The organism is Ruminococcus sp. (assembly GCF_019423705.1).
Taxonomy (GTDB): Bacteria; Bacillota; Clostridia; order Oscillospirales; family Ruminococcaceae; genus Hominimerdicola.
This window is the reverse complement of record NZ_JAHZAX010000016.1, coordinates 1-41903: the sequence shown is the minus strand read 5'-3', so window position 1 is coordinate 41903 and position 41903 is coordinate 1. Positions and strand designations below refer to the sequence as shown.

General features: G+C 46.0%; 34 protein-coding genes and 1 tRNA gene. 12 read left to right on the top strand and 23 right to left on the bottom strand.

Annotated elements, in window-relative coordinates:
* Positions 1-189: 189 nt before the first annotated feature.
* From QZ371_RS11215 to QZ371_RS11205, 3 genes are all read right to left on the bottom strand, one after another.
* Positions 190-1209, bottom strand: a complete 1020-nt coding sequence (locus tag QZ371_RS11215; protein ID WP_295213229.1) for a hypothetical protein — start codon at positions 1207-1209, stop codon at positions 190-192.
* A gap of 18 nt (positions 1210-1227) precedes the next feature.
* Positions 1228-2442 (bottom strand): hypothetical protein, encoded by a 1215-nt coding sequence (locus QZ371_RS11210; protein ID WP_295213226.1) that lies wholly within the window; start codon positions 2440-2442, stop codon positions 1228-1230.
* A gap of 171 nt (positions 2443-2613) precedes the next feature.
* Positions 2614-3801: a hypothetical protein gene (locus tag QZ371_RS11205; protein WP_295213224.1), complete on the bottom strand. Its 1188-nt coding sequence runs from the start codon at positions 3799-3801 to the stop codon at positions 2614-2616.
* A gap of 173 nt (positions 3802-3974) precedes the next feature.
* On the opposite strand from QZ371_RS11205, the gene QZ371_RS11200 reads away from it, so the two are divergent.
* Both QZ371_RS11200 and QZ371_RS11195 read left to right on the top strand, forming a co-directional pair.
* Entirely contained in the window at positions 3975-5510 is a 1536-nt protein-coding gene (locus tag QZ371_RS11200) for a DUF3502 domain-containing protein (RefSeq protein WP_295213222.1), read from the top strand.
* Positions 5497-6669: a hypothetical protein gene (locus tag QZ371_RS11195; RefSeq protein ID WP_295213220.1), complete on the top strand. Its 1173-nt coding sequence runs from the start codon at positions 5497-5499 to the stop codon at positions 6667-6669. The genes QZ371_RS11200 and QZ371_RS11195 overlap by 14 nt, the downstream gene beginning before the upstream one ends.
* Positions 6670-7099: 430 nt before the next feature.
* Here QZ371_RS11195 and QZ371_RS11190 read toward each other — a convergent pair whose 3' ends face one another.
* The 3 genes from QZ371_RS11190 to QZ371_RS11180 are packed head-to-tail and all read right to left on the bottom strand — an operon-like array spanning position 7100 to position 9596.
* Entirely contained in the window at positions 7100-7315 is a 216-nt protein-coding gene (locus tag QZ371_RS11190) for a hypothetical protein (RefSeq protein WP_295213218.1), read from the bottom strand.
* Between the two features lie 56 nt (positions 7316-7371).
* Entirely contained in the window at positions 7372-8544 is a 1173-nt protein-coding gene (gene gltS, locus QZ371_RS11185) for a sodium/glutamate symporter (RefSeq protein ID WP_295213236.1), read from the bottom strand.
* 41 nt (positions 8545-8585) lie between these two features.
* Positions 8586-9596, bottom strand: a complete 1011-nt coding sequence (locus QZ371_RS11180) for a TAXI family TRAP transporter solute-binding subunit (RefSeq protein WP_295213215.1) — start codon at positions 9594-9596, stop codon at positions 8586-8588.
* Between the two features lie 751 nt (positions 9597-10347).
* Between QZ371_RS11180 and QZ371_RS11175 the strand changes: the two genes are divergently transcribed.
* Both QZ371_RS11175 and QZ371_RS11170 read left to right on the top strand, forming a co-directional pair.
* Positions 10348-11454, top strand: a complete 1107-nt coding sequence (locus tag QZ371_RS11175; RefSeq protein WP_295213211.1) for an ATP-binding protein — start codon at positions 10348-10350, stop codon at positions 11452-11454.
* A 220-nt stretch (positions 11455-11674) separates the two neighbouring features.
* Positions 11675-12865, top strand: coding sequence for a metallophosphoesterase (locus QZ371_RS11170; protein WP_295213209.1), 1191 nt, complete (start codon positions 11675-11677; stop codon positions 12863-12865).
* Between the two features lie 109 nt (positions 12866-12974).
* On the opposite strand, the gene QZ371_RS11165 is transcribed toward QZ371_RS11170, so the two are convergent.
* From QZ371_RS11165 to QZ371_RS11145, 5 genes are all read right to left on the bottom strand, one after another.
* A complete protein-coding gene (locus QZ371_RS11165; protein WP_295213207.1) occupies positions 12975-15374 on the bottom strand; it encodes a CotH kinase family protein in 2400 nt (799 codons plus the stop codon).
* 171 nt (positions 15375-15545) lie between these two features.
* The gene (locus tag QZ371_RS11160) at positions 15546-16340 is read right to left on the bottom strand and encodes an ATP-binding cassette domain-containing protein (protein ID WP_295213206.1); all 795 of its coding nucleotides are present in this window, start codon (positions 16338-16340) and stop codon (positions 15546-15548) included.
* Positions 16341-16343: 3 nt separating this feature from the next.
* A complete protein-coding gene (locus QZ371_RS11155) occupies positions 16344-17342 on the bottom strand; it encodes an ABC transporter permease (RefSeq protein ID WP_295213205.1) in 999 nt (332 codons plus the stop codon).
* 452 nt (positions 17343-17794) lie between these two features.
* Complete coding sequence (locus QZ371_RS11150) at positions 17795-18817, bottom strand: ABC transporter substrate-binding protein (RefSeq protein WP_295213203.1); 1023 nt, start codon at positions 18815-18817, stop codon at positions 17795-17797.
* Positions 18818-19010: 193 nt separating this feature from the next.
* A complete protein-coding gene (locus tag QZ371_RS11145) occupies positions 19011-19919 on the bottom strand; it encodes a LysR family transcriptional regulator (RefSeq protein WP_295213201.1) in 909 nt (302 codons plus the stop codon).
* 316 nt (positions 19920-20235) lie between these two features.
* Between QZ371_RS11145 and QZ371_RS11140 the strand changes: the two genes are divergently transcribed.
* Complete coding sequence (locus tag QZ371_RS11140; protein ID WP_295213199.1) at positions 20236-23286, top strand: leucine-rich repeat protein; 3051 nt, start codon at positions 20236-20238, stop codon at positions 23284-23286.
* A gap of 23 nt (positions 23287-23309) precedes the next feature.
* Positions 23310-23459: a hypothetical protein gene (locus tag QZ371_RS11135; protein WP_295213196.1), complete on the top strand. Its 150-nt coding sequence runs from the start codon at positions 23310-23312 to the stop codon at positions 23457-23459.
* Between the two features lie 76 nt (positions 23460-23535).
* Here the strand turns inward: QZ371_RS11135 and QZ371_RS11130 are convergent, their stop codons facing one another.
* The 4 genes from QZ371_RS11130 to QZ371_RS11115 form a co-directional block, all read right to left on the bottom strand.
* On the bottom strand, positions 23536-24078 hold the full coding sequence (locus QZ371_RS11130) for a Gx transporter family protein (protein ID WP_295213193.1): 543 nt from the start codon (positions 24076-24078) through the stop codon (positions 23536-23538).
* Between the two features lie 13 nt (positions 24079-24091).
* On the bottom strand, positions 24092-24547 hold the full coding sequence (locus QZ371_RS11125) for a NusG domain II-containing protein (RefSeq protein ID WP_295213192.1): 456 nt from the start codon (positions 24545-24547) through the stop codon (positions 24092-24094).
* 121 nt (positions 24548-24668) lie between these two features.
* Positions 24669-24745, bottom strand: a tRNA-Pro gene (locus tag QZ371_RS11120).
* Between the two features lie 144 nt (positions 24746-24889).
* On the bottom strand, positions 24890-26278 hold the full coding sequence (locus QZ371_RS11115) for an MATE family efflux transporter (protein WP_366558739.1): 1389 nt from the start codon (positions 26276-26278) through the stop codon (positions 24890-24892).
* 341 nt (positions 26279-26619) lie between these two features.
* Between QZ371_RS11115 and QZ371_RS11110 the strand changes: the two genes are divergently transcribed.
* Positions 26620-27114 carry a hypothetical protein gene (locus QZ371_RS11110; protein WP_295213191.1) on the top strand — a complete coding sequence of 165 codons (495 nt, stop codon included), beginning with the start codon at positions 26620-26622 and terminating at the stop codon, positions 27112-27114.
* 85 nt (positions 27115-27199) lie between these two features.
* Here the strand turns inward: QZ371_RS11110 and QZ371_RS11105 are convergent, their stop codons facing one another.
* The 3 genes from QZ371_RS11105 to QZ371_RS11095 are packed head-to-tail and all read right to left on the bottom strand — an operon-like array spanning position 27200 to position 29866.
* Entirely contained in the window at positions 27200-28042 is an 843-nt protein-coding gene (locus QZ371_RS11105) for a hypothetical protein (RefSeq protein WP_295213188.1), read from the bottom strand.
* A gap of 59 nt (positions 28043-28101) precedes the next feature.
* Positions 28102-28599 (bottom strand): hypothetical protein, encoded by a 498-nt coding sequence (locus QZ371_RS11100; protein WP_295213186.1) that lies wholly within the window; start codon positions 28597-28599, stop codon positions 28102-28104.
* Complete coding sequence (locus tag QZ371_RS11095; RefSeq protein ID WP_295213179.1) at positions 28592-29866, bottom strand: hemolysin family protein; 1275 nt, start codon at positions 29864-29866, stop codon at positions 28592-28594. The genes QZ371_RS11100 and QZ371_RS11095 overlap by 8 nt, the downstream gene beginning before the upstream one ends.
* Positions 29867-30244: 378 nt before the next feature.
* Here QZ371_RS11095 and QZ371_RS11090 point away from each other — a divergent pair, with 378 nt between their 5' ends.
* Entirely contained in the window at positions 30245-30730 is a 486-nt protein-coding gene (locus tag QZ371_RS11090; RefSeq protein WP_295213176.1) for a GtrA family protein, read from the top strand.
* 132 nt (positions 30731-30862) lie between these two features.
* On the top strand, positions 30863-32326 hold the full coding sequence (locus tag QZ371_RS11085) for a fibronectin type III domain-containing protein (protein ID WP_295213174.1): 1464 nt from the start codon (positions 30863-30865) through the stop codon (positions 32324-32326).
* A gap of 77 nt (positions 32327-32403) precedes the next feature.
* Here QZ371_RS11085 and QZ371_RS11080 read toward each other — a convergent pair whose 3' ends face one another.
* From QZ371_RS11080 to serC, 4 genes are all read right to left on the bottom strand, one after another.
* The gene (locus QZ371_RS11080; RefSeq protein WP_295213172.1) at positions 32404-32697 is read right to left on the bottom strand and encodes a hypothetical protein; all 294 of its coding nucleotides are present in this window, start codon (positions 32695-32697) and stop codon (positions 32404-32406) included.
* A gap of 147 nt (positions 32698-32844) precedes the next feature.
* Entirely contained in the window at positions 32845-33996 is a 1152-nt protein-coding gene (locus QZ371_RS11075) for a 3-phosphoglycerate dehydrogenase family protein (protein ID WP_295213169.1), read from the bottom strand.
* Between the two features lie 23 nt (positions 33997-34019).
* The gene (locus QZ371_RS11070; protein ID WP_295213168.1) at positions 34020-34181 is read right to left on the bottom strand and encodes a hypothetical protein; all 162 of its coding nucleotides are present in this window, start codon (positions 34179-34181) and stop codon (positions 34020-34022) included.
* Complete coding sequence (gene serC, locus QZ371_RS11065; RefSeq protein ID WP_295213166.1) at positions 34174-35256, bottom strand: 3-phosphoserine/phosphohydroxythreonine transaminase; 1083 nt, start codon at positions 35254-35256, stop codon at positions 34174-34176. The genes QZ371_RS11070 and serC overlap by 8 nt, the downstream gene beginning before the upstream one ends.
* Positions 35257-35678: 422 nt before the next feature.
* Between serC and QZ371_RS11060 the strand changes: the two genes are divergently transcribed.
* From QZ371_RS11060 to QZ371_RS11050, 3 genes are all read left to right on the top strand, one after another.
* Positions 35679-35867: a hypothetical protein gene (locus QZ371_RS11060; protein ID WP_295213163.1), complete on the top strand. Its 189-nt coding sequence runs from the start codon at positions 35679-35681 to the stop codon at positions 35865-35867.
* Positions 35868-36112: 245 nt separating this feature from the next.
* The gene (gene xylB, locus QZ371_RS11055; protein WP_295213159.1) at positions 36113-37636 is read left to right on the top strand and encodes a xylulokinase; all 1524 of its coding nucleotides are present in this window, start codon (positions 36113-36115) and stop codon (positions 37634-37636) included.
* A gap of 710 nt (positions 37637-38346) precedes the next feature.
* Positions 38347-40920 (top strand): cation-translocating P-type ATPase, encoded by a 2574-nt coding sequence (locus QZ371_RS11050; RefSeq protein WP_295213158.1) that lies wholly within the window; start codon positions 38347-38349, stop codon positions 40918-40920.
* Between the two features lie 153 nt (positions 40921-41073).
* On the opposite strand, the gene nrdG is transcribed toward QZ371_RS11050, so the two are convergent.
* Positions 41074-41592 carry an anaerobic ribonucleoside-triphosphate reductase activating protein gene (gene nrdG, locus QZ371_RS11045; RefSeq protein WP_295213156.1) on the bottom strand — a complete coding sequence of 173 codons (519 nt, stop codon included), beginning with the start codon at positions 41590-41592 and terminating at the stop codon, positions 41074-41076.
* Positions 41593-41903 lie beyond the last annotated feature (311 nt).

Here is a 41903-nt window from a genome sequence, read left to right as displayed (position 1 = left end):
AGCTGACTCGGTAGGATAAGACCGCTTGATAGATGACGTCAAATTGGCATTTTTATTGTCATCTATTTTATAGTAGCAACACATATTTCATCTCGCAAACTTAGGTTTGCGAGATTTTTTGTTGCCCAAAATACACAAACCACCCCCGACCGAACCTCTCAGTCGGGGGTGGTTCATATGCACCCAAAATCACTCGATCTCCGTGTAAATAAACCGCCCGAGATTGTTCCCGTCCGCCCGAGCGTAAGCAAGCTTGCCAAAATCTCGCCCCGAAGCGTTGTATTCCGCAGGATCGGTGCAAATAACGGCATAATCAAAGCTTTCCGACTTTCCGCTGCCGAAAAGATCGGTGGAGCTGTCAAGTATCACCATAACTTCAAGCCCCTCGCTCAGCTCACCGTCGCAGTAATACATCGGCACATCGCAAACAGTCTCCCCGTCCGTGAGCTTTATCTCCGCCCTATCATCACCCACAGCCTGCACAGTTCCAAAAAAGCAGGGGTATTCCCTGTTCAAACGCTCAGAATATTCCTCACCGTCCTTTAAATACAGCTCATTCAAAATAAACTTGCCGTCCGTAAATAAATAGCCCATAAAGGAAATGTCAGCGATCTCCTCCTCATAATCCACCTTTTCCGATATTATAAGATCGTTAAGATCAGCCTCCAGCACCCTGTCGTCATTGCTTATCTCGCACATCGAACCGCCCGTCCGCTTCAATGTGTATGTGTGATCGGCACTCTCGTCAGCGCTGTCACCCATTCCCGTGGTGAAAACCGTGCCGTTTTTCGTGATAACATCGCACTTTATTATCTTCGTCATATCCTCGTCGACCTTCAGCACCGCCGTGACTTCCTCGCCCAGCTTGTTATTTATTATCTGCTCCGAATACAGCTTCAGCCCCGGATAATACACCTGATCGTTGGCAAAATCGTCTCTCGAAAGGGGCAAAGTATAGCTCTCTCCGCCATACAAAAACGTTAGCTTTTCCCCGTCATAACTCTGCGCCTGCGCCGTGATAGTCTCAAAAGCCTGCTGACTTTCGCCCTCTTTATCGGCCTTTGAAACGTCCGATACAGTCGTCACCCGAGAGGTCTCGACCTCGCTTTCCGATATATTATCAGCTTTCCCCGACCCACAGCCGCACAATAATATCGCCAACAATGACAACGCAGCTATAAATTTAATTCTGCAAAGTTTACCATTCATATACACAACGCCCTCACCCTATTGTATAAGCGAAAACAGATCAAAATCATAGTCGATATCTCCGTTTTCTGCGTCAACATAAATATACTTCTGAACATTGCCCATAGTCTCATATTCCTCGCCCACAGGCATTTCGTCAGCTTTCACATCAATAACAAGCTCCCACACAAGATGGCTCGAAAAGCCTATCCCAGCGTCATAACAGTTCTGCCCGTCCTTGTAGTCATAATCGGGTGTCAGCGTGTATTTTAAATTCACATCGCTTATCTCCACCTTTGTCTCAAAGTCCGTAAAACTCTGCTCCAAATAATTCATCACGCTGGAAAATGATATTATCTTGTCAAGCTTGCCCTCTTCCTGAGGCTTGATAAGCCCGTTGCCGTTGGTCATACTGCCGATCTCGTCCGCCTTGAACATCTGCATATAAATGCTCTGGGTGACATATTTCATCTTCTGCCCGTCGCTGACAGTATCGTCAAGCTTCTGCACAAGGTCGTCCAGCGCAACCCCTTTGTACTTCTTTTCCGCCATTATATCAAAGGACTTTACCCCCATATCGTTCTCTCTGACGATAACAGTTTTCACAGATATGTCATAATCCGGCTCAAGATCAGCGTAATTTTCATTGTGCCACTTCTGCGCAGAGTCCACAGCCTCGCCGATAGTAACGTCCTGCCCGTCAAGCTGATAGCTGTCGGAAAGGTCGTCATTTCTGTCAGCGTGATAAATTTTCACCCTTTTTCCGCCGCTGAAAAGATCGTCATATGCGCTGGGCTTTGCAAAGCAAATAAAGCCGTTGTTGCCGACACAGCCATACTTTTTGCCCAGCTCGTCCGAAAAGCCGTAGCTCACCATTCCGTCTGCCCCCGTGTCTTTTGATATCTCCTCACCCGCAAGCTCCGCCTTGTCAAAGAATCGTGAAAATATCCCCGCGTAATTCTCCTCATAACCGCTGACCTGCTTAAAAGTGCATTTTTGCAGTTCATCAGGGATATCCACTTTTATGCCCTCAGCAAATGCAAACTGCGAATATTCCTTTGAAAGCGCCGTCTGAACATCACCCTCAAGGTCGCTGACGGCGATCTGCTCCAGCTCCGCCGTCTCGCTGTCCGAAACGCCTTTTGTATCCCCTTTGTTGTCCTTGACATCACTAGGCACAGAAGCGCACCCCGTCAGTATGACCGCCGCAGCGATCAAAGCCGCAGCCCTTTTCAAATTTTTATTAGTATTCATACACATAAATCCCAGCTCCATTACAAATAGAAAATAAAAAATAGACGAAAGCGATATATCCCTTTCGTCTATTAAGTGTACAAAGCCGCCGATATTGTTGCGCCCCAAGATCAGATTTGTGATATCCCACAAATTCGACGACCGATTTTGTTCATTGCGCCAAAATGTAATTTATGTATGCAAATACCCATTGTCAACAAACTGTATCTCTCCGCTTGCGATATCATAAAGGGCAAAAGTCTCACGCCCTGCGCTCTCATCAAAATACAGCACCCAGTAGGGCTTACAAACAAAGGTATTGTATGAAGCAAAAGTCGTCCAAGGCGCTTTGTCGATATCCTTTCCCTCGCCCTCCTCAGTCGGCTGAACATTGCCGTCCAAACTGAGGATATACTGAAGCGACACCCTTTTCAGATCAAGGCCAATGTATTGTGACAATCCACCGCTGACCTTATCCACCGCACTTTGGGGCGATATGACCTCGCCTATCTCTTCCTTGTCCCCATAACATTCAAACCCTACCTGCACGATAAAGCAATTGACCTCGTCCCCTTCAATATACGCCACCGCCGTAGGTATGGCGATATCATCGTCAGCGGTCGTAGGCATATAGCTGAGCATTGGACAGCCTTCATATTCCATCTCAAAATAAACAACATAAAACTCATTATCATTGCCATTATCATTACCATTTTCATCATTGTCACCTTTGCAAAGAGAAATATGGCTCACCTTGATATCATTCGGATAATCAGTAAACTCCACAAGATCGTCCGCAAAAGCCTGCGCAATCTCCGCCGCCTGCAAAACCGACACGTCCTTTCCGCCGATATTATTCACATCATCGTCCTTGAACGCATAATAATCCGCCAAAGCAGAATTGTTATAAATATCCGCAGTAAGGCAATGCTGATAATTTACAAACCCGTTGCACCCCACGCTTATGTACCAATCTCCGTCAGAATATTCCGGTCCCGTAGGATATGTATGCTCATCGAAGATCATCTTGCTTTCGTCATATTCATCACCGATATAATGCTTGAAAATATCCTCCGCCTTGCTGTCAAAACCGCTTATAGCCATAAGCTTTCCGTCATATAGCTTGTCGGCAGACTGCACCACAAGATCGCTGTTCACAGTAATATTGTCAAAAGCCCTGCCCTTTATATCCTCAGCCGCCCCATCAACGCTGTCGCCCACAGAAATGAAACTCTCCGCCGCCGAAACAGTATCGGCCTCGCCCCTGCTGCCCGTCTTTACATCATCGGGCACATCAGCGCACCCCGTCACAGTCACAGTCAAACTCAAGCCCAAACTCAGCGCCAAAGCGCAAACACTCTTTCTATCAAACAGAACCATAATAACACCCCCTATAATATAAGAGTCTCCCCACCCCGATTTAGTTTCAAAACCGCTGCATATTCGGCATATCATACGATAAGGGCAACTTTAAATTGTGCACAATAACAAATTCCCCCACCCATTGCAGCAAAATCGCTCCCAAACCATACTTAATGTACGGAGGTGGTAATTTGAAAAATACGAAAAGCAGAAAAACCACGAGACTCATGAAAATTTCGATAGCGCTTTTAGCAGCCGCCCTATCTCTGAGCAGCTGCACAGCTTCAAACCCCAACAGCACCGAAAGCATACCCACCAGCCGACCCGACATCTCCGCCGATAAAACCGCCCTAATATGGCTGACAGGCACGGATATGCCCTATGAGAACGACCTTAACGACTACCTCGACAGCGCTGGCTATGACTTTCATATACAGTTCAAGACCATTGCAAACGACCTTGAAAATATGTTTGACGGCAGCGGCAAGCTCACGAATAATTTCTGGACATCCTGCTATCAGTACAACCTCATAAGCGAGCTTTCAAGCGGCACAGCGGATATTATCGACACAAGCTGCTGGTTTGAAAATTCCTATCTCAGCTATGCCGAAAAAGACCTCCTCGAACCCCTCGACAGCTATCTCGAAAGCGAAAATGGTCAGACCCTTTATTCAAGCTTTCCGCAGGATTATTGGCAAAACCTCACCTATAACGGCAAAATTTACGGCGTTGACAGCTGGCTCATATGCTTGCAGACCGATATCGCCTACCAGCTTAATAACGATATCGTCCCAAGCGACCTCACCGCCGATGACCTCGGTGACGACTGCTTCTCAGCCCTCGATAAGATCGCCGCCCTATGCAGATCGACCGACACAGTTTTCGGTATCCAGTCCCTCGATTCCATTTCAAGCTGGACTGACTATGACTTCATCACAAACTATATTTACATCGACGAAAACGGCAAAGCCGCCAATATCTACGAAAGCGACTTTGCCCTAAAGCTTTTTGAAAAGATCGCAGAATATTACAACAGCGGACAGTTTTTGAACGGCATTGACCTTGGAAGCAAGCTCCCCGATGAAGTCCTCGGCGAGACCCACAGCACCACCGCCGCCCAATGCAAAAACGGCTTTGTTACTTCTGAAGATTTCGGCATTTCCACAAAGGTGGGCAATTCAAAAGCCCTCTGCCTGTCAAATTCCGCTCACACAAAGCTCTCCTCAAACGTCCCCGTCACAGGCATTTACAGCGGCTCAAAAAATAAAGACCTTGCCTTTGAAGCCCTAAGCGCTTTTATGTGCGACAGCGAATTTATAAATATCCTAAACTATGGCGCAGGATATACCAACACAGACGGCTGCGCTTCATATGCCGAATACAGCGGAATGCCAATGGGCAATGTGACAAAAATGCTCCCTATCGGCGGACTTTCCCCTGCGGATATGGGCGAAAAAATGTTGTCTGCGCTTGATTGCAAACAGGTCAGCCCATATTCTCAGTTCAGCTTTCATACCGATAACGTCCGCCAGCAGATATTGGATATCTACGATCTGACCCTTAATATCAACGACAATTTTCTAAAAAGTAAAACCGACGGCGCAAGCGCCACCATAAACGCAAAGGAATATCTCGACCAGCTCAACAAATCTCTTTACGACGCAGGCCTGCAAGATATCCTCGACGAAGCCAACAAACAATTGGAGGAATACAATGAAACACACTAAAAAGATCATAAGCATAATAAGCACTATAAGTTTGATAAGCGCAATGACAATGGCCCTTACCGCCTGCGGCAAAAGCAGCAAAACCAAGTCCGCCGACACCGCAACGCCTGACAAATGCAGGATAGTTTCATTCTATGAAAGCGCCGATTACGACAATAATATCTGCTTTGCCGTGCAGGAAAACGGCCGCCTTGATTTCGTTGATATGACCACCCTCGAGGACAGCCCCGTTTGCGACGACCCCTCCTGCAAACACCGTGAGGGCTCAGACTGCACGGCATACGAAAAGAACAACCACCCTTTCATCTATGACAAAAAGCTTTACTACATAAAAAGCTCCGACATCACCACCCAAGAGGACGGAACTTATACCACCAGCACATATTTTTACAGCTCCGATATCAACGGCGCAAATGAAAAGCAGCTTGCGGAAATAAAAGGCCTTTCCTACAACAATTTCGACCGAATGGCACTTATCGGCGACACAGCCTATATGATTATGACCGACCAGCCCTATGACAAGGATTTCAAAGAGCTTGAGCCATCAATGAAGCTCATGTCGGTATCTCTTGGCGACGGCAAAGTCAATGATCTTGGCGAGGTCACAAAGGGTTATAGCTGCGGTGCGTGGGTCTATGGCTTGTGGGATAGCAAGCTTATTTTCCGCACATCGAAAGCGGCGGATAATCGCCCTTTTATGGAGCGTTTGCAGGATTTTGCGGAGAAAAACGGTCTCAGCGAAAACGAAGCCCTTGAGCAATACACAGACAAGGCTGAATACACTTACGAATATCTTGCCTATGATATCAAAGCCCAAAAGCTTGATAAGCTCGATAAACTTACTCTCCCCGACCCACTCGCAATATCCGACAACTGCTATTACTATGCAAAAGATGGCAAGCCCTGCTATCTTGACAAAAGCGACAAAGAGCAGACTATACAAAGCTCTGATAACATCACAAATATCACAAATATTAGCGCCATAAACGGCTATGCCCTTATCGACACCGACAGCGAGGAATACCTCTTCAATGAAAGCGACAAGACCCTTTCAAAAATCTCCGACCAATACGATATCGCCGCCATAAAAGACGGCCAAGCGATCATCAGAACAGGCGACACGCCGATGTATAAAACGAAAGCGCTGGGGGAGATGTGATCCACTTTTTACAAAACATAGCAAATATGTTATAATATATAGCATAAAAAAATAAATAGGAGAGATAAATATGAGAGTATACTGTCGATGTGGGAATATGCTCACAAATCAGCTTGACCCAAACGATACGGAATATTATGTTTATTCGGACAGGGAGTGGTGTGAGATACAGCAAAACGAATACATACACGTTTTGGATATTCCCTATGCTCGCTATAATGTTTGGCATTGTGAAAAATGCGGCAGAATAACTTTGTTTGATGATTCCTACAATTTAGTAAAAGTTTATAAGCCGGAAGAATAGTCGTTTAAATATCATCACCCCTGCCCCGAATGTCATTATTTCAGGCTTGATCTTTGATAATTTATGGATTTTATAAAAAGCCCCGAAAGCAATGTATGTTTGCTCTCGGGGCGATTTTTATGTTTTTTACTTTTTTATCTTTCTCTTTATTTTTATCTCGGGCACGGCAAGGTTGTCAAATACTACCTGTCCGTCGTCTGCGCTGTCATCTTCCGAATGTGCGGCGTAATGATCTTCGCCCTCGGTATCAATGTGCACCTCGGGGAAAGCAAGGTTTTCCGAATCATAATCCAAATGCTTTTTTCTGAGCTTTCCGTTTTTGCTGTTCTTAAAAAATTTCATTATTCCCAACTCCTCTATACAATTCCCATTTCAAATCATAGCCAACATTAGTAATTTTAGTTAATGAAATTTATGAAGCCCGTGATAACAAGGCTGTTGATAAAGTCGGCAAACATACTTCCCACGATAGGCACAAGCATATAAGCCTTTATTGACGGCACGAATTTCTCCGTCAATGCCTGCATATTCGCCATTGCGTTTGGCGTTGCGCCCATTCCAAAGCCGCAAGTTCCTGCCGCAAGGATCGCTGCGTCATAATCTCTTCCCATAACGTTATATACCACAAAATAGGAGAACATCGCCATAAGAATGACCTGCGCAAGAAGCAGTATCACCATTGGCAGGGCAAGTTCTGCAAGCTGCCAAAGCTGCAATGTTATCATCGCAATGCCGAGGAAAAGCGAAAGGCATATGCCGCCGATATCGTTTATCTCACCCATATGGATATGGAGCTTTCCGCCATATTCGCCGATATTTCGCATAAACGCTGCAACTATCATCGAGCCGATATATATCGGGAAAGTCATTCCCGTTTGTGAAAGCAGCCAAGAAACTATCGTGCCGATACCCATTGCGATAGCGAGCTGATAAGCCGCAGGAGCGTACATACTTACGGAACGGTGGTGTTTTTCCTCATCCTCTTCAAGTATGGAAGCGTCCTCTGCTACTGCGGTTTTAAGAAGGTCGTGCTTTAGTATAAGACGTCTGCCGATAGGGCCACCCATTATGGAGCCTATAACAAGGCCGAATGTTGCGGCGGCGGTGCAGAGAGTTGTTGCGCCCTTTAACCCGAAATCTTCAAGGACTGAACCGAATGCGCCTGACGTTCCGTGTCCGCCCACCATTGGGATAGAGCCTGTACACATTCCCACCAGCGAATCTATTCCGAGGAGCTTTGCAAGTCCCACAGCCACGGCGTTCTGTGTAAAGATGAGAACGATAAGGCAGAGCAGGAATATCACAAGACTTTTTCCGCCGGCTTTGAGCACTTTCAGATTGGCTTGGAAGCCCACCGAGGTAAAGAACATTACCATACAAACTGTTTTGAGGGTCTCGTCAAACTGAAATTCAACGATACCGAAAACGTGCAGCAAGCAGGATACCACCGCAAAGATTATTCCGCCCACAACAGGGGCAGGGATACAGAATTTCTCCAAAACTTTCACTTTCTTTTTGAAAAATCCGCCGAGATACAGAACGCCCACCGCAACGGCAAGGGTCTGATACATATCTATACTGATAACTTTCAATTACAGAGCCTCCTTAATTATCAATTATCATCTGCGATAACGAGCTTAGCCGTTCGCTTTGACGGGTCGGTATTCACCGTGATATCGTTGTCGTTATAATAGACCGCTGCTCCTTGGTGGAAGCTGCAAGGGATATCAGATGAAGCGAAAGTCTTATCGGGCTCTGCAAAGGGGATATCCTCTTTTATCTTGCCGCCGTTATCAAATATTGCTGTCAAAATCTCTTTGACGGCTTCGTTATGGACGCTGCTGTCGGCGACTAGCACGGCTTTCACGCCGATAGTTTTGATATCCTCGGTCTGGCCTTTATAAGTGCCTGCCTTAATTGTTGAGGGATAATAGCCGCTGTAAAGGTTTGTCATATAGGAGACTGTTCTGTCATCGAGGGAAAGCACTCTGATATCGGTGCTTTCGGCGAGGTCGGTTATTACGGTTGAAGGAGCACCGAGGACGACGAAAAATGCGTCGATAGACTTATCCTTCAAGGCTTCTGCGGACTGGGCATAGGTCAGATTGCATACATTTAGCATACTGATATCAAGTCCCACGGAATTGAGGATATACTCGGCATTTTTCGCAACGCCCGAGCCGTCCTCTCCCACGGAGACACGCTTGCCGTCGAGGTCTGCCACGGTTTGTATATCCGAATCGGCAGAGACGATTATCTGAAAGTTCTCCATATAAAGACCTGCCACGGCACGGAGGCTTTCTATCTTCTGATTTTTGAAATCGCCCGTACCGTTGACGGCCTCAGAAAGCACATCGCTTTGCACGATCGCCATATCAACAAAGCCGTCGTCAAGCAATCTGAGATTAGCCTGCGAACCTGCGGTTTTCTTGACAGTCACACGGCTATCGAGCTGCTGGATAAGGTTTCCGAACTTAAAATACACGCCGCCCTCGTTGCCTGTACCAAGCTTTATTTCCGAGTTCTTTCCGCAGGCGCTAAGCGCCATTACTAAGACTGCAGCGGTCACGAGAGCAAACATTCGGGTAATTTTTTTTATATATCTTTTCTTAACTTTCTTCACTTATATCATTCCTTTCATTCCTATTTTTGACTTGATCTTTATATTGCAAACACTTCGCCATTATATATATTTTACCACAACGGCTGGGTTGCTGCAACGGAAATTTCGGAATTAATATCGTGTTTTTCTTTAATAATTAATAAGAATTTACATTCTGAGAGCGGCGTTTGCGTGTTGCAAAATCGCTATGCTGTTTGCGCATACAGGGGTGGAGTGTTGCAAAATCGCTACGCTCTTTGCGAGGAGACTGAGTGCAAGGAGATCGGCGCAGTATATTGCTTCGCACTTACTTTGTTTTTAACTTTTACTTAGTGGCTCGTCTAGGTCTTTACTGCGCCTACTAAGGTCGGCTATCGCCGAATGAGGCTCTGCCTCAAACTCCGCAAAGGACGCTATCCCTTGACTCTGCTCAGGGCTCTGCCCCGAGACCCCGGCAGGCGCTTCGCCCGAATTTTTGTGAGCCTTGTCGAACAAAAATTATACCCGACCAGCGTCGCGCCGCTGGACCCGCGCCTTCGCTGCGCTAGTTTTTGGCTTATGGTCGGGTCTATTTCTTTGTATCTTTTCCACTCTATTTGCCTTTCACTTTGTTGGGAGCTCAATGCAATCGTACTTTCCTCAGCGACCCTATCCTCGGGCTACAAAGTGCGACACCCGCAGTCCAGCCCTATGCGAATTAAAAAAAGCTTGTTTTTTGTGCGGTTATGTGGTATTATATAGTACAGTACATTCCTGTATCGGAGGTCTGTTTATGTTTGATGTTAATGGAGCTGAGGTCATTGTCGATATTCGTGACGAGCTCTCTTTTGAATATGGTCATATCGACGGGGCGGTAAATGTGCCGTTGGAAAAGCTTTACGATACTCCCCTGCCAAAAGACAAAAAGCTGCTTATCTGCTGCAAGAGCGGTCTTATAAGCGATACTGAGGCGGAAAAGCTTCGGGAACTTGGGTATGACGCTGAAAATCTTCAGGGCGGTTATTACGGCTGGCTGCGTGAGAAGCTGTCGCAGGAGGATATCAAGGACATTTCTGCGGACGCTGAGCGCAGTATACAGAAAAAATTCCGCAAGGAGATCTGGAACAGGTTTACTAAATCTGTCAACGAGTATGAGCTTATCCAGCCGGGTGACAAGATCGCCGTGTGCATTTCGGGGGGCAAGGACTCTATGCTTATGGCAAAGCTTATCCAAATGCTCCACAGGCACAGCAAATTCCCTTTCGAGGTGAAATATCTTGTTATGGACCCCGGTTACAGCCCTGCGAATCGTGAGATAATCGAGCGAAATGCTAAGCGGCTGGGTATTCCTATAACTGTGTTTGAGTCGGATATTTTTGACTCGGTATACAACATTGAAAAGAACCCTTGCTATCTTTGCGCACGAATGAGGCGTGGGCATTTGTACAGCAAGGCGCAGGAGCTTGGCTGCAACAAAATTGCTTTGGGTCATCATTATGACGATGTTATCGAGACTATACTTATGTCGATGCTTTACGGAGGACAGATTCAGACGATGATGCCGAAGCTTCACAGCACGAATTTCGAGGGTATGCAGCTTATCAGGCCTCTTTATATGGTGCGTGAGGACGATATCAAGCGCTGGCGTGACTACAATGGATTGAGGTTTATCCAATGTGCCTGCAAGTTTACGGACACTTGCACGACCTGCGCTCCCGACAGCCGAACTGTATCGAAACGAATGGAGATAAAGCAGCTTATTGCAAATCTCAAGCTGGTCAATCCGCAGGTAGAGTTCAACATTTTCAAGAGCGTTGAGAACGTTATGCTCAACCAAGTCATTGCATACAAAGACAACGAAGGTCGGCATAGCTTCTTAGAGAAGTTCGAAGGGGAATAAAACCTATCAGCAGTAATTGGCGAGATCGGTGGGACGTCGATGGCGGAAATGCGCCGTTTATATGTAGGGGCGAACATCGTGCACCCATTGTTTTGAAGCTTTTGCGACAGCACAAAACCGCACTCTGTACGGTTTAATGCTGTGTACGGTTTAAAGTCTGTCTGCTCCTCGGACTGCCAACGTAACTTGCCCATAGTCCAGATTATGCGAGGTAAAAAAGATGATATTTCTATTTCTTTTGCCCTTTTATTTGGGTGTTTCAGCGTATATGATGTTCCGCTTTTTCTATTGGATGAAGCATTGCAACCATAGGCTCAATTGGCTGCGGTTCAAGGTGCCTTTTGCGGTCATATACCTTTTTATGGCGCTTTCGCCTGTGATAGCGTTTTTGCTGCCGAAATCGGCGGTGGCTATCGTCATACGGCGAATTTCTACATATTGGATAGGCATAATGCTTTACTCGCTGCTTTATGTGGTGCTTTTTGATCTGCTGCGGCTTATTGCGAAGCACACGAAGCTAAAGAACACGCTTTTGTTTTCTCGTGGCAGCGTGATATCAATTGGTTCGGTGGTGGTGGCTTGTGCGGTGGCAACTTGTCTTTACGGCATTTTCAACGCACGAAACATCAAGGTGAACGAATACAGCGTGACTGTTGACAAATCCTGCGGAAGCGACAAACATTTAAAGGCTGTGCTTGTTGCTGACCTGCATATGGGATACGCCATTGGAGTGGATCACATCACGAATATGGTCAAGAAGATCAACGAGCAGGACGCAGACATTGTTGTGATAGCAGGCGACATTTTTGACAACAGTTATGACGGAATGGACGATCCCGAGGGGATAAAGGCGCAGCTGAAGTCCATAAAGAGCAAGTACGGAGTTTACGCAGTTTACGGCAATCACGACATTGACGAGAAGATATTGATGGGCTTCACATTTGACTGGGGCGGACAGCAGCTTCACAATGAGAAGATGACGAAATTTGTTGAGGACTGCGGCATAAAGCTTATCAATGATGAATCGGTGCTTGTGAACGATGAATTTTATCTTGTTGGCAGGCGTGACACGGACAAGCCGGGAACAGAGGACGGCAGTCGTGCGGAGATTGCTGATCTGACGGCAGGGCTTGACAAGAGCAAGCCGATATTCGTGCTTTCCCACGAGCCTGACGAGCTTCAAGAGACGGCTGACGCAGGGGCGGACATTGATTTTTCGGGACACACACACGACGGGCAGCTTTTCCCCGGCAACTTGACGATAGGGCTTTTCTGGGAGAACCCTTGCGGAATGATAAAGAAGGGCGATATGTACTCCATCGTGACGTCGGGTGTTGGTGTATACGGCACGTTTATGCGTGTTGGCACGGACGCTGAGATATGCTCGGTGGACATTGGGTTTACGGGGTAGCTTTGGTACTTGCTGATTTGGTTATGTAGGTTATGCAAAATTAAACGGTCTGACTTTTTGGTGGTCAGACCGTTTTTTGTGTTCTTTTATTACGGACGTTACGTTTGCGTTACAACAGATTGCGCTTAAAGACTGCCTTGATTTTCATATCGCCTTTGACTGTTACCGTTACAACGTCGTTCTCACTATCTGTGCCGCTAACTCCCTCCCAATGGTCAAAATGATAGTCCCCTATGGCTTTGGCTGTCAAGGTTATCTCACAATCGTCAAAATACTCGCCTTTATACGGTGCTTCCAACGTCACGCCGCTTATTTCAACTGTGCCCTGCTCAAAGTTCTCCGAACTTATCTCGACTTTTCTTCGCTCCGACAGCAAAAACTCCCTTTCAAGATAGCCCATTACTTTGTCGTAACGTGTTTCAACAAAAATCTGCCAACGCTGCAACATCGGGTCGGTAGCGTTTTTGCGCTTCGCCCAAGTTGGGAAACGCTTGAAATAATTGTCCAGCTCGCCATAGTAAACGTCTTTATAGCTTTGCAGAAATTCTGCGTATCTGTCGGGGGCAAAATTCACGCTGCCCGTTTGGCATATTGCCGAGACGAATTTCTGCTGGAAAGTTTTGTTCTCAAGCAGCGATGTTATCACTCCGCCAAGCGTCGTTTTGCCCTGTTCTCGCAGGTATGCGAACATATTCTTTAGGTCGTTTTTCTCGTTGTAATGGTTCGCCGAGGATTCGATATCGAACAGGACGAACCGCCAGCGGCAGTCTGCATACTTGTTGCCTTGTTCGAAAGTTCTTGTGCGCCAGCAAGCGTAATTGTTCTGCGGCCAGTCATCGTTGAAGATATAAAACTCCGTGGCGATATAGTCGGCAAAATTGTCCATATCAAGCATTGTGCAGGCTTTTTTATAGTTGGCGTCGACGGTCATATCGTTGTTTGAGATGAACTCGCACATTTCTGTGAATAGGGCTTCGTCCTTTTCCTCGCCGATACTAAGTTCTTCGTTTTTATACATTACAACATTGTCTTCCGAAACGCCGTATTTATCGGAGAAATACTCCTCGCTGTAATCGGTTTGCAGAGTGTAAAGTCCCCAATATTCGCCGTCTATGAACAGCACGCAGGCTGTGCCTTTTTGCGTATCGGCGTTTTTCTCCGCCACCATTTTCTGCGTCATCGTGTCCTTGAATTTGCAGTAATTTGCGTCATTGCCGCCGTTTCTCAGCACGAAAGTTTTGCAAGATGTGATAAGATCGCCGTTTTTGTCGGTATTATCTGACCAAAAGACGTTGTCAAAGCTGCTTTTGCTGTATTTGCTTCTTGCATAGAAGCGGAAGGATTTTTGATAGTCGGCTCTTGACCAGCCGCCCTGTATCCTCACGCCGCAGTCTTGTGACAAAAGCGTATTGCCTTCGCTGTCAAAATATTCTATATAGCAGGACTTTTCCCACTCCTTGCCACGCTGATTATAATTCGCAGGGATAGAGCCGTTCCAAGCGTGGTCGGGGAACGCTTCGTCATACCCTTTATAAACGTCGCCAAGGCAATAAATGCCTGTTTTTTCATTATAAAGGCCGTCGGGGTCGGTGGTCATTGAGATGATAGGCAGGCCGTTATGGTCTGCGCTTGACACGCCAACGAAATATGTTGCGGTGACAGTTCTGCCGCATTTGCCGCTTGTGCCCTCTGCGCAGGCTCTTATCACTGTGCCTTTATCAACGTCGCTATCCTTTGGCAGGCTGATACTTTCACGGTAATCGAGCTGGACTTTCATCGGGTCATAGGCGGAGAGTACGTTTTTATCCCCTTTGCGGTCTGATATCTCGATAGGCTTCGTATAGGCAATTCTTGTATCGGAGCTTTCAGGGTCTGTGCCGTCGGTGGTGTAATAGATAGTTTGGCCTTTTCCTGCGGAGATCTCCAGCGTAAAGGCGCTTTCATAGCTGCCTGCGGTCTTTGAAAACGTTGGTGTATCGCCGATAGTTTCGGCCGCATTTTCCGCCATTGGGGTAGGGTTTGACACATACATTTCGCCGTTTTTATCTCTCGAATAGCTTACACCCTTATCGAGCGCCGGCAATGTAATGCTTTCGCACTCAAAGCCACGATAGCGCAGGGAGATCTTATCCTCGCTGACCTTGCCGATACTCATATCGGCGTGGGGGATATCCTGCCTGTCTACGCCATTTTTCGAGCAATAGACCAGCGTATAGCTATGGGCTTTGACTATATTATCCCCCAGAGAATATTCCGCACCGTCATTTTTTGACAGAGAGAATGAGGACAGCGACACGTCCTTATCCGTGGGGTTGTAAATTTCTATCCAGTCGCAATAGTCTCCTTCTTTATCCTTCACAGCGGTGGTTTGATCTTTGCCGCTGTTCGTCGGGCATATCTCGCTTATATATATCTTTGGCGGCGTAAATATAACAGCCGCTGCGGTTATCACAGCTGCAACGGCTACTATGCACCCGACGACAGCGGCGGTGATATTTTTAAGCTTCAACCGTCGCCCTCCTGGTCATTATTTTTCCTATTTAATATTTGATATTTATTGTCTTATTCGCCAACCACATACCAAAGTAACGGGCGAACAATGTTCGCCCCTACATTAAAAGTGAGTGCTTTATTATGTTAGTAATGTTCTTTGACGAACTGACTTCTTGTTTTGTTATCCTTATTCACCAAGTATCATCTTATCCGAAAGCTGATCTTCGGCGGTATCGGAATAGAGCTTCATAAGCTTTTCAACAGTCATATTAGCTCTTTGCTCGCCCTCGATAGTGAGAAGAAGCTTGCCTTGGCTCATTACGACAGTTTTATTGCCGTACTCGATAGCGTTTGAGATATTGTGTGTTATCATCAGCGTTGTGATGTTGTTTTCCTTTACTATCTTGTCGGTGATAGCCATAACCTTCTCGGCGTTCTTTGGGTCGAGAGCTGCGGTATGCTCATCGAGGAGCAGCAGCTTTGGGGTCACGATAGTTGCCATAAGCAGGGTAAGCGCCTGTCTTTGTCCGCCTGAGAGGAGGCCAACAGGGGTCTTCATTCTGTCCTCAAGGCCGAGGTCAAGCTCACGGAGCTTTTCACGGAAAAACTCAACGTCTTTTTTTCTGATACCGATAGTGAGTGAGCGGCGTTTGCCACGGCTATATGCAAGGCCGAGGTTTTCCTCGATAGTCATATTGGGGGCTGTACCTCTGAGAGGGTCTTGGAACAATCTGCCTATGAACTTTGCACGCTGGTGCTCTTTGAGGTGGGTGATCTCTTTATCGGAGAGGTATATCCTGCCGCTGTCGGTCTCATAGCTTCCGCTGACGGCGTTCATAAGGGTAGATTTACCAGCGCCGTTTGAGCCGATAACAGTAACGAAGTCGCCGTCCTTGACGTCAAGGTTTATATGCTGCAAGGCTTTTCTTTCGTTGGCTGTATTTTTATTGAATGTGATATTTACGTTTTCAAGTCTCAGCATTTTTTACGCCTCCTTTACATCGGCTTTTTCAGCCTTATCGCCGCAGATTCTTCTGTAAGCTTTAAGGATATACTTTTTGATAGCAGGCAGAGAAATTGCGATAGCGACTATTGCGGCGGAGAAGAGCTTAGTATAATTGCTGTCCATACCAAGGCTCATTGCGAAGGCGAGGACGAAACGATATGCAATTGCGCCGAAGATAGCTGCCAATATACCGAAGAGGATAGAATGCTTGCTAAAGAAAATTTCGCCGATGATGATAGAAGCAAGGCCGACCACCAGCATACCTGTACCGCTGTTTGAGTCGCCTGCGGAAGAATACTGGGCATACATTGCGCCCGAGAGGGAAACAAGGGCGTTTGCGATAGCGAAGCCGAGGATCTTCATTCTATCGGAATTGATAGAGGAAGCTCTTACCATATACTCGTTATCGCCTGTTGCACGCAGGGACATACCGGCCTGAGTTTTGAGGAACCAAAACAGCAGCGCAGCGGCAATAACAAGGACGATAGCGCCTGCGGCCAGCTTATAGTAATCGCCGAAATATTTTTGCGCCATAGTAAAGATAGTATCCTTTTTATAGAGTGAAATATTCGGTCTATCCATAATTTTAAGGTTAATGGAATAGAGAGCGGTCATCGTGATGATACCTGCGAGGATAGGCTGGACGTTGAATTTTGTGATAAGTATACCCGTAACGCTTCCGGCGATAGCGCCTGCGACGATAGCAAGTAGTATACCCTTGACAGGGCTGCCGTTGAACGCCTGCATAACAGACACGGCGACGCCGAGAGTAAAAGTACCATCCACGGACAAATCAGGGATATCTAGTATTCTAAATGAGATAAAGATACCGAGTGCCAGAATTGCGAACACAAGGCCTTTTTCAAATGTACCTGTAACGACGCTTTCGGTGAGCTGGGTATTGATTATCACCAGCAGCAGCACGATCAGAATAACTTTCGGAAGCAATGACAGGACTGTTTTTTTATTCAGCTTCATAATATTTTCCTTTCGGTTTAGAGTAATGTAGGGGACGATTGTCGTCCCCTTGGACGGCGCCCCAGACGTCCCGATTTTTGATTGTGCCATTTATTATGGTCTCTCAAAGTTTCGGGACTACACGAATTTGCTCGCACCTTTTATTATACTATGTTTTATTGGATTTTGCAATAGTTTTTTGGCGGTGGGTTGCTATGTTTTGCTTTACTTGGAGGCAACCAAAAAAAGAAGCACAGCGTTTGCTATGCTTCTTTCGAACTGTCAAAAATCGGGCGAACAATGTTCGCCCCTACATTAATATTGCGTAATTTAGCGCATATGTAGGGGAAAATTGTTGTTCGACAATGCTCACAACAATTTGCGTCCTCGACGTCCCACTTATCTCGGACTTTCGGAGTTTTCAAAATCATCGCCGCTAGGCGATACATTCATTCCTCACTCCTCATTCCTCACTATTCAAAGTAAACAGTTTTTTCGCCATTAGCGATATCGTCAGGAATGGTTATTCCAATAGCTTCCGCTGTTGTCTTATTGATGTATGTGCTGAGATCTTCATTGAATACCTTGATCGGTATCTCAGACGCCTTCTTCTCGCCGCTGAGTATCTGCGCTGCCATATTTGCTGTCTCTTTTCCAAGGTCTGAATACTCAATGCCGACTGTACCAAGTCCGCCGTCCATTACCATTGAATCTGCGCCAACAAACATTGGTACCTTCGCCTTGTTCATTACTTCTGTTACTGTGCCCATTGCACCTGCGATAGTGTTATCGTTAGGTGAGAACACGGCGTCACACTTTGATGCAAGGTTCTGCGCTGCTTCCTGTACCTCAGATGTGTTTGAAGCTGCGCCCTCTACTACTGTGATGCCCTTTGCTTCGCAGTATTCCTTTACTTCCTTGAGGCTTGAAACTGAATTGTCCTCGCCTGTGTTGTAAAGGTAGCCAAGGGTCTTGATGTCAGGCTTCATTTCAAGTGCGAAATCAAGTATCTTTGTGATAGCAAGCTTGTCAGATGTGCCTGTGATGTTTGAACCTGTGCTCTCGAGTGAATCGCAAAGGCCTGCTCCGACCGGGTCTGTTACAGCGGAGAATACGACTGGGATCTCCTCTGAATATGGTGCTGCGAGCTGTGCGCAAGGTGTTGTGATAGCGATGATGATATCGTCGCCGTCAGCCTTGAACTGGTCGAGTATCTGCTGAACAGTTGTCGATTCGTTATTAGCCTGCTGTGCGTCGATAGTGCAGTTTTCACCGTCTACATAGCCAAGAGCTGCCAACTGGTCGATAACAGCGTCTCTGATAGTGTTCAGGGAGGTATGCTCCATAATCTGAACAATACCTATCTTATAATGTTTGTCTGATGAACCCTCTGCCTTTGAAGCGTTTGAGGAATCTTCCTTTACGCCGCAAGAAGCAAGAGCTGACACGGCCAATACTGCTGCGGCAGCAAGAGCCAAAACTTTTCTAAGCTTCATAATTTTCAGCTTCCTTTCCATAAGTGAAAAAATAAAAGATGTAGGCTTTGCCCTACTACTATATTAAAGCACAGCGGCTATTATTTGTCAAGGGCAAGTCAAGGTATGGTAAAAATGATCGTACAAATAACAAAAAACCTACTGAGTTGCTAGGTTGTTTTTGTGAAAATAAGCAACGCAAATGCTTGGTTTGCTAGGGGTTCGGCGTGATGTATTTTTTCAGCGCAGCGATATAAAAATCGGTAAGGCTGTTTTTGAGCACTTTCGGGTTTGTGAGGATACCGACACGCATTGCGCCCTCGGCTTCAAGCGGCACGGCGACGATATCGCTGCCGTTAAGTTTTTCATCGATAACGCCGCTGCAAATGGTATAGCCGTTAAGTCCGATAAGAAGATTGAAGAGGGTCGCACGGTCACGGACACGGATATTTTTATCACGCTTTATGGTGCTGAGGATCTCCTCGGAATAGTAGAATGAATTATACTCGCCCTGCTCGAATGATAGGTATGGGTAAGGCTTTAGGTCGTCGAGGGTGACGGAGGCTCTTTTGGCAAGAGGGTTTGCTGAGCCAACAAAGACGTGGGGTTTTGCGGAAAAAAGCTCGGTAAAGGTCAAGCCGTTTGATTTTATGAGTTTGCGGAGGACGGGCTCGTTGAAGTCGTTGAGGTAGAGGATACCAATTTCGCTTTTCATTCTTGCCACGTCGTCGATGATCTCGTGGGTCTGAGTTTCACGGATACTGAAATCGTACTCCTCGCCGCCGAACTCTTTGATGAGATCGACAAAGGCATTGACTGCGAAAGAATAGTGCTGGGTGGAGATGCAAAACTGTCTTTTCCAAGTCTGTTTGCCCATATAGCGCTCTTCCAAAAGGCTTGCCTGCTCAAGCACCTGTCGTGCATAGCCAAGGAAGATCTCGCCCTCTTTTGAGACGATAATGCCTTTATTTGTACGGCTGAAAATTTCCACATTCATTTCTTTTTCCAGCTCACGGATAGCGTTTGTAAGGCTTGGCTGGGTGATGAAGAGCGATTTGGCGGCTTCGCTTATAGAGCCTTTCTCGGCGGTCGCCACCACATATTTAAGCTGCTGCAAGGTCATATTGCGCACCTGCTTTCCTATTATAATATAACAGATATTATTATAACAATAATTTGTGAAATTTTCTACTTATTGTTGGTGACATATACTTGTCATAATCGCCTAATAAATCAGCGCAAATTATACAAAATGTCGAAACATCAAGAAATAAAGTGCAAATGCTTGACACTAATTCACATATATTATATAATAGTATATGATAAATTGGCATAGTTGCAGGTACATATCGCAACGCAGATCAAAATTTGCGATTTGTGATAGGCTATTGCTGATATAAGGGGAGCGGCTTTGGCTGCTTTTTACAGGAGGTATTAGTATGAAGATGAAAAAACTGACCGCATTGCTGCTTTCGGCGATAATGGCGATCAGCAGCGTGAGCGTCACGGCGGTGGCGGAAGGCTCGCAGGTTGAGACTGGCGGACAGAATGAAGCGATTTCTCAGGGGTCGACCTGGCAGGACGTTGATCTGACGCCAACGGGCGGAGTTATCCAGCCGCAATCTATCGAGGTTTCGGAGGACGATGTACCCGAGGACGTAAAGGAATACACCATTGCGGACTACGCTGTATGCGTTGCGGAGGACGGCATTGCGCTGTTTACTGCGGACGGAAGTACAGAGCGGTATGATTCGGATTATGGACTTCAGCACCTTGGCGAAATAGCTGATGAAGATAAGGCGCAGGCTTTGTATTCACTCTTTGACGTTGTAGCTGAGGATTTTGAAGCAAGCGGAAAAAATATGGTTCCGGCAAATGACGCAAATCTTGCTTATGTCGGCTCTGTTAACTACAATCAATTCGGACTTACTAAAAATCAGGCGCTTGCGATATACAACACCTGGCAGCACGACCATCCAAAGTATTTCTGGCTTTGGGGCGGCGCTTATACAAGTAAGACTGAAATTTACGCTATGGTAGACAGTCAGTATTTCTCAGCAGAGGCAAGACGTGAGGGCGATGAGCTTATTGCTGAAAAGATGAAGGAATTCAAAGATGTCGCAGACAGATACAACACAGCCTATGATAAGGCTATGATCGTACACGACATTATGACTTCCGAGAACATTTACGATTATGACAGCACAGGTTCTCCTGCTTCCACACGCACGGCGCACAATGTTTTGGGATCTCTTGACGATGATCTTGACGGCGTATGCGAAAGCTTTGCAAAGGCTTATTCTATGGCGATGAATTACATCGGTGTTGAGTGCATTTATGCGGTGAATTACGATCACGCTTGGAATTACGTTAAAATGGACGACGGCAATTACTACGGCGTTGACGTTACTTGGGACGTAAACTGGAACAACACAGCGTATTATAATAAATTCTACGAGTGGTTTGGAAAGGGTTCTAATGAATTTACAGACGACAATCAGCATATCCCTTATGACACCACAGGAACAGGTTTTGAGTTCCTTTATTCGATTCCTGATATGCCGGCAAGCGATTACAAAACGCCCGAGACCTCGACAATTAAATATGAAGGATTTACATATTCAAAGGTCGGTCATTCGCTGATACTCACGGACGCAACTTCTGCAACGGGTGCCGTAGCTATCCCTGACAGAATTGACAACGATTATGTGAGAGTTATTTCAAGCGGTGCGTTTGCAAACAGCAAGATCACAAGTATCTATATACCTGAGAGCGTTGCAAAGATAGACGAGAGCAAGTATTATTACAATGGCGCTTTCTATAATTGTACTGAACTTACCAATGTAACATTACCATCAACTTTGAGATACCTCGGTTCTTTTGCATTCTTCAACTGCAACAACATCGACTATCTTTATATACCATATAAGACGAGTTCAAATTTTGGCATAACCGAAGATAAAGACGGTAACAAGGTATACAGGCTCGTTATAGGCGATTATGCTGTTGGTTATAAGAGCGATTTTACAACAAATTCGACCATAGTAAGAGGCAAGCACAACAGCCACGCTGAAAAGTTTGCAGCCAAGAACGGTCTTACATTCTGGGCAGACAAGGATTATATTTCTGACTGCGATATAAAGGTTTATGCTACAAGCCTGTCATATGCTAAGTATGAGATCAAACCATATGTAACGGTAAGAGAAGACGGCAAATATCTTGTACAGGACGTTGATTACACTCTCGAATACAAAAACAATGTTAATGAAGGTACTGCTAGTATCACTATAAAGGGTATTGATCCCTATGCAGGAGAGGTCACAAAGAATTTTGAGATCACAGCGTGTGAGCATTTTTCTGAGTATTTAAGCGCTTACAGACTTCCGACCTGCATATATGATGGTGTTAATGTTTATACCTGTCCGACCTGCGGCAACCAGCGACAAGAGATCGTTCCTGCCAAGGGACACAGCTGGGGCGAATGGGCAACTATGCAGGCTGCCACAAGGACAACGCACGGAAGATTAAGACGTGCTTGCCAGACCTGTGGAATATATGATTATGGCGTTATTCATCACTACTCACTTGGCAAATGCACAGTTGCAGATTGCGGCGTTTATGAAAACGGCGTTGGCGATATTATAGGCACAACTGTAAGTCTTAGCGACGCTATAAGCATCAATTTCTACGCTGACCTTTCATCTGACGCAAATGCTGACGATGTTGTTATGGAATTCACAGTTGGCGACGAGACTATCACCGCTAATCAGTCAGGCAAAAATGATAATGGTCTGTATCGTTTTGAGTGTCCGCTCAATTCAAAGCAAATGGACGCTACTGTTACAGCTAAGCTTGTATACGGCGACAAGTCAAGCAACAGCTTTGATTACTCCGTTTTAAGATATGTTGACTCTATAAATAAGGCGGCAAATGATGAAAATGCTTATAACCACAAAGAAGCAAAAGCCGCTCAGAGCCTTGTCAACGCAACATATCTTTACGGAATCACCGCAAAGTCATATTTTGATAACAACGGCGTAACTATTTCAGCTGATGATCTTAATAAGATAAATGCTGTTGATCTTAACGATTTGAAAGATCAGCAGATGTTCTCTAAGACAGACGATATCGAAGGCATTTCATTGTACGGACGCAGCCTTGTGCTTGAATCAAAAACAATTCTGAGAGTTTACTTTAATTTGGTTAGTGGAAGTGACATTTCAAATTACACATTCACATATAATAACCAAGCTCTCACCCCGACGCTGAAAAATGGTCGCTATTATGTTGATATCAATGACATTGCGCCTCATCAGCTTGGCGATGAAGTTAAATTGACTGTCAGCAAGGGTACTGAAACAATGACTGTTACGGACTCGCCGCTTACTTATGTTTATGCCGCAAGAAACCGCAACAGCGATCTTGTTACATTGCTGAAAGCGTTTGTACTTTATAATAAGGAAGCAAAAGCATACACAAGTGCTTCTTGATAGTAGAAAAGAGGAAAAGTAAAATGAAAAAAGAGAGATATTTTGAGCCTGAGATCGAAATAACAAAGTTTATTACAGAAGATGTTATGGCGGCTAGCACCGAAACAGATGTTGCGCCATATTCAGAGAGTGATGACAACAACGACTACGCAATTTTCAATATTCCCGACTAAATAACAAAACCACCGCCGCCCTGCTGAAAATATCAGCAGGGCGGCGGTTTTTATATCACATATATTTTTTCACCCGTCAATGTTGAAGCTGCTTTTGCAGAATTTTCAGCACCCTGCCCGAGACGAAGCCCAGCAGAAAGCCTGTTGCTACGGCGGCAATCATCAGTATTGGAAGATAATAGAATATCACGGCAGTTTTCATCACAAAGCAGGCTGCGGCGATCTGTCCAACATTGTGGAAAACTGCGCCGAGAACGCTGACGCCGACGATTGAAAATGCGCCCGTTTTCTTGACTGCGCACATTATTACAAAGCTGAGCAAGCCACCGGCGAGGCTGTATATTATCGACACGCCGTTGCCGAAAAGCAGTCCTGCGATCAAAATTCTTATGAGCGACACCGCCAGCACGTCCCAAACGGACAGGTAATAAAGCCCCGTGACCACCACGAGATTTGCCAGTCCGAGCTTTATTCCAGGCACGCCGAAATTGAACGGGATAAGCGCCTCGACATAGCTGAAGATCAGCGCCAAGGCAGCTAATGCGCCCACGGTGGTGACACGCTTTGCGGCTGACATTTTGGACATTTTTGACTTTTCATTTGCTTTCATTCTTGCCATTTCACCGCCCCCGCTATCTCACAACTGCGTCGATATCGTCAGAGCTGTCCGACTTTTCGCTCGTTTCGATCTCAACGGAAAGCTTGTGTGGCAGGCAGACTATGACCTCGCCTTTTCTCGAAATTCCGCCGTGGCTGACGCAATAGCCGTCGGGGCAATCCGCCTCCGCCATAAGGGCTTTGCCGTCTTTTATTTCCAGCAGATTATAGCCACCGTCGGTGTCGATCCTAACGGACTGATCTTTATCGAGGGGGTAGCGGCCGTATTCTTTGCCGCTGACGGTGACGACTGCGGTGGCGGTCTCCCCTGCTGCGGTGCTTTTGGGCGACAACAGAAAAACATACATCAAGACCGCCGCCGGCACAAGGGCAACGCTCAGAATAATATCCGCAATTCTAATGCTATACACGTCTTTTACACGTTTTTTCTCGCCAATTTCGCCGATCTTGGCGCTTTTGATGTTATCCAAGCTGCTGCTCCTTTCTGAAAAGCTGATATTTTCGGCTATTTTGATGATCTTGATGATTTTGATACTTTGAGTAAATGAAAATACAAAAAGCCCGCCACCACATTGTGATGACGGGCTAAACTGGTCGGAGTGACCGGATTTGAACCGACGACCTCTACCACCCCAAGGTAGCGCGCTACCAATCTGCGCCACACCCCGATCGACCACATATTATTATACACGATTTCGCCACGATAGTCAAGTCCCTTTCCTCTTTTTTCGCAATATTTTTTCCGACATAAAAGACAAAAAAGCAAAAAGGCAAAGCGCAGCTTGTCGCCGCACCTTGCCTCGTCGGGTATATTAAAGCTCCAGCTCTCTTTTTATCCTGCCCATTATTATCAGCGCCGCAAAAAGCCCCACAAGCTCGCCTATTGGCACAGCAAGCCATACAAGCTTTCCTGCATTGGCGGCAAATGTCAGACCAAAAGCCAGCGGCAGCGGCACTATCAGAAGTCTTATGAGCGATAGCACCAGCGAACCTATGCCGTGATCCAGCGCTTGAAAAATGCCTTGATATGCGATGTTCGCACCTGCAAAAATATATCCCAATGTGATTATCCTAATGGCATATTTGCAAAGCTGAGCGGTCTCGGCGGACAGCGAGAACACGCCGCATAGCGGATCGACAAACAGCTGCAAGCCCACCAGTCCCAACAGCATAAGCGCCAAAGTGTATAACATTCCGAACTTTATGCCGTCCTTCACACGCTTTTTGTCGCCCATACCGAAATTGTAGGAAACAACTGGGATAATGGTGTTGTTCATTCCAAATGCCGCAAAGAACACGAATTGCTGTATCTTGTAATAAATGCCATAAGCCGTCACAGCCGACTGGGATACCCTGCCAAGGATAATGTTCAAGCCATAGGTCATAACCGACATAAGGGCTTGGATTATGATAGCTGGAACGCCGATCTTGTAAATGTTTGCGATTATTTTGCCCTCCGGACGGAAAAATCTCACTCCCCTTGGTATCTCTTTGTTGCAGGCAAAATGCAGAACTGCGCCGATAGCCATTGTGATGATCTGTCCTGCAACGGTAGCGTAGGCCGCACCCTTTACGCCCATTTTCGGGAAAAAGCCAAGACCGAATATAAGCACAGGGTCAAGAACTATGTTCGTTATCGCTCCAACAAGCTGCGCTATGGTGGAATGGATTGTCCGTCCTGTCGCCTGCAAAAGCTTTTCAAATATCATCGAGCCCACAGCGCCGAAGGACATTACGCAGCATATGCCGAGATATTGTCCGCCAAGTTTAAGCGCCAAAGGGTCGGAAGTCTGAGTTTTAAGAAATGCCTGCGTTCCGAATAGTCCGAACAGCAAAAATACTATGTAGGTGCAAACGCCGATAAAAATCGCATTTTCTGCTATCTTGCCAGCCCTTTCAAAATTCTTTTCGCCGAGACTTCTCGAAAGCAGAGCGTTTATTCCCACGCCCGTTCCGACGCCCACGGCTATGATAAGAAGCTGTACAGGGAACGCCAGCGTCAGCGCATTCACCGCATATTCGCCCATATTCGCAATGCTGTCATCAGTCATTCGGCTCACAAAATAGCTGTCAACAATATTGTAAAACGCCTGCACCACCATTGAAATTATCATCGGCAGACCCATATTCATCATCAGCTTCGGTATAGGCATAACGCCCATTTTGTTTTCTTTTTGCAAATTCTGCACTTGTGTGCTCATCAAAATACCTCCCACGTCTTAAAAATGAACAACAAAATAATAAAACAATAAAAAACAGCGCAAAACCGAACTCAATCGGTCTTACGCTGTTTGCTGCTCATTGAAACAATATTGATCTTTTCTGTGTATATTATACCACATTTGTTAAAACAAATGTAATAGCCTTTTTCAACAAACTTTCGCTGATCTGACATTTGAATATTATTATTTTTGCGGTGAAGCGTTTGTCCCCCAGCCTTGACATTTCCCACGCCATATACTATAATTAAAATAACAAAACTGTATGCTTGACCTGTTGATTTGTGACAAGCATACAAGTCAGCGAGGTTTGAAGATTTGCGATGAAAAGAAAGATCATTGTGGCAGTCATTGCGGCGGCGGTGTTTGCGGTCATGGTGCTGGTGATGAATATAACGCCGAATGTGGAGGTCGGCAGCGTGGTGCTCACCTGCGGCGGCGATAAATACGAGCTCCCCGGAACGCAGACCCAGCGTTATTACAGGGGCAAAAGCGATAAGCTGGGCAAAGAGCCCGAACTTGAAACGCTGCTCAAAGAAGCCCCATCTTTCGATGTTGAGGCAGCGCTGGATAAGGACGGCAAACTTGTGCTGAAAACGCCGATGACCGTGTCCGTCAGCGGCAAGATCACGGGGGATATCCTCTATACGGTGTACGATTATGAGGGCAATGTGCTCAGCAAGGCGCAGAAAAAGCTTTCCTTGCCCGACGATAATATGAACGGCTGCATAGTCAGAGCCGCCGTGAAATGGGGCAAGGACGGCAATTATCTCGAGGAAGTCTATTATTTCGCTGCGATGTATGATATCAAAAGATAAGATTCGCCCACTATTGGATGTGGCTTAAATAAAAAGGGAGACGCCGTGTCTCCCTTTTATTTTTTGTATTCCAAATATCACAAGATCAGCACATCTGAAAGCCGATTATGCCCACCATACACACAAGGCTGCCGATAAATCTCAGCTTTGTGATCGGCTCTTTTCTCAGCAGAGCGATTATGAACAGCGAGCAAAGTATCATCGGCTGAATGAACGAGGCCGTTGCAAGGCTCACGGCGATTATGGCGTTCTCCGCCAGCAGACCCGCCACGTTCGGTATCTTTGTGAGAATGACCACCCAAGCGCCTTTGACATTTTTGCGATACATCTGAACAGGCTTGGCCCTTGGCAGCAGCACGATCGCCATAAGTATAAGTGCGAAAAACAGCGCCATTGTCGATGATATGTAGTCCGCCGAAGCCCTTACAACAATGCCGTAGCCGTATCGTGCCAGCAGATAGAATGTCAGCGGAAGGGCTATCCTGCGGTAGTTTATTTTTGCGCCAGAGGAAGTGTCCTCTCTGCCCGACTTTGCGATGAAAATAAGTCCTGCGACTGTAACGATTATGAAAATGAACTTGAATACGCTGGGCTTTTCGCCGAGGAAAATGTCCGTTGCGTATGACATAAACAGGGTTATGCCAAGCCAAGCTTTTAGCTCGAATGCCGATATTTCAAGCAATATTATGGCAGAAAGCTTAAATTCGAGTATCTTTGACAGGCAAAGCAAGGCTATCGCCGCAAAGGACTGCCAGCTTATTACGAATGTTCTGTCTAAAACCGGCAGGCAGCAAGCCATAAAAACGGCGGTCGCAGCCGCCATCATAAAGCCCAGCTCGTCTCCGTTGAATTTTGCTGTGGAAACTGCGTACTTATCGCTGAGGGAACATATTGTGTAGCATACGACTACGAGTGCAAGTAATAACATTATTTTTTCTTCCTTGATCTATGATTTTTCTATACTTCTATTTTTATGCTTTATGCTTTTTATTCTTTATTTTTAGAAAGCTTCACCATTGCCAAAATGCCAAGAATTATGGACACAAGGGTCGCAAAGGCTAGGAATATCCAGCTTGCGTACTGGCTCTGAACGAACTCCGTCTGGGTCTGGCTGCCGATAAGATTGCTAACTGCGTTGTCGGCTTTGCAGGCGGCGAGGAGCATTATAAGCGCCATTCTGAAATTCATTATGCACGCCACCGAGCAGAAAACATTTATTATCCCCTGCCCAAGGCAAACGCCGATATCGTCGTTCACATAGCCCATTATGCCCTTGACTGCGCACATTACGCACAGGAAAGCGTACACGATGAAAAGCCCGAAAACAATAGCTGTCGGCAGCACTTTTTCCGTCTTGATGATGTAATTTATCAGTCCGCCCAATGCGCCCATAAACGCCACAGAGCCGAAAAGCCCTGCGCACGCCCACTTTCTGTATGAACGCTCCGACTTCTTCATCTTCTCTGCTTTTATCTGCTTAGGCATTTTCGTCCTCCATATCGTCCTTATTTATTTTGATCTCGTCCTCATCGACTTTAAAGCGTATCCTGTCGATCTTCTGCTCGTCCTCCATTTTTATGGTCATTTCAAATGGCGGACAACTTACAACTTCGTTCTGCTCCGGTATGCGGTCTAGGATATCCATTATCCAGCCGCCGAGGGAAGTCCGCTCCGTCTCGATAGTGTCCTCGGGGAGACCCATTCGGTCGAGAAAATCTGACACAGAAAGCTCTGCCGACGCTTCAAACTGTCCGTCGCCCAGCTTTACAAATGATGTGTCCTCCTCGTCGCTTTCGTCGTATATCTCACCCACAAGTTCCTCGATTATATCCTCGAGAGTGCAAATGCCTTCCGTTCCGCCGTACTGATCCAGCACCACAGCCATATGCACCTTTTTGCGCTGCATTTGTCTGAGAATGTCCGATATCTTGCGGTTTTCCGTGATATAAAGGGGCTTGTTCATAATTGCGGAAATGTCCTTTTTGCCCTTGAGATATATCTCAAAAAAGTCCGACTGGTGGATAAGTCCGATGATGTGGTCGATATCCTTTTCATATACAGGAAGCCTTGAATATTTCGACTGTATAAACAGCTTTTTGATATCCTCCATATCGTCGTGGAGCTCAACGCCCTCGATATTCACTCGGGGGACGAGTATCTCGCTTATGGTTATCTCGTCAAAGTCCAATGCCGACTGCACAAGCTCCGACTCCTGCTTTTCGAGGACGCCCTCGTCCTGTATCTCGTCGATTATGTACTTGAGCTCTTCCTCTGTTACGGACGGCTGATCTTTTCCGCTGCTGACAAGCTTTGAAGCGCCGTTTTTGATACCCATAAAAATTGCGGTCAACGGCGTGATTATGAACATAAACGCCGAAAGGGGCGCTGCCATCAATATGGAGAACCGCTCTGAATTCTCTTTGGCAAGGCTCTTCGGCAAAATCTCGCCGAAAATAAGCACCAGCACAGTCATAACGATGGTTGCGATACCAACGCTTCCTGCGCCAAATTTTTCGGTAAAAAGCACCGTCGCAAGTGACGAGGACGAAATGTTCACAACATTGTTGCCGATAAGGATTGCCGTCAGCGCCTTATCGAAATTGTCGCATATGTAAAGAGCTTTCTTAGCCGACTTGCTGCCCTCGTCCGCAAGCTTTTTCAACCTTATACGATTGCAGGAAGAAAAAGCCGTCTCCGTCGCAGAGCACACGGCTGAGATCATCAGAAGAATTGCTATCACTAAAACTTTCATTAAATAAATGTTCCTTTCCGCCTTTTGGCGAGACAAATTAAAAATAAAAATTATATTGGGTGCGACCGACTGTTAAAAAGCACTAAACGCACCCTTGATATCAGACTACATATAGCTATCATAACATATTTTTTAACAAATTGCAACAGTAATGTTGAAAAATCCGTGTAAAAGCGTTATAATAATAGGACAATAACGACAATCGTGAGAATTTTCAAATAACATTCTCTCTATAACGTATATCGTATGTAGGGGCGAAAAATGTTATTCGGCAAGGCTCACAACAATTTACGTTCGCCCGTTTTTAGCCGTATTTTTCGCATAAGCATAAACAGCGTTATGTGTATTACACCAAAATTTCAACAGGAGATAATGAAAATGGCAAAAAAAGAAAAAGATATTTTTGACAGGATAATGGACTGGAAGATATTCGGCTGGTTCAGACCCTTTTATGTAAAAAACAAGGAAATGCTTTTGTATCTGTTTTTCGGCGTGCTGACAACAGCGGTGAGCTTTGTGACCGCTGGACTGTCAAAAATGCTCTTGGAGCAGCTTGGCAGCGGCAAGGGCATTGTTTCCACCGCAAGCACGGTGTTTTCTTGGATATGTGCGGTAACGTTCGCCTATATCACAAACAGGATATGGGTGTTCGAGTCTGAGGCAGAAGGCGCAAAAGCTATCGCCTCGGAGGCGGCGTCATTTTATGGCGGACGTCTTTTCACCCTGCTGGTTGAAATGCTTATGATGTGGCTGGGCTATTCCCTGCTTGCGTTCAATTACTGGGCCACAAAGATCGTGGCAAACGTGATCGTGCTCATACTAAACTATATTATCAGCAAGCTGCTGGTATTCAGAAAAAAATAGCCGACGGGTCACACCTTTTGGCATTTTGCCGATAACAAAGGCTCACGCTTGACAAGCTTTTGGTGATATGTTATAATAATGATAGTCGCTTGTGATACTGGCGGCTATTATTTTTTGCTTTGGGGGAATTCTATGAAGCTCAAACTTTCTAAGCTTTCGGCGGCGGTCTGCGCAATGGTTATGTGCATAAGCGGCGCTGGAGCTGTTTCGGCTGACAATATCAACGTTTCATCAATCATAAATACAGTCTCGTCTGTTTCGGCGGCAAGCATTGCAAAGCCTGCTCTCAACAGCGATTATGACAGCACTAAGACCACCGCTTCCGTATCTTGGAAGTCCGTCAAGGGCGTGCAGGGCTATGAAGTTTGGTACTATCTTGAAAACACCGACAAATGGTACAAAGCCGGCACGACGTCAAAGTGCAGCTATACCATAAAAGGCCTCGGCGCAGGTCTGAGATACGGCTACAAGATCAGGGCTTATAAAAGTTCCGGCTCGAAAAAGACTTACGGCGGCTGGTCGAAAACAAACTATTTCGCAACCATCCCAACGGATATGAAGATCACCGCCGTGAACAGAGATTCCGACGCCGTTCGTGTCACCTGGAAATCGCAGAAGTGCTCAAAGTATGAACTCACGATCTATCAAAACGGTAAGAAAATACAGTCGGTATCGGTGAGCAACAAGAATATCGACTACACTTTCAGAGGTCTCAAACGTGATACAAAATACACAGTCGAGGCAAGGGCGAAAAAATATGGCGGCGGACGTTATGCAAACGGCTGTTTGATCGCAGTATCCACCACTACAAAGCACAATAAAGCCCCCACGAACGTTAAGCTCACAGCAAAAACAGGCAGCGTAAAGCTTGAATGGGGGGACAGCTCAAAGGCGGATAAATACCGCATTTACCGCTATAACGACAGCACAAAGAAGTGGGAACAGCTTGCGGAGACAACGGACAAGTATTACTATGATATCAAACTTTCCGCAAACAAGGCCTACAAATACAGGATATATTCCTACAAGACCGAAAAGGGCAAGACTTATGAGGCTTTGACCCGTGACAAATCCTGCACAACGCTTAAAAAGCCTTATACCGCCACCACGAGCCGCACAAAGGACGTTTGGGTGGGCGATTCGAGGACAGTTCATCTAAGGCGCTATGAGGATATCGAAACTATCGCAAAAAGCGGCGAAGGCTACAAATATCTCACCGAGAATATGGACAAGATATGCGCATTGAAAAATGCAAACATCATTTTGAACCTCGGCGTTAATGATCTGAAAAATCTTGACAAATATGTTGAAGCCTACAACAAAATTTACGACAAGACAAAGGGAAGCTGCACAGTTTACTTTATGACCATCAACCCCTGCACAGGCGAAAAATACGGCTATCGTGAAGAGATAATAACGAATTTCAACAACACGATGAAGCAGAAGCTCAACAAGGGCATAAAGATAATAGACAGCTGCGAATATCTCCGCTCAACTGGCTATGATTCCTATGACGGCCTGCATTATTCCCCTGACACCTGCTCGAAAATTTACTATTACGTTTGTCAGACTATCCACGGCACTTTGAAGAAATAAAACATAGATATGCAACTATACAAAAACGGGCGAGCCGCAGCGGTTCGTCCGTTTTGTTTTGCTTTGAGTTGTTGCTTTTAATCCCTGTACATAAGCGTAACAGCCATTCCGTTTATCACGCCCACAACTATTCCGCAGGCGATAAAAAACACCTTGATAGGCAGATTGAACACCATTGATATAAGTCCGAACACGATAACGAACGCCATTGCTCCGCCTATCTGCACAAGGAATTTTTTCTTCACGATAACAGGGAAACGCTCCGCAAGCTTTGCGGTCTTGTTACCCTTGTGGTCTATTATCCTGTAAATAAGCTGCGTGAGCGCCATCGGTATTCCTATAAAGAGTATCGCCATAACCAGTTTTTCCATTTTTGATTCCTCCATTTTTCACTTATAAGTTATAAATTTGCCATAGTTTTTGATGTTTCTAATCAAAAAGGCCGCCCGAGACGCAATTCGTCCACGGGCAGCCCCATTGCTGCATATTTTCGTATATTATGCTATTATGCTCTTTTATTAAAGAACTCTTACGCCAACAACGCCTTCGATAGCCTTGAATGCGTCAGCGTCAACATCGCCTGTAACATCGAGCATTGTGTAAGCCCAGTCCTTCTTGGACTTGTTTACAAGGTTCTCGATATTTGCGCCCTTGTCAGATACAACAGAAGATATCTTTGCGATAAGAGCAGGAACGTTCTTGTGAAGAACGCAAACCAGGTGATCGCCTGTCTTAGCAAGCTCTGCATTCGGGAAGTTTACTGAATTCTTGATAGTACCCTTCTCGATATAGTCGATAAGCTCGTGGGCTGCCATTGTTGCGCAGTTGTCCTCAGACTCAGGTGTGGAAGCGCCAAGGTGTGGGAGGACGATAACATTCTCTTCGCCGAGAACAACATCGTCAGCAAAGTCAGTTACATACTTTGCTACCTTGCCGTCCTTGATAGCCTTTACGACAGCCTCGCTGTTGATAAGCTCGCCTCTTGCGAGGTTGATAAGACGAACGCCGTCCTTCATCATTGCTATCTGAGCTTCGTCGATAGTGTTCTTTGTATCAGGTGTATAAGGAACGTGGATAGTGATATAATCGCTTTCCTTGTAGATATCGTTGATATCGGCTGTTACCTTTACAGAAGGCTCAAGCTGGATAGCTGCGTTTACTGAAAGGAATGGGTCATAGCCGATAACGTTCATTCCAAGAGCAACGGCAGCGTTTGCGATCTTTCCGCCGATGGCGCCGAGACCGATAACGCCAAGTGTCTTGCCGAGTATCTCTGGGCCTGCGAACTTAGCCTTGCCGCCCTCAACAGTCTTTGGAGCGTCAGGTGTGCCCTTGAGTGAAGCAGCCCAAGCGGCAGCCTCTGTGATCTTTCTTGAAGCAAGAAGCAGCGCACAAATAGCAAGCTCCTTAACAGCGTTTGAGTTTGCACCAGGTGTGTTGAATACAACGATACCCTGCTCTGCGCACTTCTCGACTGGGATATTGTTTACGCCTGCGCCTGCTCTTGCAATAGCAAGAAGGCTCTCGGGCATTTCCATATCGTGCATTTTAGCCGAACGAACCATTATAGCGGTAGGATTCTCGGCATTGTCGCTTACTGTGTACTTAGCCTTGTCAAAGATATCAGTACCGCAGGCAGCGATCTTATTCAGAGTTAAAATATTATACATTTCAATTACCTCTTTCAAATGGTTTACGAGATCACTCTGACAAGCAGGCAACCGACTATCACAATGCCAAAGATTACAGCCGCAAGCTTAGCCCTCACACTGTTTTTTCTTTGCATTCTTTCACGCCAATCGTCATGCCGCATAGTGTCAAGTGAAGATATCATCTTTAAAAGACGATCAAGCATTCTCAGCCTCGAACTTCTTCATAAATTCAACAAGCTTTTCAACGCCCTCGATAGGCATAGCGTTGTAGATAGAAGCTCTCATACCGCCGACAGTTCTGTGACCCTTGAGGTTCTCAAAGCCTGCTGCCTTTGCCTCTGCAACGAACTTCTTGTCAAGCTCAGCGTCGCCTGTTACGAAAGGAACGTTCATAAGTGATCTGTCCTCAGGAACTACTGTGCCCTTGAAGAGCTTGCTCTCGTCGAGGTAATCATAAAGGATCTTAGCCTTCTTCTCGTTGTGAGCCTTCATAGCCTCAAGGCCGCCCATCTTCTTTATCCACTTGAATACCTTGCCGCAGATGTAGATGCCATAGCAAGGAGGTGTGTTGTAAAGTGAATCAGCGTCAGCCTGTGTTTTCCACTTGAGCATTGTTGGTGTGCCCTCGAGAACGTCATCTGTGATGAGGTCTTCTCTGATGATAGCGATAACAACGCCGGCAGGACCAACGTTCTTCTGAACGCCGCCGTAGATAACGCCGTACTTTGTTACGTCAACAGGCTCAGAAAGGAAGCAGGACGAAACGTCAGCAACGAGTGTGTGACCCTTTGTGTTAGGCAAAGTCTTGAACTTTGTACCATAAATAGTATTGTTCTCGCAAATGTAAACATAGTCAGCGTCCTCAGGGATATCGAGGTCTGAGCAGTCAGGGATATAAGAGAAAGTCTTGTCAGCGGAAGACGCAACGGCAACAGCCTCGCCGTACTTCTGAGCTTCCTGATAAGCCTTCTTAGCCCATTGACCTGTGATTATGTACGCTGCCTTCTTGTTCTTCATAAGGTTCATAGGAACGGCTGCGAACTGCTGGGAAGCACCGCCCTGAAGGAACAGAACTTTATAATTATCAGGGATACCCATAAGGTCTCTGATATCCTTTTCAGCTTCCTTGATGATGTCATCGAACGCCTTGGAACGGTGGCTCATCTCCATTACACTCATACCTGTGCCCTTGTAATCGAGCATTTCGTCAGCAGCTTCCTTGAGCACTTCCTCAGGAAGAACGGCAGGACCTGCGCTGAAGTTATATACTCTACCCATTGTTAAACCCTCCATATAAATTATTTTCAACATTTAACATTTATAAAAACTATAAATATATAAACTAATAATAATATTATATGCCTTTTATGAAAAAAAGTCAAGGGCTGCCATCTAAAAATAAGCACATATCATAACTTTTTCGGCATAATTTGTGTAAAAATTGCATAACGGCAGTAAAAATCCTGCATTTTCACCGCTGTTATGCCTTTTTGTAGTTAAGTGGTATGAAAAACAGGAATAGGGCGAGTGCCTTTGGGAAGCTCAAAAATGCGTTGATTTCTTAACAAAAGTTTAAATTTATTTGCCTGCGCTTGAAATCCCACCGCCTGTATAGTATAATAAAATTATGATAGTTGTATATAAATTGTTATACTATTTTACTTTTCTATCATCATATGAAGAAAGAGGCAAAGACACAAATGCAAAAGATTTTCTATGTTTCAAGGCAAACAGAAGAGACTGCCGACGGACAGACAGGTCACGCACCGGATATGGACAGATTCCAGCGCATCGACAAGCTCAACGAGCTCATCGCCCGTGGCTGGTCTATCAAGGAATTCAAGGAAGAGGAAGAAAGCTCTTATTTCGTGCTTGAAAAGGCGGACTAGAGCGACTGCGGCAGACCATAATAAAAATCGAACGACCGGGCAACGATCTTGCTGACCATATGTAGGGGCGAACATCGTTCGCCCGTTATTTTTTGCGTTTTTTTTATTTTTTGCCACTATCCGCACTTTTTATAACAAAAAGTCCCCACGGGTATTGCAATTGTGTGAAAGATGTTGTATAATAAATGTAATCGTTTTAACGAACATAAATGACACTATACATATTATAAAAGGAGAAAAGAACTATGGCTTATGTAATCGGCGTTGACTGCGGCACGAGCGGCACAAAAACGGTGCTTTTTGACGAAAAGGGCACGGTCATTTCCTCTGTTACTATCGAATATCCAATGTATCAGCCTAAAAACGGCTATGCAGAGCAGGACCCTGCTGACTGGGCAAATGCAATGATAAACACTATCAAGGCGGTTATGACTAAGAGCGGCGTTGACAAGAACGACGTTGCAGGCGTGGGCATTTCTGGACAAATGCACGGCCTTGTTATGCTCGATAAGGACAACAACGTCCTCAGAAAGTCTATAATCTGGTGCGATCAGAGAACTGCTGCGGAAGTTGAAGAGATGAACGAAAAGCTCGGCAGAGAAAAGCTCATCAAGATCACGGCTAACCCTGCCCTCACAGGCTGGACGGCTGCAAAGATACTTTGGGTAAAGAACAACGAGCCAGACATATACGAAAAGTGCAGACACATTTTGCTGCCAAAGGACTATCTCAGATTTATCCTCACAGGTGAATATGCAACTGAGGTATCTGACGCAAGCGGTATGCAGCTTCTCGATGTTCCTAACCGCTGCTGGTCAAAGGAAGTCTGCGACACATTGGGCATCGATATGTCAATGCTGGGCAAGGTATACGAGTCATGCGAGGTAACGGGCAAGGTCACAAAGAAAATGGCTGAGCTCACAGGCCTTAAAGAAGGCACAATCGTTGTTGGCGGCGCAGGCGATAACGCTGCCGCTGCTATCGGCACAGGCGTTGCTGAGGACGGCAAGGCTTTCACTACTATCGGCACTTCGGGCGTTGTATTCGCCCACACTTCGTCTATCTCTATCGACCCTAAGGGCAGAGTTCACACCTGCTGCGCAGCCGTACCAAATTCTTGGCACGTTATGGGCGTAACACAGGGCGCAGGCCTTTCCCTCAAGTGGTTCAGAGATAATTTCTGCAATGCTGAAAAGGAAACAGCAAAGTGTATGGGCGTTGACGAATATTATCTTATGGATAAGGAAGCTGAAAAAGTTCCTGTCGGCGCAAACAGACTTCTTTATCTGCCATATCTTATGGGCGAGAGAACACCTCACCTTGACCCTGACGCAAGAGGCGTGTTCTTTGGTCTTTCCGCAATGCACACAAAGCGTGATATGCTCAGAGCCGTAATGGAAGGCGTTTCATATTCGCTGAGAGACTGCGTTGAGGTATTCAGAGAAATGGATATCAACGTTTCAGATATGATGGCTTGCGGCGGCGGAGGAAGCTCACCGCTTTGGAGATCAATGCTTGCCGATCTTTACAACTGTCCTGTAAAGACAGCTTCATCAAAGGAAGGCCCAGCCCTCGGCGTGGCACTTCTTGCGGCAACAGGCGCAGGCATTTACTCATCAGTACCAGAGGCTTGCAAAGCTGTTGTCAAGACAGACAAGATACAGCAGCCGGAAGCTGAAAGAGTTCCAGAATACGAAAAGTATTACAAGCTTTACACGGAAATTTATCCTGCACTCAAGGCTGAATTTGCAAAGCTTGCTAAGATGTGATTGCTTACATTATAGTATGATTTTTTATCGGATATGATCGCAAGATCGCATAAAACAGGAGAATGATAAGTTCGCCTGTCGGTTTGTTGATAAAGTGTCAAACAAGTGGGACGTCGAGGACGCCGTCCCCTACATATGCGCTTAAATACGCTGTTTGTATGTAGGGGCGAGCTGCGGTCGCCCGTTGATTAGCCACTTTTGCAACATTCTGACAGGCGAATGGAAGTTCGCATGTTTTGTTTTGTGTGGCTATTCATAAACGCACGGCTATTCATAGACGTTGCTTCGCACAAATGTTCCACGTGGAACATTCATCATTTTTTTGGTCAAAATTTTACTAAAAAAAGTATTGACAAACGAAAAAATTTCAGTTATAATAATCTCATAGTAAAAGAGAGTAGCTGGCGGAGTGATCCGTTTATGTTTGCGTCAATACGTTCCGATGAGGGACCGCTTCATATCTAAACGGCGAGACTTTTATTGATTAAATTGCCATAGGCGCAGTTTACCCAATAAACGTCTTGCCGATTTTTTTATGCTTTTTAAGTGACGTTTATGAATTGCGGAAAGCTTCGCTTTATGGAGATCGGAGGGGAAAAGGATAAAGGACAAAAATAATTATCGGGGATACTAATTTGTATATTTATCTGAATGTACGAATGTAAATCACAAACAGAACTTTAAAACACAAAACAAAAAGGTGGTATTTTATGCAGCAGTATCAAAAAAAGCTTGACGAGCTTTACAGCGAATATTCGTCGGGCGAAAACGGACTGACTACCGAACAGTCGGTGAAAAACTGCGAAAAGTTCGGACGGAATGTTATTACAGAGGGCAAGAAAAAATCTATCCCGATGATATTCCTTGAGCAGTATAAGGATTTTCTTGTTGTTATCCTTATAATTGCGGCAATAGTTTCAGCGTTTATGAAGGACGTTGAAAGTTGTGCGGTAATACTTGTGGTCATCACGATGAACGCCATTCTCGGAACTGTTCAGACTGTCAAGGCGGAAAAGTCGCTTACAAATCTGAAAAAGCTTTCCGCCCCGACTGCGAAGGCTTTGCGCAACGGCGAAAAGGTATTGATCCCTTCTGAGGAGATCGCTGCGGGCGATGTGCTCCTTATCGAGGCGGGCGATCAGATATGCGCAGACGGACGGCTTATCGAATGTGCTTCCGTGCAGGTGAACGAGTCCGCCCTCACAGGAGAGAGCGTGAACATTGACAAGGATATGAGCGATATCAGCGTCGAAAAGCCTTTGGCTGAGCGTGCAAATATGGTATACTCCGGCTCATTCGTCACATACGGCAGAGGCAAGATGATCGTGACGGAAGTCGGAATGGATACAGAGGTGGGCAAGATCGCCACACTTATCCAAAACGCTTCAGAGCGAAAGACCCCTCTTCAAAACACTCTTGACGAGTTCGGCAAGAAGCTTTCTATTGCGATCCTTATCGTATGCGCAGTTGTTTTCGGACTTAGTATGCTCCATGGCGGCGAGCTTATGGACTCATTTATGTTTGCGATCGCACTTGCCGTTGCGGCTATACCTGAAGCGCTTAGCTCTATCGTCACTATCGTGCTGTCCTTTGGCACGCAGAAGATGTCAAAAGAAAATGCTATCATAAGAAAGCTCCAAGCTGTTGAGGGCCTTGGCAGCGTGTCCGTTATCTGCTCCGACAAGACAGGTACTCTCACGCAGAACAAGATGACTGTCAGAAAGATCATGGTATACGGCAGGATAATCGACACGGACGCAGTTGATCTTGACGACGAAAAGGTCAAGACTATGACAAGGGCGATGATACTCTGCAACGACTCAAGCTGCAAGGACGGCGTTGAGATCGGCGACCCTACTGAGACTGCACTTATAAACTTCGGCGTAAAGCTTGGCATCGACCCCGAAAAGGTCAGAAGCGATCTGCCGAGAATTGCGGAGATACCGTTTGATTCAGACAGAAAGCTTATGTCGACTTTGCACAACATTGACGGCGAGAACATTCTTTACGTCAAGGGTGCGGCTGACGTGCTCATAAACAGGATAACGTCAAGCGATGATGAAAAGGATATCATCACTCAGCGTGTTGCGGAGCTTTCCGAAAAAGGTCTGCGTATACTGGCGTTTGCTCAGAAGAAATTTGACGGCACAGAGGTCTGTCCTGAGGACGAGGACGGACTTGAATTTGTTGGACTTATCGCAATGATGGATCCGCCGAGAGAAGAGTCAAAAGCGGCTGTTGCGGAATGTAAAAAGGCAGGCATAAAGCCTGTTATGATAACGGGCGACCACATTGTAACGGCTTCGGCTATCGCCCGTGAGATCGGTATTCTTGACGATGGCTCAAAGGCTGTCGAGGGTCACGAGCTTGACGCTTATTCAGATGAAGAGCTTGTTGACTTTGTAAAGGACAAGGCTGTTTACGCCCGTGTTACACCAGAGCACAAGATAAGGATAGTAAAGGCTTGGCAAGCAAACGGCTGCATAGTTTCGATGACAGGCGACGGCGTTAACGACGCACCAGCCCTCAAGCAGGCAGACGTCGGCGTTGCAATGGGTATCACAGGCACAGAGGTCTCAAAGGACGCAGCCTCGATGGTGCTTGCGGACGACAACTTTGCGACGATCGTAAAGGCCATAAGAAACGGACGAAACATTTACGAGAACATCAAGAAAGCAATACTTTTCCTGCTTTCGGGCAACTTTGCGGCAATTCTCGTGGTGCTTTTCAACTCTCTGCTGGGACTTCCAGTTCCGTTTGCGCCTATCCACCTGCTGTTCATAAACCTGCTGACGGACTCGCTCCCGGCTATCGGATTGGGACTTGAGCCACACACGGAAGAGGTTATGAAGCATAAGCCGAGAAAGGCTGACGAGTCGATCTTGACACGTTCATTTATAGGACGCATCGGACTTTACGGCGTTATCATCGCCATTGCGGTAGCTGCGGCGTTCCTCATCGGCAACAAGACAAGCGCAGCTCTTGGAATGACGATGGCGTTTGCGGTGCTCTGCTCTGCAAGACTTTTCCACGGCTTCTCCTGCAAGAAAAACGGCCCTGTTATCTTCACAAAAGAATTTTTCAACAACGGCTTCGGACTTCTTGCATTTGCACTTGGAATGGTATTCCTTAACGCAGTTCTGCTCGTTCCGCCTCTCAAAGGACTTTTCAAGATCGCCGATATGACAGGAATGCAGTTTGCGTGGATATACATTCTGAGCTTTGGCTCAATGCTTGTTATCCAGCTTATCAAGGCGATATTCTTTAGCAAGTCGGATAAGTAAGATCAGAAATTCGACGACATAGTGTTATAAACGGGACGTCGAGGACGCAAATTGTTGTGAGCATTGTCGAACAACAATTTTCCCACACATAGTAAAAACCGCTCTTCGTGATATCACGGAGAGCGGTTTTGTTATTTGTTTATATTTATATAGCTATATATCCTCACAAGGCAGCCAAATGCCCTTTTGTTTATGGAGTATGCGCTGATTTTCAGAGCCACGGAAATGCAGAGCGATATTTTTCTTTTCAAGTACGAACTCGCCGTCCACAAGGTAGTCGATAAGGCTGAGCATTTCGTCGGTATATTCCGTTCTATAAGGTGAATTTGCGCCCTCAAGCAAGTCTGTCTCTAGGGTACAGCCTGTATAGCACCAGACGTCCTTTTGGGGCAGCTCGGTTTTCACACGTCGCAGAAGCTTTGTAAGCTCGGGCTGATTTTCAGGCTCCATAGGCTCTCCGCCCAGCAGGGTAAGGCCTTTTACATAGCTCTTTGAAAGGGCGGCAAGCAGCTCGTCGGCGGTATCACTCGTGAACGGTCTGCCATAGGCAAAATCCCAGGTCTCAGGCTGAAAGCAGCCTTTGCAATGATGTCTGCACCCCGACACGAACAAGGTGACCCTGACCCCCACGCCGTTTGCAACGTCGGTCTTTTTTATCTCGCAGTAATTCATATGTTCAGCCCCTTTCGTGGGTTTGCGGTTATAGGTTATAATGGTAAAATAATCACAAGAGCCAGAGGTCGCACCCTCTGGCTCTCTTTGTGTACACCCGAAGGAGTACCTTGTATCGTCTGATGTTATTATACACCATAGTTTTAGTTTTGTCAATAGGGCGGTTTATATACGATAAGTTAGATCATTCGTGCAAAACAAGCAACAAAAAACGCACCCTGCAAGCCTGCAAAGTGCGTAAATACGTTGGTGCGCCAGAAGGGACTCGAACCCCCGACCTACTGGTTCGTAGCCAGTCACTCTATCCAGCT

Bases quoted from the DNA above. Each gene is read 5' to 3' on its own strand.
- QZ371_RS11215 (WP_295213229.1), bottom strand. From the start codon at position 1,209: ATGAATGGTAAACTTTGCAGAATTAAATTTATAGCTGCGTTGTCATTG.
- QZ371_RS11210 (WP_295213226.1), bottom strand. From the start codon at position 2,442: ATGAATACTAATAAAAATTTGAAAAGGGCTGCGGCTTTGATCGCTGCG.
- QZ371_RS11205 (WP_295213224.1), bottom strand. From the start codon at position 3,801: ATGGTTCTGTTTGATAGAAAGAGTGTTTGCGCTTTGGCGCTGAGTTTG.
- QZ371_RS11195 (WP_295213220.1), top strand. From the start codon at position 5,497: ATGAAACACACTAAAAAGATCATAAGCATAATAAGCACTATAAGTTTG.
- QZ371_RS11190 (WP_295213218.1), bottom strand. From the start codon at position 7,315: ATGAAATTTTTTAAGAACAGCAAAAACGGAAAGCTCAGAAAAAAGCAT.
- gltS (WP_295213236.1), bottom strand. From the start codon at position 8,544: ATGTATCAGACCCTTGCCGTTGCGGTGGGCGTTCTGTATCTCGGCGGA.
- QZ371_RS11175 (WP_295213211.1), top strand. From the start codon at position 10,348: ATGTTTGATGTTAATGGAGCTGAGGTCATTGTCGATATTCGTGACGAG.
- QZ371_RS11170 (WP_295213209.1), top strand. From the start codon at position 11,675: ATGATATTTCTATTTCTTTTGCCCTTTTATTTGGGTGTTTCAGCGTAT.
- QZ371_RS11160 (WP_295213206.1), bottom strand. From the start codon at position 16,340: ATGCTGAGACTTGAAAACGTAAATATCACATTCAATAAAAATACAGCC.
- QZ371_RS11155 (WP_295213205.1), bottom strand. From the start codon at position 17,342: ATGAAGCTGAATAAAAAAACAGTCCTGTCATTGCTTCCGAAAGTTATT.
- QZ371_RS11150 (WP_295213203.1), bottom strand. From the start codon at position 18,817: ATGAAGCTTAGAAAAGTTTTGGCTCTTGCTGCCGCAGCAGTATTGGCC.
- QZ371_RS11145 (WP_295213201.1), bottom strand. From the start codon at position 19,919: ATGACCTTGCAGCAGCTTAAATATGTGGTGGCGACCGCCGAGAAAGGC.
- QZ371_RS11140 (WP_295213199.1), top strand. From the start codon at position 20,236: ATGAAGATGAAAAAACTGACCGCATTGCTGCTTTCGGCGATAATGGCG.
- QZ371_RS11135 (WP_295213196.1), top strand. From the start codon at position 23,310: ATGAAAAAAGAGAGATATTTTGAGCCTGAGATCGAAATAACAAAGTTT.
- QZ371_RS11130 (WP_295213193.1), bottom strand. From the start codon at position 24,078: ATGGCAAGAATGAAAGCAAATGAAAAGTCAAAAATGTCCAAAATGTCA.
- QZ371_RS11115 (WP_366558739.1), bottom strand. From the start codon at position 26,278: ATGAGCACACAAGTGCAGAATTTGCAAAAAGAAAACAAAATGGGCGTT.
- QZ371_RS11110 (WP_295213191.1), top strand. From the start codon at position 26,620: ATGAAAAGAAAGATCATTGTGGCAGTCATTGCGGCGGCGGTGTTTGCG.
- QZ371_RS11105 (WP_295213188.1), bottom strand. From the start codon at position 28,042: ATGTTATTACTTGCACTCGTAGTCGTATGCTACACAATATGTTCCCTC.
- QZ371_RS11100 (WP_295213186.1), bottom strand. From the start codon at position 28,599: ATGCCTAAGCAGATAAAAGCAGAGAAGATGAAGAAGTCGGAGCGTTCA.
- QZ371_RS11095 (WP_295213179.1), bottom strand. From the start codon at position 29,866: ATGAAAGTTTTAGTGATAGCAATTCTTCTGATGATCTCAGCCGTGTGC.
- QZ371_RS11090 (WP_295213176.1), top strand. From the start codon at position 30,245: ATGGCAAAAAAAGAAAAAGATATTTTTGACAGGATAATGGACTGGAAG.
- QZ371_RS11085 (WP_295213174.1), top strand. From the start codon at position 30,863: ATGAAGCTCAAACTTTCTAAGCTTTCGGCGGCGGTCTGCGCAATGGTT.
- QZ371_RS11080 (WP_295213172.1), bottom strand. From the start codon at position 32,697: ATGGAAAAACTGGTTATGGCGATACTCTTTATAGGAATACCGATGGCG.
- QZ371_RS11075 (WP_295213169.1), bottom strand. From the start codon at position 33,996: ATGTATAATATTTTAACTCTGAATAAGATCGCTGCCTGCGGTACTGAT.
- QZ371_RS11070 (WP_295213168.1), bottom strand. From the start codon at position 34,181: ATGCTTGATCGTCTTTTAAAGATGATATCTTCACTTGACACTATGCGG.
- serC (WP_295213166.1), bottom strand. From the start codon at position 35,256: ATGGGTAGAGTATATAACTTCAGCGCAGGTCCTGCCGTTCTTCCTGAG.
- QZ371_RS11060 (WP_295213163.1), top strand. From the start codon at position 35,679: ATGCAAAAGATTTTCTATGTTTCAAGGCAAACAGAAGAGACTGCCGAC.
- xylB (WP_295213159.1), top strand. From the start codon at position 36,113: ATGGCTTATGTAATCGGCGTTGACTGCGGCACGAGCGGCACAAAAACG.
- QZ371_RS11050 (WP_295213158.1), top strand. From the start codon at position 38,347: ATGCAGCAGTATCAAAAAAAGCTTGACGAGCTTTACAGCGAATATTCG.
- nrdG (WP_295213156.1), bottom strand. From the start codon at position 41,592: ATGAATTACTGCGAGATAAAAAAGACCGACGTTGCAAACGGCGTGGGG.